At 64.0% G+C, this 55921-nt stretch carries 52 protein-coding genes (1 of these 52 running past the window's edge); 32 read left to right on the forward strand and 20 right to left on the reverse strand.

What is annotated here, in order from left to right; translation table 11 throughout:
* The first annotated feature begins 174 nt into the window (after window positions 1-174).
* From AC07Y9_RS09705 to AC07Y9_RS09715, 3 genes are read left to right on the forward strand one after another with little or no spacing between them, the layout of a single operon-like run.
* Window positions 175-1323: a pyridoxal phosphate-dependent aminotransferase gene (locus AC07Y9_RS09705; RefSeq protein WP_102678552.1), complete on the forward strand. Its 1149-nt coding sequence runs from the start codon at window positions 175-177 to the stop codon at window positions 1321-1323.
* On the forward strand, window positions 1311-2108 hold the full coding sequence (locus AC07Y9_RS09710; RefSeq protein WP_102678551.1) for an amidohydrolase: 798 nt from the start codon (window positions 1311-1313) through the stop codon (window positions 2106-2108). Before AC07Y9_RS09705 ends, AC07Y9_RS09710 begins: the two co-directional genes overlap by 13 nt.
* A gap of 54 nt (window positions 2109-2162) precedes the next feature.
* Window positions 2163-2576 carry a hypothetical protein gene (locus AC07Y9_RS09715; RefSeq protein WP_087090054.1) on the forward strand — a complete coding sequence of 138 codons (414 nt, stop codon included), beginning with the start codon at window positions 2163-2165 and terminating at the stop codon, window positions 2574-2576.
* Window positions 2577-2645: 69 nt separating this feature from the next.
* Here the strand turns inward: AC07Y9_RS09715 and leuA are convergent, their stop codons facing one another.
* The 4 genes from leuA to AC07Y9_RS09735 all read right to left on the reverse strand — a co-directional run bounded on the left by leuA (window position 2646) and on the right by AC07Y9_RS09735 (window position 7862).
* Window positions 2646-4325 (reverse strand): 2-isopropylmalate synthase, encoded by a 1680-nt coding sequence (gene leuA, locus AC07Y9_RS09720; protein ID WP_007929549.1) that lies wholly within the window; start codon window positions 4323-4325, stop codon window positions 2646-2648.
* A 336-nt stretch (window positions 4326-4661) separates the two neighbouring features.
* On the reverse strand, window positions 4662-5483 hold the full coding sequence (locus AC07Y9_RS09725; RefSeq protein ID WP_063432877.1) for a peptidoglycan DD-metalloendopeptidase family protein: 822 nt from the start codon (window positions 5481-5483) through the stop codon (window positions 4662-4664).
* A 3-nt stretch (window positions 5484-5486) separates the two neighbouring features.
* A complete protein-coding gene (gene xseA, locus AC07Y9_RS09730; protein WP_087090058.1) occupies window positions 5487-6866 on the reverse strand; it encodes an exodeoxyribonuclease VII large subunit in 1380 nt (459 codons plus the stop codon).
* 93 nt (window positions 6867-6959) lie between these two features.
* The gene (locus AC07Y9_RS09735; protein ID WP_102678549.1) at window positions 6960-7862 is read right to left on the reverse strand and encodes a LysR family transcriptional regulator; all 903 of its coding nucleotides are present in this window, start codon (window positions 7860-7862) and stop codon (window positions 6960-6962) included.
* Window positions 7863-7963: 101 nt separating this feature from the next.
* On the opposite strand from AC07Y9_RS09735, the gene AC07Y9_RS09740 reads away from it, so the two are divergent.
* The 6 genes from AC07Y9_RS09740 (at window position 7964) to AC07Y9_RS09765 (ending at window position 13862) form a co-directional block, all read left to right on the forward strand.
* On the forward strand, window positions 7964-8731 hold the full coding sequence (locus tag AC07Y9_RS09740) for a sulfite exporter TauE/SafE family protein (RefSeq protein WP_102678548.1): 768 nt from the start codon (window positions 7964-7966) through the stop codon (window positions 8729-8731).
* 144 nt (window positions 8732-8875) lie between these two features.
* Window positions 8876-9424: a hypothetical protein gene (locus AC07Y9_RS09745; RefSeq protein WP_038576146.1), complete on the forward strand. Its 549-nt coding sequence runs from the start codon at window positions 8876-8878 to the stop codon at window positions 9422-9424.
* A 195-nt stretch (window positions 9425-9619) separates the two neighbouring features.
* Window positions 9620-11089: an IMP dehydrogenase gene (gene guaB, locus AC07Y9_RS09750; RefSeq protein ID WP_007929561.1), complete on the forward strand. Its 1470-nt coding sequence runs from the start codon at window positions 9620-9622 to the stop codon at window positions 11087-11089.
* Window positions 11090-11188: 99 nt separating this feature from the next.
* A complete protein-coding gene (guaA, locus tag AC07Y9_RS09755) occupies window positions 11189-12766 on the forward strand; it encodes a glutamine-hydrolyzing GMP synthase (protein WP_102678547.1) in 1578 nt (525 codons plus the stop codon).
* A gap of 290 nt (window positions 12767-13056) precedes the next feature.
* Window positions 13057-13338, forward strand: a complete 282-nt coding sequence (locus AC07Y9_RS09760) for a hypothetical protein (RefSeq protein ID WP_102678546.1) — start codon at window positions 13057-13059, stop codon at window positions 13336-13338.
* Window positions 13339-13340: 2 nt separating this feature from the next.
* Entirely contained in the window at window positions 13341-13862 is a 522-nt protein-coding gene (locus AC07Y9_RS09765) for a helix-turn-helix transcriptional regulator (RefSeq protein WP_007929565.1), read from the forward strand.
* An 18-nt stretch (window positions 13863-13880) separates the two neighbouring features.
* On the opposite strand, the gene treR is transcribed toward AC07Y9_RS09765, so the two are convergent.
* Entirely contained in the window at window positions 13881-14585 is a 705-nt protein-coding gene (treR, locus tag AC07Y9_RS09770; RefSeq protein WP_007929570.1) for a trehalose operon repressor, read from the reverse strand.
* A gap of 337 nt (window positions 14586-14922) precedes the next feature.
* On the opposite strand from treR, the gene treP reads away from it, so the two are divergent.
* Window positions 14923-16365 carry a PTS system trehalose-specific EIIBC component gene (treP, locus tag AC07Y9_RS09775; protein ID WP_009045423.1) on the forward strand — a complete coding sequence of 481 codons (1443 nt, stop codon included), beginning with the start codon at window positions 14923-14925 and terminating at the stop codon, window positions 16363-16365.
* Between the two features lie 92 nt (window positions 16366-16457).
* On the opposite strand, the gene AC07Y9_RS09780 is transcribed toward treP, so the two are convergent.
* On the reverse strand, window positions 16458-17291 hold the full coding sequence (locus tag AC07Y9_RS09780; RefSeq protein ID WP_102679372.1) for an AraC family transcriptional regulator: 834 nt from the start codon (window positions 17289-17291) through the stop codon (window positions 16458-16460).
* A gap of 39 nt (window positions 17292-17330) precedes the next feature.
* Window positions 17331-17834, reverse strand: coding sequence for a VOC family protein (locus AC07Y9_RS09785; RefSeq protein ID WP_007923662.1), 504 nt, complete (start codon window positions 17832-17834; stop codon window positions 17331-17333).
* A 259-nt stretch (window positions 17835-18093) separates the two neighbouring features.
* On the opposite strand from AC07Y9_RS09785, the gene AC07Y9_RS09790 reads away from it, so the two are divergent.
* The 4 genes from AC07Y9_RS09790 to AC07Y9_RS09805 all read left to right on the forward strand — a co-directional run bounded on the left by AC07Y9_RS09790 (window position 18094) and on the right by AC07Y9_RS09805 (window position 22000).
* A complete protein-coding gene (locus tag AC07Y9_RS09790; protein WP_009043583.1) occupies window positions 18094-18549 on the forward strand; it encodes a (2Fe-2S)-binding protein in 456 nt (151 codons plus the stop codon).
* Between the two features lie 23 nt (window positions 18550-18572).
* A complete protein-coding gene (locus AC07Y9_RS09795; protein WP_102679371.1) occupies window positions 18573-20720 on the forward strand; it encodes a xanthine dehydrogenase family protein molybdopterin-binding subunit in 2148 nt (715 codons plus the stop codon).
* Between the two features lies 1 nt (window position 20721).
* Window positions 20722-21300, forward strand: a complete 579-nt coding sequence (locus AC07Y9_RS09800) for a hypothetical protein (protein WP_087092845.1) — start codon at window positions 20722-20724, stop codon at window positions 21298-21300.
* A gap of 91 nt (window positions 21301-21391) precedes the next feature.
* Window positions 21392-22000 carry a GGDEF domain-containing protein gene (locus AC07Y9_RS09805; RefSeq protein ID WP_102679370.1) on the forward strand — a complete coding sequence of 203 codons (609 nt, stop codon included), beginning with the start codon at window positions 21392-21394 and terminating at the stop codon, window positions 21998-22000.
* A 28-nt stretch (window positions 22001-22028) separates the two neighbouring features.
* On the opposite strand, the gene AC07Y9_RS09810 is transcribed toward AC07Y9_RS09805, so the two are convergent.
* On the reverse strand, window positions 22029-22499 hold the full coding sequence (locus AC07Y9_RS09810; RefSeq protein ID WP_102679369.1) for a MarR family winged helix-turn-helix transcriptional regulator: 471 nt from the start codon (window positions 22497-22499) through the stop codon (window positions 22029-22031).
* Between the two features lie 101 nt (window positions 22500-22600).
* Here AC07Y9_RS09810 and AC07Y9_RS09815 point away from each other — a divergent pair, with 101 nt between their 5' ends.
* Entirely contained in the window at window positions 22601-22969 is a 369-nt protein-coding gene (locus tag AC07Y9_RS09815) for an antibiotic biosynthesis monooxygenase family protein (protein WP_007920961.1), read from the forward strand.
* Window positions 22970-23066: 97 nt separating this feature from the next.
* On the opposite strand, the gene AC07Y9_RS09820 is transcribed toward AC07Y9_RS09815, so the two are convergent.
* The 7 genes from AC07Y9_RS09820 to gloB form a co-directional block, all read right to left on the reverse strand.
* On the reverse strand, window positions 23067-24677 hold the full coding sequence (locus AC07Y9_RS09820) for an ABC transporter ATP-binding protein (protein WP_087092851.1): 1611 nt from the start codon (window positions 24675-24677) through the stop codon (window positions 23067-23069).
* A 1-nt stretch (window position 24678) separates the two neighbouring features.
* Window positions 24679-25698 carry an ABC transporter permease gene (locus AC07Y9_RS09825; protein WP_007920958.1) on the reverse strand — a complete coding sequence of 340 codons (1020 nt, stop codon included), beginning with the start codon at window positions 25696-25698 and terminating at the stop codon, window positions 24679-24681.
* Between the two features lies 1 nt (window position 25699).
* A complete protein-coding gene (locus AC07Y9_RS09830; protein ID WP_007920957.1) occupies window positions 25700-26773 on the reverse strand; it encodes a microcin C ABC transporter permease YejB in 1074 nt (357 codons plus the stop codon).
* A gap of 1 nt (window position 26774) precedes the next feature.
* A complete protein-coding gene (locus AC07Y9_RS09835) occupies window positions 26775-28628 on the reverse strand; it encodes an extracellular solute-binding protein (protein WP_102679368.1) in 1854 nt (617 codons plus the stop codon).
* Window positions 28625-30454: an extracellular solute-binding protein gene (locus tag AC07Y9_RS09840; protein ID WP_102679367.1), complete on the reverse strand. Its 1830-nt coding sequence runs from the start codon at window positions 30452-30454 to the stop codon at window positions 28625-28627. The genes AC07Y9_RS09835 and AC07Y9_RS09840 overlap by 4 nt, the downstream gene beginning before the upstream one ends.
* Window positions 30455-30809: 355 nt before the next feature.
* The gene (locus tag AC07Y9_RS09845; RefSeq protein WP_053260918.1) at window positions 30810-32264 is read right to left on the reverse strand and encodes a transglycosylase SLT domain-containing protein; all 1455 of its coding nucleotides are present in this window, start codon (window positions 32262-32264) and stop codon (window positions 30810-30812) included.
* Window positions 32265-32363: 99 nt separating this feature from the next.
* Window positions 32364-33131, reverse strand: coding sequence for a hydroxyacylglutathione hydrolase (gene gloB / locus AC07Y9_RS09850; protein ID WP_102679366.1), 768 nt, complete (start codon window positions 33129-33131; stop codon window positions 32364-32366).
* Window positions 33132-33196: 65 nt separating this feature from the next.
* Between gloB and AC07Y9_RS09855 the strand changes: the two genes are divergently transcribed.
* Together AC07Y9_RS09855 and rnhA are read left to right on the forward strand one after the other, a co-directional pair.
* Window positions 33197-33961, forward strand: coding sequence for a class I SAM-dependent methyltransferase (locus tag AC07Y9_RS09855; protein WP_009043593.1), 765 nt, complete (start codon window positions 33197-33199; stop codon window positions 33959-33961).
* A gap of 83 nt (window positions 33962-34044) precedes the next feature.
* The gene (gene rnhA, locus AC07Y9_RS09860; protein WP_007920943.1) at window positions 34045-34497 is read left to right on the forward strand and encodes a ribonuclease HI; all 453 of its coding nucleotides are present in this window, start codon (window positions 34045-34047) and stop codon (window positions 34495-34497) included.
* A 16-nt stretch (window positions 34498-34513) separates the two neighbouring features.
* Here the strand turns inward: rnhA and AC07Y9_RS09865 are convergent, their stop codons facing one another.
* Window positions 34514-35464, reverse strand: a complete 951-nt coding sequence (locus tag AC07Y9_RS09865) for a glycerophosphodiester phosphodiesterase family protein (protein WP_102679365.1) — start codon at window positions 35462-35464, stop codon at window positions 34514-34516.
* 190 nt (window positions 35465-35654) lie between these two features.
* Here AC07Y9_RS09865 and AC07Y9_RS09870 point away from each other — a divergent pair, with 190 nt between their 5' ends.
* The 5 genes from AC07Y9_RS09870 (at window position 35655) to AC07Y9_RS09890 (ending at window position 41253) form a co-directional block, all read left to right on the forward strand.
* Window positions 35655-36569, forward strand: coding sequence for a helix-turn-helix transcriptional regulator (locus AC07Y9_RS09870; RefSeq protein WP_102679364.1), 915 nt, complete (start codon window positions 35655-35657; stop codon window positions 36567-36569).
* Window positions 36570-36741: 172 nt separating this feature from the next.
* Window positions 36742-37311, forward strand: a complete 570-nt coding sequence (locus AC07Y9_RS09875; RefSeq protein WP_158245989.1) for a nuclear transport factor 2 family protein — start codon at window positions 36742-36744, stop codon at window positions 37309-37311.
* A gap of 203 nt (window positions 37312-37514) precedes the next feature.
* Entirely contained in the window at window positions 37515-38273 is a 759-nt protein-coding gene (dnaQ, locus tag AC07Y9_RS09880; protein WP_102679362.1) for a DNA polymerase III subunit epsilon, read from the forward strand.
* Window positions 38274-38392: 119 nt separating this feature from the next.
* Window positions 38393-40648: an Orn/Lys/Arg family decarboxylase gene (locus tag AC07Y9_RS09885; RefSeq protein WP_009043597.1), complete on the forward strand. Its 2256-nt coding sequence runs from the start codon at window positions 38393-38395 to the stop codon at window positions 40646-40648.
* A gap of 14 nt (window positions 40649-40662) precedes the next feature.
* Window positions 40663-41253, forward strand: a complete 591-nt coding sequence (locus tag AC07Y9_RS09890; protein WP_007920929.1) for a GNAT family N-acetyltransferase — start codon at window positions 40663-40665, stop codon at window positions 41251-41253.
* Here the strand turns inward: AC07Y9_RS09890 and AC07Y9_RS09895 are convergent.
* Entirely contained in the window at window positions 41250-42143 is an 894-nt protein-coding gene (locus tag AC07Y9_RS09895) for a LysR substrate-binding domain-containing protein (RefSeq protein ID WP_102679361.1), read from the reverse strand. The two genes, AC07Y9_RS09890 and AC07Y9_RS09895, sit on opposite strands and share 4 nt — an antisense overlap.
* A gap of 86 nt (window positions 42144-42229) precedes the next feature.
* A complete protein-coding gene (locus AC07Y9_RS09900) occupies window positions 42230-42466 on the reverse strand; it encodes a hypothetical protein (protein ID WP_025809195.1) in 237 nt (78 codons plus the stop codon).
* A gap of 226 nt (window positions 42467-42692) precedes the next feature.
* Here AC07Y9_RS09900 and AC07Y9_RS09905 point away from each other — a divergent pair, with 226 nt between their 5' ends.
* From AC07Y9_RS09905 to AC07Y9_RS09915, 3 genes are all read left to right on the forward strand, one after another.
* Complete coding sequence (locus tag AC07Y9_RS09905; protein ID WP_102679360.1) at window positions 42693-43250, forward strand: NADPH-dependent FMN reductase; 558 nt, start codon at window positions 42693-42695, stop codon at window positions 43248-43250.
* 130 nt (window positions 43251-43380) lie between these two features.
* Window positions 43381-43728, forward strand: coding sequence for a metalloregulator ArsR/SmtB family transcription factor (locus AC07Y9_RS09910; RefSeq protein ID WP_009043602.1), 348 nt, complete (start codon window positions 43381-43383; stop codon window positions 43726-43728).
* 40 nt (window positions 43729-43768) lie between these two features.
* On the forward strand, window positions 43769-45055 hold the full coding sequence (locus AC07Y9_RS09915) for an arsenic transporter (RefSeq protein ID WP_102679359.1): 1287 nt from the start codon (window positions 43769-43771) through the stop codon (window positions 45053-45055).
* Window positions 45056-45167: 112 nt separating this feature from the next.
* Here AC07Y9_RS09915 and AC07Y9_RS09920 read toward each other — a convergent pair whose 3' ends face one another.
* The gene (locus AC07Y9_RS09920; RefSeq protein ID WP_085531083.1) at window positions 45168-46118 is read right to left on the reverse strand and encodes a DUF1853 family protein; all 951 of its coding nucleotides are present in this window, start codon (window positions 46116-46118) and stop codon (window positions 45168-45170) included.
* A 105-nt stretch (window positions 46119-46223) separates the two neighbouring features.
* Between AC07Y9_RS09920 and AC07Y9_RS09925 the strand changes: the two genes are divergently transcribed.
* Genes AC07Y9_RS09925 through pepN form a run of 6 tightly spaced genes read left to right on the forward strand, consistent with a single transcriptional unit; the run spans window position 46224 to window position 52731 of the window.
* The gene (locus AC07Y9_RS09925; protein ID WP_007920913.1) at window positions 46224-47114 is read left to right on the forward strand and encodes an NAD(+) kinase; all 891 of its coding nucleotides are present in this window, start codon (window positions 46224-46226) and stop codon (window positions 47112-47114) included.
* Complete coding sequence (locus AC07Y9_RS09930; RefSeq protein WP_371858195.1) at window positions 47111-48088, forward strand: metallophosphoesterase; 978 nt, start codon at window positions 47111-47113, stop codon at window positions 48086-48088. Before AC07Y9_RS09925 ends, AC07Y9_RS09930 begins: the two co-directional genes overlap by 4 nt.
* Window positions 48085-48957, forward strand: coding sequence for a rhomboid family intramembrane serine protease (locus AC07Y9_RS09935; protein WP_062825704.1), 873 nt, complete (start codon window positions 48085-48087; stop codon window positions 48955-48957). Before AC07Y9_RS09930 ends, AC07Y9_RS09935 begins: the two co-directional genes overlap by 4 nt.
* A 15-nt stretch (window positions 48958-48972) precedes the next feature.
* Window positions 48973-49233, forward strand: coding sequence for a YeaC family protein (locus tag AC07Y9_RS09940; protein WP_007920905.1), 261 nt, complete (start codon window positions 48973-48975; stop codon window positions 49231-49233).
* A complete protein-coding gene (locus AC07Y9_RS09945; RefSeq protein WP_102679357.1) occupies window positions 49230-50060 on the forward strand; it encodes a DUF2797 domain-containing protein in 831 nt (276 codons plus the stop codon). The genes AC07Y9_RS09940 and AC07Y9_RS09945 overlap by 4 nt, the downstream gene beginning before the upstream one ends.
* 13 nt (window positions 50061-50073) lie before the next feature.
* Entirely contained in the window at window positions 50074-52731 is a 2658-nt protein-coding gene (gene pepN / locus AC07Y9_RS09950) for an aminopeptidase N (RefSeq protein WP_102679356.1), read from the forward strand.
* 144 nt (window positions 52732-52875) lie between these two features.
* Here the strand turns inward: pepN and AC07Y9_RS09955 are convergent, their stop codons facing one another.
* Window positions 52876-54510: a SulP family inorganic anion transporter gene (locus tag AC07Y9_RS09955; protein ID WP_102679355.1), complete on the reverse strand. Its 1635-nt coding sequence runs from the start codon at window positions 54508-54510 to the stop codon at window positions 52876-52878.
* Between the two features lie 395 nt (window positions 54511-54905).
* Here AC07Y9_RS09955 and AC07Y9_RS09960 point away from each other — a divergent pair, with 395 nt between their 5' ends.
* On the forward strand, window positions 54906-55921 hold the 5' portion of the coding sequence (locus AC07Y9_RS09960) for a WD40/YVTN/BNR-like repeat-containing protein (RefSeq protein ID WP_102679354.1). The gene runs 34 nt beyond the window's last position; only the first 1016 of its 1050 coding nucleotides appear in the window; it begins with the start codon at window positions 54906-54908; its stop codon lies beyond the right edge, outside the window.

Here is a 55921-nt window from a genome sequence, read left to right on the forward strand (position 1 = left end):
GGCTTGCCGGCGAAGCCTCGGACCCGCTTCAATGCTTCGCCGGCAAGCCGGCTCCTGCAGGATTTGCCTTGGAAAAAGGGCGCCTTTGGCGCCCTTTTTCATGCCTGTGGTTTGGGCTATTCTCGGGACCTCCCCGAGCCGCCGTAGAGCCGGGTGTTCAGCAGGGAACCACCCATGATCACCAGTAAGCTGCCGAATGTCGGCACCACCATCTTCACGCAAATGTCGCAGCTCGCCGTGGAAACCGGCGCGCTGAACCTGTCCCAGGGTTTTCCCGATTTCGATGGCCCGCAGGCCCTGCGCGATGCGGTTGCCCGGCATATCGCCAGCGGCCATAACCAATACGCACCGATGACCGGCCTGCCAGCCTTGCGCCAGCAAGTGGCGGCCAAGATCGCCCGCAGTTATGGCGTGCAGGTGAATGCCGATACCGAGGTAACCATCACTCCAGGGGCCACCCAGGCGATCTTCTGCGCCATCCAGGCGGTGATCCAGCCCGGTGATGAAGTGATCGTCTTCGATCCTTGCTACGACAGCTATGAGCCTTCGGTGGAGCTGGCTGGCGGGCGCTGCGTGCATGTACAGCTTGGCCTGACCGATTTCGCCATCGACTGGCAGAAGCTTGGCGAGGCCCTGAGCCCGCGTACGCGGATGATCATTCTCAATGCCCCGCACAACCCCAGCGGTGCGCTGATCAGCCATGCGGAACTGGACCAGCTGGCTGCGCTGATTCGCGACCGGGATATCTACCTGGTCAGCGACGAGGTGTACGAGCATCTGGTATTCGACGGCATCCCTCACGTCAGCGTGCTGGCCCATGAGGAGCTGTACCAACGGGCATTTGTGGTCAGTTCCTTTGGCAAGACCTATCACGTGACCGGTTGGAAAACCGGCTATGTGGTCGCACCTCCGGCCCTGAGCGCGGAGCTGCGCAAGGTGCATCAATATGTCAGCTTTTGCGGCGTGACCCCTTTGCAGTACGCTCTGGCGGACTACATGGCCGAACACCCGGAACATGTCGAAGAGCTACCCGGTTTCTATCAGGCCAAGCGCGACCTGTTCTGCGACCTGCTGGCACCTTCGCGATTCAGCTTTACCCGGGTGGCCGGTACTTACTTCCAACTGGTGGACTACTCGCAGATCCGCCCGGACCTGAATGACGTCGAGATGGCGATCTGGATGACCCGCGAGCACGGCGTCGCGACCATTCCGGTGTCGGTGTTCTACCGCGAGCCACCGCAAGGACAGCGTCTGGTAAGGCTATGCTTTGCCAAGCGTGAGGAGACGCTGCGTCAGGCAGCGGAGAAGCTATGCGTGATCTGAGTGCTTTACCCAATCTGAATGTGGCGCTGATCCAGACCTCCTTGGTCTGGCACGACCGCCAGGCCAATCTCGAGCACTTCGAGCTGTTGTTCGAACAGGCCCGGGGCGCCGACCTGATTATCCTGCCGGAAATGTTCACCACCGGATTTTCCATGGAGTCCGAAGCCCTCGCCGAGGCGGAAAACGGCCCGACCAGCAAGTGGCTGCGCAACCAGGCCGCCAGGCTCGATGCGGTCATCACTGGCAGTGTGATTATCCAGACCGCCGACGGCAGCCACCGCAACCGCCTGCTGTGGGCTCGCCCTGACGGCGAGGTCTGGCATTACGATAAACGCCATTTGTTCCGCATGGCGGGCGAGCACGATCACTACACGCCGGGCGAGCGTCAGGTGCAATTCGAACTCAAGGGTTGGCGGGTCAGGCCGCTGATCTGCTACGACCTGCGCTTTCCGGTGTGGAGCCGCGATGCCCGGGATACCGACTTGCTGCTGTACACGGCCAACTGGCCGGGGGCGCGGCGTCAACACTGGAACCGTTTGTTGCCGGCCAGGGCCATCGAAAACCTGTGTTATGTGGCGGCGGTCAATCGGGTCGGCACCGACGGCAAGGGGTTTGCCTACACTGGGGATAGCCAGGTGCTGGATTTCCAGGGCGAGACCCTGCTCAGCGCCGGTGAGGCCGACGGAGTATTCCAGGTCTGTCTGAATGCCGCGGATCTGGCGGCCTATCGCGCGCGCTTTCCAGCCTACCTCGATGCCGACACCTTCGAGTTCACTCAGGCTTAAAGATCTGTCGGGGTGGGCCGTTAAGGGGTAAGAGGATTTTCAGGGAGATTTGTCATGACCACTATCGGTGCCGCGAGCATCAATCCATTCCCGCTGGGGGCCGCGCCGCAAAAGCTTAACATCGCCGAGCAGCAGGCCAGCCCGCTCGAGGTGCAGGACAAGGGCGCTGTCGATGACAGCGACTCGGTGAGTGTCGACATGCAGGAGTACGGTGCCAAGGCCGACTTCAGCTCATCCACCGCTGATATCGTCGCGCAGTTGCAGAAGCAGATCGACCAGACCGAAAAGACCCTGTCCGAGCAGCAGTCGCAATTGTCCGGGGTGCAGAAGGGGCAGGCGAGCGAGGAGCAGAAGGCGCAACAGGCCTTGGAGGTGCAGGCGCAGATCGCGATCACCGCCAACAACCTTCAGGTGTTGCAGGCGGCGTTGCTCCAGGCGCTGACGGCGCGGATCAATACCACCGCCTGAGCGGGGCAATAACTACACAGCCAAAAAAAGCCCCGGATCATCCGGGGCTTTTTTGTCGCCGTAAAACCGTCAGGCGGCTTTGGCGTCCAGCTGGCTCAGGGAGCGGTTCAGCGCGCTGAACAGGGCCTTGAAGCTGGCGGTGGTGATGTTTTCATCGATACCCACACCGTGCACCGCGCGTTCGCCGTTCACGCGCAGTTCGATATAGGCGGCAGCCTTGGCGTTGGTGCCCGCGCCGATGGCATGCTCGTTATAGTCCATGATTTCCACCGGAACCGGCAAGCCGGCCACCAGGGCTTCCAGGGCGCCATTGCCCTTGCCGCGCCAGTGCAGATTGGTCTCGCCCTGGCCCTTGCCAGACACTTCCACTTCCACGGCGCTGTGGCCGTTTTCTTCCTGCAGGCGATGGCTGACCAACGCGTACGGGGTGTTGGCCTGCAAGTATTCGCTGTGGAGCAGCGCGTGGATCTGCTGGGCGGTCATCTCCAGACCCAGGCGATCGGTTTCACGCTGTACCACCTGGCTGAACTCGATCTGCATACGGCGTGGCAAGCTGATGCCGTATTCCTGTTCCAACAGGTAGGCGATACCGCCTTTGCCCGACTGGCTGTTGACGCGAATCACCGCCTCGTAGCTGCGACCGATGTCGGCCGGGTCGATCGGCAAGTACGGCACTTCCCACAGCGCATCGGATTTCTGCTGGGCGAAGCCCTTGCGGATAGCGTCCTGGTGCGAGCCGGAGAAGGCGGTGTGAACCAGGTCGCCGACATACGGATGACGCGGGTGAACCGGGATCTGGTTGCACTCTTCGACCACTTTGCGCACGCCGTCGATATCGGAGAAATCCAGTTCCGGATCGATGCCCTGGGTGTAGAGGTTCAGGGCTACGGTGACCAGGTCGACGTTGCCGGTGCGTTCGCCGTTGCCGAACAGGCAGCCTTCGACGCGGTCGGCGCCGGCCATCAGGCCCAGCTCGGTGGCGGCTACGCCGGTACCACGGTCGTTGTGGGTGTGCAGGCTGATGATCACGCTGTCACGACGGTTGATGTGGCGACCGAACCATTCGATCTGGTCGGCATAGATGTTCGGCGTGGCGACTTCGACGGTGGCCGGCAGGTTGAGGATCACCTTGTTGGCTGGCGTCGGGTTCCAGACCTCGATCACTGCGTCGCAGACTTCCTTGGCGAACTCCAGCTCAGTGGCGCTGAAGGTCTCTGGCGAGTATTCGAACTGCCATTGGGTTTCCGGCTGCTGGGCAGCGTATTTGACGAACAGCTTGGCGGCGTTCACCGCGATCTCTTTCACGCCTTCCTTGTCCTGATTGAAGACAATGCGGCGGAACGACGGGCTGGTGGCGTTGTACAGGTGGACGATGGCTTTCTTCGCCCCGCGCAACGATTCGAAGGTCCGGGCGATCAGGTCTTCACGGGCCTGGGTCAGCACCTGGATGGTGGTGTCGTCCGGGATGTGGCCGCCTTCGATCAGCGTGCGCACGAAGTCGAAGTCGGTCTGCGAAGCGGCCGGGAAGGAGGCCTCGATTTCTTTCACGCCGACGGCGACCAGGGTTTTCCAGAAGCGCAGCTTCTTCACCGCATCCATTGGCTCGATCAACGATTGGTTGCCATCACGCAGGTCGGAGCTGCACCAGATCGGCGCGCGGGTGATGGTCTTCGACGGCCAGGTGCGGTCCGGCAAGTTGATGGTCGGGAACGCGCGGTACTTCGAGGAAGGGTCTTTGAGCATGCTCATGGGGAAATCCTTATTGTCCGGGCCGAGAAGAGGCGGCCTGCCGGTGAATCAATGGGTGTGTTGTTTGAAGCAGGGGACGAGGTACCGCGACTCAACCTGGCAGTCGTGCGCTGACGAGGCAGAGGCTTCGGTGTTGACGGCGCTGAATGAGGGTGTGAGAGGTTTTCATGCCCTCAACCCTAACCACTGGGGTGAAAGATGGCAAGCAGTCGAAAAAAATTGAGATAAATCTCTTGAAAATGGTTTTTCGCGAGATTTTATTCTGTCGAGCTTATAGCTGGCTCGATCTTATTGCGCAGAGTTTTGAACCTGCGCAATCCCTGCGGGAGCCACGGCTCAGGGCTGGAAGGCCCCGATAAAGATCGCCGGATCGACCCGGGCGTCGTTCAGGCTGACGTTCCAGTGCATGTGCGGCCCGGTGGCGCGCCCGGTGGAGCCGACTTTCCCGACCACCCCGCCGCGGGCCAGTTGCTGGCCGACCTTCACGTCGATCTTCGACATGTGGCAGAACATACTGATAAAGCCCTGGCCGTGGTCGACGAATACGGTATTGCCGTTGAAAAAGTAATTGCCGATCAGGATCACCTTGCCGGCCGCCGGCGTCTTGATCGGCGTCCCCGCAGGTACCGCGAAGTCCAGCCCGGCGTGTGGATTGCGCTCCTCACCGTTGAAGAAGCGGCGGACGCCGAACTTGCTCGACAGCGGGCCGCTCACCGGCTTGTCCAGCAGCAGGTTGCTCGGGGTGTTGGGGCTGAAACTGCGGTAAGCGCGGACCTGTTCGGCCAACTCGGCGTCGATGCGCTTGAGGTCGGCCGGATCGGGGTTGACCTGGCGTTTGTTCTTCAGCGTGATGTGCTGTTCCGGGTATTTCTTGCTGGTCACGCTGAAGTTCAGGCTGCGGCCGCCAGCACTGATTTGCTGGGTACCGGGTTTGACGGTCAGGGGGATGCCGACAATCGCCAGCCAGTTGTTCTGTTCCTTGACTACCAGCAGCGGTTTTCCCTGGTAGCTGGCCTTGGGCGCCTGGGCGGCGCTGCCCAGGTCGATCACCGCCACGCCGCCGGGCACCGGTTTGTTCAGCAGGCGCGTGATGTAGCTATCGGCGTGGGCGTTAAAGGTCAGGCACAGCAACAACAAGGAGCTAAGAAAACGCGGCATGGATCAATCCAGTAAAGAAAGGGTGACAGGCGTCAGGTGATTGTCCTCGACCCGGACCTGCAGTTCGCCTTCGCCAAGCCGGGCTTTGAGGCGCTGGCCCGGCTGGGTCTGTGCGGCGCTGCGAATGGCCTGGCCGCGTTCGTCCAGCAGGATGCTGTAGCCACGGCCCAGGGTGGCCAGCGGGCTGACCACATGCAGGGTCTGCATCTGGCTTTGCAGTTGCAGGCGACGGGATTTCAGACCTTCGCGCATGGCCCGTGGCAGGCGTTCGGCCAGGCTGTCGAGGCGTTGCCGCAGCAGCGCCAGTTGACGCCCGGGGTGTTGGCCGGCGAGCCGGGTTTCCAGGCGGATCAGGCGCTCGCGGCGGGTATTGAGGCTGCGCTCGAACGCCCGGCGCATACGCATGTCCAGGTCGTCCAGGCGCTGCGCTTGCTGGCGCAGGCGCTCGCCGGGATGGCGCAGGCGCCGGGCCATGCCTTCCAGGCGCAGGCGATCACGCAGCAACCGGTCGCGCATGCGCATTACCAGGCGCCGATGCAGGCTTTCGACGCGGTGTTGCAGGTCGCTGGAGTCCGGCGCGAGCAGTTCGGCGGCCGCCGAGGGCGTTGGTGCGCGCACGTCGGCGACGAAGTCGCTGATCGATACGTCGGTTTCATGACCCACGGCGCTGACGATCGGCGTGACACAGGCATCCACCGCCCGGGCCACGGCTTCTTCGTTGAAGCACCAGAGGTCTTCCAGGGAGCCGCCGCCACGGGCCAGGATCAGTGCGTCGAAGCCCCGGGCATCGGCCATTTTCAGGGCGCGGACGATCTGCGCGGTCGCCTCGCGGCCTTGTACGGCGGTAGGGATCAGGGTCAGGGCCACCTGTGGCGCTCGGCGCCGGAACACGCTGATGATGTCGCGAATCACCGCGCCGGTCGGCGAACTGATAATGCCGATGCGCTGCGGATGGGCGGGCAGCGGCACTTTGCGTTCGCTGCTGAACAGGCCTTCGGCGCTGAGCTTTTCCTTCAGCGCATCGAAGGCCAGGCGCAGGGCGCCGTCGCCGGCCGGTTCGACCGTATCGAGGATCAGCTGGTAGTCGCCGCGGCCTTCGAACAGCGAGACCTTGCCGCGCACCTTGACCGCCAGGCCGTCCTTCAGTGCCTGGCGCACCCGCGCGGCATTTTGCCGAAACAGCGCGCAGCGCACCTGGGCACCGCTGTCCTTGAGGGTGAAATACACATGGCCGGACGCCGGGCGGGCGAGGTTGGAAATTTCGCCTTCGACCCAGATGTTGCTGAACACGTCTTCCAGCAACACCCGCGCACGGCCGTTGAGCTGGCTGACGGTCAGGACTTCGCGGTCCAGGCCGAGTCTTGCAAAGGGATCTTTAATCATGGGGCGCAGTTTAAAGGCATTCGGCAAACAATCTCCATGGATCGAAACAAAAGGAGACGATGCCTTTGCCGGCCTCGAATACGCCTTCGGCGGTTAGGGCGTGAGAGCGTTGTGGAAGTGTTCGATGAACTGCTTGACCAAAGGTGTCGGATCTTGCCGACAGGCGAGGGCGACCGTGCTCTGGCAGGCCGGGTCCGCCAAGGGCAGGAAGTGCAGGCTGGCGGGCGCGATGTCACGCATCGACTCGGGCAGCAGGGCGATGCCGAATCCAGCCTGGATCAGTTGCAGCTGCGTGGTCTTGCGCGACAGCACCCGCGCCGCCTTGGGGAAAAAGCCCTGGCGCATGCACAGCTCGGCCGACAGGTAACTCAGGCCGCCACGCTGCGGATGGGGAATGGAGATAAAGGCTTCGTCGCGCAGTTGCGCCAGATCCACGCCCTGCTTGGGAGGATCCGCTGCCAAAGGGTGGCCCGGCGGCACGGCCAGCAGCAGGCGTTCGCTGAACAGTGGCGTGATCCGCACGCCCTCGCGCTGGCGCAGTACCGGCAGTCGCAGCAGGCCGATATCCAGCCGGCCTTCGGCGACTTCTTCCAACTGCGCTTCGGAAGACAGGGTGGCGATGTCCATCGAGGCCCCCGGGCACTGCTCCAGGTAACCGCTGATGGCCCGCAGCAGGCGGCCACTCATGGACACGGTGCTGGAGTGGCTCAGGCGCAATGTCCCCAACTGCCCCTGGCCGACCTGGGTCGCCAGTTCGCTGGCCTTGTTCAGCTCATCGAGCAGGTTGCGGGCACGCGGGTAGAACGCCTCGCCCGCCGCCGTCAGCCTGGGCAGGCGCGCGGTGCGCTCGAACAGCGGGGTCTTGAGGTGGGTTTCCAGTTCCTTGATCTGCCGGCTGAGGGCTGACTGGGCAATGAACAGGCGTTCGGCGGCGGCGCTGAAACTGCCGCTGTCGGCGATTTCCACGAAGTAGCGCAGTTGGCGGGTTGAAATCACGCGTCATGCCTTTTTGAGATGGGTGGATGGCTTTGATGATATTAGTCGCAAGGCTTGTGGCTGACTAAAGTCATTCCTTGATAAAGAAGGAAGGCGAATCGATGAGCATGGTCGAGTTGTTGGGGCAGTGGTCGTGGGGGACGAGTGGCTGGTTGGCGATCGGCCTGGGGATCGCCCTGGCGTATATCGTGTTTGGCATCGCCGGGTTCGGCACGGCGCTGGTGGCGGGGCCGGTGCTGATCCTGTTCATGCCGCTGTCGAAGATAGTCCCGCTGCTGGTGCTGCTGGATTTTGTCGCGGCCTTCGGCAATCTCCTGCCGTCGCGGCGGGATGTCGATCGCTCCGAGCTGCTGCGCCTGCTGCCGTGCATGGCGCTGGGCTGCACCCTGGGGGTGATCTTCCTGCTCAACCTCAAGTCCGATGTGTTGCTGCTGTTGATGGGGCTGTTTATCAGCGCTTATGCGGCGTACAGCCTTTGGGTCAAGGCAAGGCCCAAGGCGCTGGCGGCGGGCTGGGCGATTCCCATGGGGACCGTGGGTGGAACGTTCGGCGCGCTGTTCGGCAGCGGCGGCTTTTTATATGCGATCTATCTGAATAGCCGCCTGCCCAAGGATGCGGCGCGGGCCACCCAGAGTGCGTTGATCAGTTGCAGCACGGTGGTGCGCCTGAGCCTGTTCGCCATTGCCGGGGTTTATGCGCAACTGCCTTTATTGGTGCTGGCGCTGTGCTTGTTGCCGGCCATGGCCCTGGGCCTGTGGATTGGCCGGCGGCTGACCATGAGATTGTCTCGCGAGGCGTTCGTCCGGCTGGTGACCTGGCTGGTGCTGGCCAGCGGCATTGCCCTGGTCGGTCGTTACCTGAGCACTTGACCTGTGGGGTTCAGGGATTAAGCTGCGGGCCCTCGGATTTGCCAGGCACGCCGACTTCTACACTTATTGGCAGGTATCGGCTCGCTGACGGTACTGTTCGAGCAGGCGACGCAGACTTCCCTTCAAACGCTTCAGGCCCCATCCATGAACTCGCAAAGCATCATCGTCCCGAAAATCTCCACCTTGCCGGTTCACGAACCCCGCGCCCGGGCGATCGTGCGTTGGTTGGTGCGCAAGAACATCGTCGAGGAAGCCTTGAGCACCTGTGGTCGTACCGGCAATCGCATGGCGCATGCGATCGCCCCAGGCGCGCGGGAAGTGGTGCTGCACCCGGAGGCCTTGCCCTTCGGTGAACCGGTCAACGGCCTGGAGATCATTACCAAGCGCTGCATCTATACCCCGGCCAAAGGGTTTCTCGAGGAGGCAGGTTGCGCCGAGTGCCGCCAGGAAGTGGGGGAGGCGCTGTTCGAGAGCCTGGAGGACTGGATGCCCGGGCGCACCGATAACTTCACCTGCCCCGAGTGCGGGCATGAAGATGACATCAATGGCTTTCTGTTCTTGCAGGAGTGCGGGTTTTCCAACCTCGGTTTCATCTTCAACAATTGGGCAGAGGCCGGGTTCAAACAGAGCTTTCTCGACGAGTTCGCCGAATGGCTGGATCAGCCGGTGAGCTGGGTGAAGGTGGAGTTGTAAGGGGATTTCGGCAGCCGGGCCCGGGTGCTGAAATCATCGCCGGCAGGTGCAGTGCTGGTCCGCGAAACAGATGCCGTGTTCCGGCAAATTCCCCATCCATCACCCCGTTGATAATAGACAGAGTTTTACATTGAGCCCGGGTAGGTGTCTGAGTATAATGGCGCGCTTCCATTTTCCCGCTCGGGAGCCCCCGCGATGCTGCGTATCAGCCAAGAAGCTCTGACCTTCGACGACATTCTCCTAGTGCCTGGTTATTCCGAGGTGCTTCCTAACGAAGTCAGTCTCAAGACCCGTCTTACCCGTGGCATCGAGCTGAATATTCCACTGGTTTCCGCCGCAATGGACACCGTCACTGAAGCCCGTCTGGCAATCGCCATGGCTCAGGAAGGTGGCATCGGCATCATCCACAAGAACATGACCATCGAGCAGCAAGCTGCCGAAGTCCGCAAGGTCAAGAAGTTCGAAGCCGGCGTCGTCAAAGACCCGATCACCATCGAGGCTGACGCCACGGTGCGCGACCTGTTCGAACTGACCCGCATGCACAACATTTCCGGCGTTCCGGTACTGCACGATGGCGACCTGGTCGGCATCGTCACTTCCCGTGACGTGCGTTTCGAAAACCGTTTGGACGCCAGTGTCCGTGAAGTGATGACGCCTAAAGAGCGCCTGGTCACGGTCAAGGAAGGCGCCGACAAGAACGACGTGCGCGAGCTGCTGCACAAGCACCGCATCGAGCGCGTGCTGATCGTCGACGACAAGTTCGCCCTCAAAGGCATGATGACCGTCAACGACATCGAAAAAGCCAAGGCTTACCCGCTGGCCAGCAAGGACGATCAAGGTCGTCTGCGCGTAGGGGCTGCCGTCGGTACCGGTAAAGACACCGGTGACCGCGTTGCCGCCCTGGTCAACGCCGGCGTGGACGTGGTGGTGGTCGACACTGCCCACGGTCACTCCAAAGGTGTGATCGACCGCGTTCGCTGGGTCAAGGAAAACTACCCGCAAGTGCAGGTGATCGGCGGCAACATCGCCACCGGTGCCGCAGCCAAGGCCCTGGCCGCAGCGGGCGCCGACGCGGTCAAGGTCGGTATCGGCCCTGGCTCGATCTGCACCACCCGTATCGTCGCCGGTGTCGGCGTACCGCAAATCAGCGCCATCGCCAATGTCGCCGCGGCCCTTGAAGGCACCGGCGTTCCATTGATCGCCGACGGCGGCATCCGCTTCTCCGGTGACCTGTCCAAGGCCATCGTCGCCGGTGCTTCCTGCGTGATGATGGGCTCGATGTTCGCCGGTACCGAAGAGGCGCCAGGCGAAATCGAACTGTTCCAGGGTCGCTCCTACAAGGCTTACCGCGGCATGGGTTCGCTGGGTGCCATGTCCCAGGCCCAGGGCTCTTCCGACCGTTACTTCCAGGACTCCTCCGCGGGTGCCGAGAAGCTGGTTCCGGAAGGCATCGAAGGCCGTGTTCCCTACAAGGGCACCCTGACCGCCATCATCCATCAGCTGATGGGTGGCCTGCGTTCTTCCATGGGCTACACCGGTAGCGCCAACATCGAAGAAATGCGCACCAAGCCAGAGTTCGTACGCATCACTGGCGCCGGCATGGCTGAATCCCACGTCCATGACGTGCAGATCACCAAGGAAGCGCCAAACTACCGCGTAGGTTGATGCTTCAAGCAAAACGTTAAATGACCGGGGCTGTTTTATTCAGCCCCGAGTCGTTTCTGAATCACGACTGTTTTCGAATTACCTAGACGAGACTGAATCATGGCCCTCGACATTCACGCCCACCGCATCCTGATCCTCGATTTCGGTTCTCAGTACACCCAATTGATCGCCCGTCGCGTGCGTGAAATCGGCGTGTACTGCGAACTGCATCCGTTCGACATGGATGACGAAGCGATTCGCGAATTCGCTCCCAAAGGCGTCATTCTCGCCGGCGGCCCCGAGTCCGTGCACGAAGCCAACAGCCCGCGTTGCCCGCAAGCGGTGTTCGACCTGGGCGTGCCGGTCTTCGGTATCTGCTACGGCATGCAGACCATGGCCGAGCAAATGGGCGGCAAGGTCGAGGGTTCCGAACTGCGTGAATTCGGTTATGCCCGCGTCGATGTGGTCGGCAAGAGCCGCCTGCTGGACGGCATCGAAGACCACGTCGACGCCGACGGCCTGTTCGGCCTCGACGTATGGATGAGCCACGGTGACAAGGTCACCAAGATGCCGCAAGACTTCCACATCCTGGCCAGCACCCCGAGCTGCCCGATCGCCGGCATGTTCAACGACGACCTGCGCTACTACGGCGTGCAGTTCCACCCGGAAGTGACCCACACCAAGCAGGGCGGTCGCATCCTGTCGCGCTTCATCCTCGACATCTGCGGCTGCGAAGCCCTGTGGACCCCATCGAAAATTGCTGAAGACGCCATCGCCCAGGTGCGTGCCCAGGTCGGCACCGACAACGTGCTGCTCGGTCTGTCCGGCGGCGTTGACTCCTCGGTGGTCGCGGCCCTGCTGCACAAGGCCATCGGCGACCAGCTGACCTGCGTCTTCGTCGACAACGGCCTGCTGCGCCTGCACGAAGGCGAGCAAGTGATGGCCATGTTCGCCGAGAACATGGGCGTCAAGGTGATCCGCGCCAACGCCGAGGACCAGTTCCTCAACAACCTGGCCGGCGAAGCCGACCCGGAGAAGAAGCGCAAGATCATCGGCCGTACCTTCATCGACGTGTTCGATGCCGAATCCTGCAAGCTGGACAACATCAAGTTCCTGGCCCAGGGCACCATCTACCCGGATGTGATCGAGTCGGCTGGCGCCAAGAGCGGCAAGGCCCACGTGATCAAGTCGCACCACAACGTGGGCGGCCTGCCGGAAGAAATGAACCTCAAGCTGGTCGAGCCACTGCGCGAGCTGTTCAAGGACGAAGTCCGTCGTCTGGGCCTGGAGCTGGGCCTGCCGTACGACATGGTCTACCGTCACCCGTTCCCGGGCCCGGGCCTGGGCGTGCGCATCCTCGGCGAAGTGAAGAAGGAATACGCCGACCTGCTGCGTCGCGCCGACCACATCTTCATCGAAGAGCTGCGCAAGGCCGACTGGTACCACAAGGTCAGCCAGGCGTTCGTGGTGTTCCAGCCGGTGAAATCGGTGGGCGTGGTCGGTGACGGCCGTCGTTACGCCTGGGTCGTGGCCCTGCGTGCCGTGGAAACCATCGACTTCATGACCGCGCGTTGGGCGCACCTGCCTTACGAGCTGCTGGAAACCGTCAGCGGCCGGATCATCAACGAGATCGAAGGCATCTCCCGCGTCACCTACGACGTGTCGAGCAAGCCGCCAGCCACCATCGAGTGGGAATGATCCCGGCCGAGTGATCGGCAGCTGATCGTTCAGGCAACAGCAATGGCGATCGAGACCTTCGGGTGTCGATCGCCATTTGTGTTTCAGGGTCTTTAAAAAGCCCGTTTTCCAGTCCTCCCGTAATACCAGGAAAGACATGGGCACATCGTCGCCCGCCTGGCCTGTGTACCCTCGACAGACATTCATTGAACTCCCAGCGGCGGCCTCTGGCGACTCCGGCGCAGGTGTTCAGAATATTTGTGGTTGTCAGTTGACAACAAATTCATTGTTGACGAGACTGGAGGCCATGGATGGCTCGCACACCTCATCCCAAGAAAGACATTGAAATGGCGCTGCGTTACGCCGAATGGCAGGGCTGGCGCGTCGAAGTCGGCGGTAGTCATGCCTGGGGCAAGATCTACTGCCCTTACAACAGCGAGGTGTGTCGTTGCGGCGAGTTCTGCATCACCAGTGTGTGGGGCACGCCGAAAAATCCCCTCCAGCATGCCCGGGCACTGTGCCGGGTAATCGACAACTGCACGCTGAATCAGCTGCGCGGCGGGAAAGTCCCGCAACCTCGTCGGGAGTCATGACCATGGAATACCTGTTTACCCTCAACTACCTGCTGCCCGCCCACGACTGCGACCCGGACGTGCTGGTGGAGCGCCTCGGCGCGGGGGGCTGTACCGATGCGCTGGTCGGTACCGGGCTGGCGGGGCGCCTGGCACTGGAGTTCAGCCGCGAGGCCGAAAGCGGTGAGGCGGCGCTGCTCAGTGCCCTGGGCGATATCAAGCGGATCATTCCGGATGCGCGGCTGGTAGAGGCCAGCCCGGATTTCGTCGGTCTGAGCGAGATTGCCGACATCGTCGGGGTCTCCCGGCAGAACATGCGCAAGTTGATGCTCAACCATGCCGGCAGTTTCCCCCTGGCGATCCACGAGGGCAGTGCCTCGCTCTGGCATCTGGCGGAAGTGCTGAGCTGGCTGGAGGCCCGGGGCGGTTACCAGTTGCAGCATCCGGTGATAGAGGTGGCGCGGGTCGCGCAATCCGTGAACGTCGCCAAGGAGGCCCGGCGGGTCGGCACCCCGAGCGCCGAACTGGTGGCGCTGCTGGGTTGAGCGGGCCTGCCGCGGTGGTCAGCGTCGGGCGACGTCCGAGAAGTAGAACTTGTCCAGGGTATGGCGTGATTCGGTGTACTCGAACTGCCGGCCGTCCTGCAGGAAGGTCTGGTTGCTGACCACTATCACGTGGCTCTGGCCCTCCAGGTCCAGGTGCTGCTGGTCATCCCGGGTGCGTGGGGTGGCTTCGATGGTCCGCTGGGCGTAGCTGATCTGCAATTGCAGGGTCTGTTCGATGTAGGCGTAGATCGAGTGTTCGGCAATCTGCCGGTCCAGCCCCGGGATCAACTCGGCGACGAAGTGGTTGATATCGAGAATCACCCGTTTGCCATCGATACGCCGCACCCGCTTGATGCGGGTAATCAGGCTGCCTTCCTCGGCCTGCAGGTGTTCGCGCAACGCGCCTTCGAGGGGAAACTGGGTGAACTCCACCACCTCGGTGCTGACGTCGTTGCCCAGGCGCGGATAGGTTTCCTGGAAGCTGACAATGCCGCCCAGCTGGAACTCGATCGGGTGCGGCGACAGCACAAAAGTGCCCTTGCCATGGATCTTCTGGGCGAAGCCGCGCTCCTGCAACTGCTCGATGGCCTTGCGCACGGTGCCGCGGCTGGCCTGGTAGCTGTCCATCAACTCGGTTTCGGAAGGCAGACGAGCGCCGCGTTCCAGGCGCTCGGTGGTGATGCTGGCAAGCAGATCGCTGTAGATCTGGTTGTATTTACTCATGGGATGGCTCTGTGCCGTCTGCGCTCAAGGCGGGAACCTTAAGGGTCGTGAGCGGATTTGTCTATTTGAGGCGAGTGGGTCGAACGCCTGACTGCGGGTGTCGAAATGGCAACGAAACACCTTACAGCAGTTTAAGAATTTTCTGTCGCGCATGGCGCGCGCTGCCGGAGAGTCTGGATCTAGAGCCGTTTTTGCGCAGCAGAAACTGCCTGCGACCCGGGTTTCGGAGCGATGTCGGCAAACTCGTCTGTACGAGTTGTTGCTTTAACTCGTACAGACGAGTATTTTTCGCTTCGGCGTGCTGCCAATAACAAAAAACCAAAGCGGAAGAACAAGCATGAGCCACGATTACTCCACGATTGCCAGCGAGTTGCTGCACAGCCTCGGTGGCGCCGACAACCTCGAACAAGCCGCGCATTGCGTCACCCGCCTGCGCCTGGCGCTCAAGGACCCGAGCCGGGTGGACAGCGCGACGCTGAACCAGATCGATCTGGTCAAGGGCTCGTTTTTCACCGGTGGCCTGTTCCAGGTGGTCATTGGCCCCGGCGAAGTCGAAAAGGTCTATGCCGCGTTGCGCCAACTCACCGGGCTGGCTGCTTCCACCATCGCCGACGTCAAGCAGAAGGGCGCCGACAAGACCAACGCCATGCAGCGTCTGGTGCGGGTGTTTTCCGATGTCTTCATGCCGATCCTGCCGGCGCTGATCATTGCCGGCCTGCTGATGGGGGTGAACAACCTGATCGGCGCCAAGGGCATGTTCATCGAAGGCCGGACCCTGCTCGAGGCCTATCCGACCCTGGATGGCGTGTGGAGCCTGATCAACCTGATGGCCAACACCTCCTTCGTATTCCTGCCGGCACTGGTGGGGTGGTCGGCGGCCAAGCGCTTTGGCGGCAGCGAAATCCTCGGCATCGTGCTCGGCCTGATGCTGGTGCACCCCGACCTGCTCAATGCCTGGAACTACGGCAAGGCCGTGGCCGGGCTGGAGGGCCAGAGCCTGCCGTACTTCGACATCTTCGGGCTGTTCCAGATCGAGAAGGTCGGCTACCAGGGGCAGATCCTGCCGATCCTGCTGGCGGCCTATGTCATGAGCGTCATCGAGAAATGGCTGCGGGCGCGGGTGCCGAATGCGATCACCCTGCTGGTCGTGCCCATCACCACCATCGTGGTCACCGGTGTGCTGGCGCTGGCGGTGATCGGCCCGGTGACCCGGCACCTGGGGATCCTGATCACCGAAGGCGTGGTCACCCTGTTCGAACTGGCACCGATGGTCGGCGGGGCGATTTTCGGCCTGCTCTACGCGCCGCTGGTGATCACCGGCATGCACCACATGTTCCTCGCCGTGGACCTGCAACTGATCTCGACCCAGGGCGGCACCTTCATCTGGCCGATGATCGTCATGTCCAACCTGGCCCAGGGCAGCGCGGCGCTGGCGGTATTCAGCATGAGCCGCAACGCGCGGGACCGCAGCATGGCCTCGACCTCGGCGATCTCCGCCTATTTCGGCATCACGGAACCTGCCATGTTCGGGGTCAACCTGCGCTACAAGTTCCCGTTCTACGCCGCGCTGATCGGCTCGGCGCTGGGCTGCATTTTCCTCTCGCTGAACAAGGTCCAGGCCTCGGCCATCGGCGTTGGCGGGTTGCCGGGATTCATCTCGATCATTCCCCAGTACATCCCGATGTTCGTGGTCGGCATGGTCGTCGCCCTGGTGGTGCCGTTCGTGCTGACCTGCGGCTTGAGCATGAAGATCATCCGGCCGGGGTATCGCGTCGCTTGATAAATCGCATCGCGAGCAAGCTCGCTCCTACATGACCGCATATTCCTCTGTAGGAGCGAGCTTGCTCGCGATGAGGGCGTCAGGTCTGCCAATCACCCGCGATACTGCCCCGGCGTCGCCGCCAGATGCTGCTTGAAGGCGCGCTGGAAGTGCGCCTGGTCGGCGAAGCCGGCTTCCAGGGCCACGTCGGCGATCGGCTCGCCGTCACGCAACCGGGACTGGGCGAACTGCACCCGCTGGTTGACCACGAAGGCGTGGGGCGTCATGCCGTAATGCTGCTTGAAGGCGCGGATCAGGTAGGACGGCGACAGCTCGGCGGCCTGGCAGATTTCCTCCAGCTTCAGCGAGCGGGTGCAGTGTTGGCGAATGTAGTCGGCGGCCCGTTGCAGTTTCTGGTTGCTCTCGCGCGGCGGTCGGCTGGCCGGGTTCAGGCGCTGCTGCAGGTCGCTGAAAAACGCCACCACGGCGCTGTGCTTGTGCAGTGTCTCGGCCTGTTCGTTCACCAGCACCTCATACAAACGGTTGAGCCCGGCATAGAGCTCGGGGTCGTCGCTGTGGGGCGTGGAAAAGGCGCGAAAGCCCAGGTCCTGGCTGAACCCCAGTTGATGCTGCAGGTCGGTCAGCCAGGAAGTGTCGACATAGAGCATGAGATACGACCAGGGCTGGTCGTCGATGGGGTTGCAGGCGTGCACTTCGCCGGGGTTCATCAGCACCACGGTGCCGGCGCCGATGCGAAATTGCGCCTGCTCGTGCAGGTAGGTGCTGTGCCCGGCGGTGATGGCGCCGATGGAAAAATGTTCGTGGGCATGCCGGGCGTAACAGACTTTGCGCCCGTCGGCGATCGAGCGGGCCTCGATAAAGGGCAGCGCCGCATCGCGCCAGAACTGCGGGGCGGTATCGGGGCTGTGGCTCAAGCTCGGCTTCATCAAAGGCATCCCATCGGCAAGCGTCGGCCACCGAGTGTATTAGCTCTCGCCGGCGAAGGCTCGTTCCAGCGCGGCGATATCGAGTTTTTTCATCTGCAGCAGGGCCTGCATCACCCGCTGCGACTTGGCCGTGTCGGGGTCGGTCATCCAGTGGTTGAGCGCGCAAGGCACGATCTGCCAGGACAGCCCGAACTTGTCCTTGAGCCAGCCGCACTGCTGGGCCTCGGGCGCGCCGCCGTAGGACAGGGCGCTCCAGAAATGATCGATTTCGCCCTGGTTCTGGCAGTTGACCTGCAGCGAGACCGCTTCGTTGAACTGGAACACCGGACCGCCGTTGAGGCCGGTGAAGGTCTGCCCGTCGAGCTCAAAGGACACGGTCATCACCGAGCCTTCGGGGCGGCCGTGGAACTCGAAGCCGGCCTTGCCGTAGTGGGTGAGGGCGGTGATGCGCGAGTGCTCGAAGATCGAGCAGTAGAACTGGGCGGCGGCTTCGGCCTGGTGGTCGAACCACAGGCAGGGCGTGATGCGATGAATGTGCGACATGACGGTTCTCCTCGGCAGGTGGTCCACGCTTGAGCAAGCGTAGTCAGCCGATAGTCGTCCGGGGTTGCCGTAGATCGACAACTCACCGCCCTTCATCCGGGGGCGGTGGGTGCATGACCGGTGGTCGCAGAATCCGGCCTGTTCGGCAAACTGCGCTTAGCTGTATGGAAAACCTCGCGGCGCGCGTAGGCCTTCGGCCACAGCGACGCCGCTCCAGGATCCCGTGAATCCTGTCCCCCCTCGGCCTGAGGAGTTGCGCATGTTGACACTCAATATCAATGGCAAGGACCAGCAGCTCGAGGTGCCCGCGGACATGCCGCTGCTCTGGGTGCTGCGCGATGTGGCGCACCTGACCGGTACCAAGTTCGGCTGCGGCATGGCGCAATGCGGCGCCTGCACCGTGCATGTCGACGGCGCGCCGCTGCGTTCCTGCGTGACCCCGGCCGCGACAGTGGCCAACGGGCAGAAGATCCTCACCATCGAAGGCCTGTCGGCGGACGGCTCGCACCCGGTGCAGCGCGCCTGGGCCGAGCTGGACGTGGTGCAGTGCGGTTACTGCCAGTCGGGGCAGATCATGTCGGCCGCGGCCTTGCTGGCGAAGATCCCGTCGCCCACCGACAGCGATATCGACCAGGCGTTGTCCGGCAATATCTGCCGCTGCGGCACCTACCCAAGGATCCGCGCGGCGGTCAAGCGCGCCGCTGAAATCGGCTGAGTCGGCATTAAGAGGGGCAAGGCATGATCACTGCATCGCGTCGTGGGTTTCTCAAAGGGGGTGCGCTGCTCGGCGGCGGGCTGGTGGTGGCGTTCGTCATCCCGGGAGCCAATCGTTTTGCCCGGGCGGCGAGCGAAGCGTTCGTGCCCAATGCGTTCTTGCGTATCGCCCCGGATGGAGTGGTCACCGTGGTGCTCGGCCATTCGGAAATGGGCCAGGGCATCTGGACCGGGCTGTCGATGCTGATCGCCGAGGAGCTGGATGCCGACTGGTCGAAGATTCGCGTCGAGCACGCGCCGGCCGCCGCGGTGTATGGCTTGCCGGCGTTCGGCGGGATGCAGATCACCGGCGGCTCGACCTCGACCTGGATGGAGTTCGACCGCTATCGCCAGGCCGGCGCCGCGGCCCGGCAGATGCTGATCGAGGCGGCGGCCAAGCGCCTGCAGGTGGCGCCCTCGACCCTGCACACCGAGCAGGGCTGGGTGGTGGCCGGCGACCAGCGCCTGAGCTACGGCGACCTGGCCAACGACGCCGGGCAGCTGCCGGTGCCGGACCCGGCCTCGTTGCGCTTGAAGGAGGCCAAGGACTGGCGGCTGATCGGCAAGCCGACCCAGCGCCTGGACACCCCTGAGAAAATCACCGGCCGCGCGCAATTCGGCATGGACATGTATTTTGACGGCCTGCTGACCGCCGTGGTCCTGCGTTCGCCGGTGTTCGGCGGCACGCTCAAGTCGTTCGATCCCCAGGCGGCGCTGGCGGTGCCCGGGGTGATCAAGGTGCTCCAGGTGCCCACGGGCGTGGCGGTGGTCGCCGAGCATTACTGGGCGGCCAAGCAGGGGCGCGATGCGCTCAAGGCCGAATGGGACCTGGGGCCGAACGCCAACATGAGCAGCGAAAGCCTGATGCAGAGCTTTCGCAAACTGGCGCTGACCCCCGGGACCAAGGCCGCCGAGGCCGGCGATGCGGCCGGGAGCATGGCCAAGGCGACGCAGGTGATCAAGGCCGAATACAGCGTGCCGTACCTGGCCCATGCGCCGATGGAACCGCTCAACTGCACGGTGCGCATCGGCGCCGACAAGTGCGAGATCTGGACCGGCACCCAGTTCCAGACCCTGGACCAGATGGTCGCGGCGAAGATCATCGGGCTCAAGCCGGAGCAGGTACAGATCCATACGCAATTTTTGGGTGGCGGTTTCGGCCGCCGGGCCAATCCCACCTCGGACTTCGTCAGCGAAGCAGTGGAGGTGGCCAAGGCCGCCGCAGCCCCGGTGAAAACCGTCTGGTCGCGGGAAGACGACGTGCGCGGCGGCTACTTCCGTTCGGCGTTCCTGCATCAGGCGCAGGTCGGCCTGGATGCCAAGGGCCTGCCGCTGGCCTGGCAGCATGTGCTGGTGGGGCAGTCGATCATGGCCGGCACCTCGTTCGAGGCCAGCTTCGTCAAGAATGGCATCGACAACACCTCGGTCGAGGGCCTGGCGGACGGGCCTTACCTGAAGGGCACGCCGAACCACCGGGTCGACCTGCATTCGCCGATGACTGGCATCACCGTGCTGTGGATGCGTTCCGTGGGCCATACCCACACCGCGTTCGTCGTCGAATCGTTGATCGACGAGATGGCCGCCGCGGTGGGCAAGGACCCGGTGGAATACCGCCGCACCCTGCTCAAGGATCACCCACGGCACCTGGGCGTGCTCAACCTGGCGGTGGAGAAGGCCGGCTGGGGCAAGCCCGTGCCCAATGGCCATGCCCTGGGCGTGGCGGTGCACGAGTCCTTCGGCAGCTATGTGGCGCAGGTGGCCGAGGTGTCCCAGGAGGCCGAGCGGATTCGCGTGCACCGCGTGGTCTGTGCGGTGGATTGCGGCATCGCGGTGAACCCGCAAAGCATCGCCGCGCAGATGGAGTCGGGGATCACCTTCGGCCTGGGCATGGCCCTGCACAGCCGCATCTCCTTCAAGGACGGCCGGGTGGTGCAGTCCAACTATCACGACTTCCAGGTGTTGCGCCTGAACGAGATGCCCGAGGTCGAGGTGCACATAGTCGCCAGCAGCGAGAAACCCGGCGGTATCGGCGAGGCGGGCGTGCCGCCCACGACGCCGGCGGTGGCCAACGCGGTGTTCGCCCTGACCGGCCAGCGCCTGCGTGAGCTGCCGCTGCAACTGGCGGGGGTGTGAGATGAAACGCCACCTGTTCCTCGGCTCGCTGATCCTGGTCGGCCTGGGCGGTTATGCCTCGGACCTGTTCGCCGCCGATGACCCGGCGCTGGCGGCGTTCGCGACGGTGCAGAAGGTGTTCCAGAGCCCGCGCTGCCAGAATTGCCATATTCCCGGGGATGCGCCCTTGCAGTTCGACGCCGGCACGCCCCATGCCATGGCCGTGGTCCGTGGCCTGGATGGCAAGGGCGCGGCGGGGCTGCCGTGCGCCACCTGCCATGGCGCAAGCAACCCGCCGGCCAGCTACGGCCCGCACGCACCGCCGGGGGCACCACACTGGAGCCTGCCGCCGGCGGCGCACAAGATGGCCTGGATCGGCCTGCCGGCCGACCGCCTGTGCCAGATGATCAAGGACAAGGCCAGCAACGGCGACCGCGACTTTGCCGCGCTGATCAAGCATGTCAGCGAAGACAAGCTGGTGCTCTGGGGCTGGAACCCCGGTGGCAACCGCGCGCCGGTACCGGTGCCCCACGACGTGTTCGTCAGCCAGTTCAAGCTCTGGGCCGAGGCGGGCGGACCCTGCCCGGCGGTCGGAAGTTGACGCCAGGGGCCCCCAGCGAGGGCTGGTTGCGGGGCAGTCGCAGGCCTCGGCAACTAAGCTCTATAGGTGATACCCGCCAATGGAGTGTGCGATGTTTTCCCCAGACAAGCCTGTCCAGGCACCGAACCAGGTGCCATCCCCGGAGGCGGACGACCCGTCCCGGCAACTGTTGCGCGATCAGAACCGCCGGGCCGAGCAGGAGCTGGCCGCGGTGCAGGTAGCCAACCTCGATAAACTGACCCTGCTGCCCAACTCGCACGGCTTTGCGGTGCTGGCCGGCGATGCGCTGCAGGCCTGCAAGGACCTGAACTGCCCGGCGACCTTGCTGCTGTTCGATCTTGACGACATCTACCGTATCGCCCGCGCTTATGGGTCGGAAGAAGGCGAGGCGGCGCTCAAGACCTTCGCCGACGGCCTGCGCATCGCCTTTCGCGAAAGCGACGTGGTCGGGCATCTGGAGTACCAGCGTTTCGCGGTGCTGCTGACCGGCTCGGAACGGATGGAAAAGCTGGCGATCATCACCCGTCTGCAGGCCATCCTCGACGAGCGCACCGCCACCCAGCAGTGCATTTACGACATCTGCTTCAGCATCGGCCAGATCGAGTTCGATCCGGTCCGGCCGGCCGATGTGGAAACCTTGCTGGCGGACGCCGACCAGACCATGAGCAGACCGGGCCGCGGGCCGCTGTTCAAGGCGTGAATGTTGGGCCGAGACGCAATACGGCGGGTTATTGCTCGGTGCCAGCCTGCCCTTGGAGCCTGTTTCGCAACTCGGTGATCACGCGCAGGGCCGTTTGAATGTCTTCAACTTCAAGTCCGGCCGACAAATCGTTGACCAGCGGGGTGTACAGGCGGATGGCCTCATTGAAGGCTGCCGTACCCTTGTCTGTCAGCGTCACGAGCTGCGCGCGCCGGTGATGCGGGTTGGGCTGGAAGGTCACCAGTCCTTCCTTCTCCAGATCGTTGATGATGCGCTGGACATTCTGTCGGTTGGCCTCCAGATCCCGAGCGAGCCAGGCGACCGGCTGCGGGCGCTCTGCCGCCACGATCGCGCCCAGAATCTGCCAGCGGGCGCTGGTCAGCCCGAGGGGGGCGACTATCCGGTCGCCCCAGGCCAGCGTCAGGTTGCTTGCCCGGAACATACTCAGAATGAAGTCGGTCAGGGCAGCCCCGGCGGGGGTGGGTTCAGGTTCGTGCATAACGTTGTTATCCAGACAAAATGATTCTTCAGGGATATTGACATCATGATGTCAATATAGCAATTTGATTACGAATTCAGCCCTCACACCTGGAGCCTGCCATGTCTCTCATTCGCCCTATGGACCCCGCCTTTCCGATCGACCGCCAGATTACGCTCGAAGCCGCGCCGGTCATCCTGATCAACGTCTTCACCCTGGACCAGGCCGACGAGCCAACCTTCCTGCAGGCCTGGCAAGACGATGCCAGTTTTATGAAGCAACAGCCGGGGTTCATTTCCACCCAGCTGCATCGCGCCATCGGCGAAAGCCCGACCTATCTCAATTACGCGGTCTGGGAGTCCAACGCGCATTTCCGGGCGGCCTTCGTGCATCCGGAGTTCAGGGCCAAGCTTTCGCACTATCCGTCCTCGGCGGTCGCTTCCCCGCATCTGTTCCAGAAGGTCGCGGTACCGGGCATCTGCGTCGCCTAGGCAGCCGATACCTGGCCCAGATGATTGCGGCCGTGAGGTGCCTGCCGGTCACTGCTGCATCCGCGCTCGCCGGCCGGTACAGCAGGCCAGCGAGCGCTCATGCCTCGCTGGCCGGCACCAGGAACGCGGCCTCCAGCAACTGCCGGGTGTAGGGATGCTGCGGCGCGGCGAAGATGTGCTGCGCGTCGCCCTGTTCCACCACCTGGCCATGCTTGACCACCATCAACTGGTGGCTCAGGGCCTTGACCACCGCCAGGTCGTGACTGATGAACAGGTAGGTCAGGTTGTACTTGGCCTGCAGCTTGCGCAGCAGCTCCACCACTTGGCGCTGCACGGTGCGGTCGAGGGCCGAGGTCGGCTCGTCCAGCAGGATCAGCGCTGGCTTGAGCACCAGGGCGCGGGCGATGGCGATGCGCTGGCGCTGGCCGCCGGAGAACTCGTGGGGGTAGCGGTGTCGGGTTTCCGGATCGAGGCCCACTTCCTTGAGCGCTTCGATGATTGCCTGTTCCTGCTCGGCGGCGCTGCCGATCTTGTGGATGCGCAGGCCTTCGCCGACGATCTGGCTCACGCACATGCGCGGGCTGAGGCTGCCGAAGGGGTCCTGGAACACCACCTGCATCTCCCGGCGCAACGGCCGCACCTGCTGCTGCGACAGGCCGTCCAGCTGCTGGCCTTCGAAGCGGATGGCGCCCTTGCTGGCGATCAGGCGCAGGATCGCCAGGCCCAGGGTGGATTTGCCCGAGCCGCTTTCGCCGACGATGCCCAGGGTCTGGCCCTGGGGCAGGCTGAAGTTGATGCCGTCCACCGCCTTCACATGGTCGACGGTGTGGCGCAGCAGGCCTTTCTTGATCGGGAACCAGACCTTCAGGTCCTCGACCTGCAACAGCGGCGGGCCGACCACGTTGCTCGCCGGCTTGCCGCTGGGCTCGGCCGCCAGCAGTTCGCGGGTGTAGGGATGCTGCGGCGCGCGGAACAGCTCTTCGCAGGACGCCTGTTCGACGATGCAGCCGCGCTGCATCACGCAGACGCGGTGAGCGATGCGCCGGACCAGGTTGAGGTCGTGGCTGATCAGCAGCAAGGCCATGCCCAGGCGCGCTTGCAGCTCCTTGAGCAGTTCGAGGATTTTCAGTTGCACGGTGACGTCGAGGGCGGTGGTCGGCTCGTCAGCGATCAGCAGTTCCGGCTCGTTGGCCAGGGCCATGGCGATCATCACCCGTTGCCGCTGGCCGCCGGACAGCTCGTGGGGCAGGGCCTTGAGACGCTTGTGCGGCTCGGGGATGCCCACCAGTTCCAGCAGCTCCAGGGTGCGCCGGGTGGCGACCTTGCCGATCAGGCCCTTGTGCAGGCCCAGCACCTCGTTGATCTGCTTCTCGATGCTGTGCAGCGGGTTGAGCGAGGTCATCGGCTCCTGGAAGATCATGGCGATGCGGTTGCCGCGAATATGCCGGATGGTTTTTTCTTTCTGAGTCAGCAAATCCTGGCCGGCGTACTGGATGGTCCCGGACGGATGGCGGGCCAGCGGGTAGGGCAAGAGGCGCAGGATCGAGTGCGCGGTCACCGATTTTCCAGAGCCGCTTTCGCCCACCAGGGCCAGGGTTTCGCCGCGCTTGATGTCGAAGCTGATGCCCTCGACCACCCGTTGCGTGTGGGCGCCGACACCAAATTCGACGGCGAGGTCGCGGACTTCGATCAGATTGTCCTGATTCATCTCATTTCCTCGGGTCGAAGGCATCGCGAGCGGACTCGCCGATAAATACCAGCAGGCTCAACATGATCGCCAGCACGGCAAAGGCGCTGATGCCCAGCCACGGCGCCTGCAGGTTGGATTTGCCCTGGGCCACCAGTTCGCCCAGGGACGGCGCGCCGGGGGGCAGGCCGAAACCGAGGAAGTCGAGGGCGGTCAGGGTGCCGATGGCGCCGGTGAGGATGAACGGCATGAAGGTCATGGTCGAGACCATGGCGTTGGGCAGGATATGGCGGAACATGATCGCGCCGTTCTGCATGCCCAGGGCGCGGGCGGCGCGCACGTATTCCAGGTTGCGCCCGCGCAGGAACTCGGCGCGCACCACGTCCACCAGGCTCATCCAGGAGAACAGCAGCATGATCCCCAGCAGCCACCAGAAGTTCGGCTGCACGAAGCTGGCGAGGATGATCAACAGGTAGAGCACCGGCAGCCCGGACCAGATCTCCAGGAAACGCTGCCCGGCCAGGTCGACCCAGCCGCCATAGAAGCCCTGCAGCGCCCCGGCGATGACGCCGATGATCGAACTGAGCACGGTCAGGGTCAGGGCGAACAGCACCGACACCCGGAAGCCGTAGATCACCCGTGCCAGCACGTCGCGGCCCTGGTCGTCGGTGCCCAGCAGGTTGTCCGCCGAGGGCGGCGCGGGGGCCGGGACTTTCAGGTCGTAGTTGATGCTCTGGTAGCTGAACGGGATCGGCGCCCACAGCACCCAGGCGTCCTTGGCCGCCAGCAGTTCGCGGATGTACGGGCTCTTGTAGTTGGCCTCCAGGGGGAACTCGCCGCCGAAGGTGGTTTCCGGGTAGCGCTTGAGCGCCGGGAAGTACCAGCCGTCGTCGTAGTGCACCACCAGCGGCTTGTCGTTGGCGATCAGCTCGGCGCCAAGGCTGGCGCCAAACAGGATCAGGAACAGCCACAGCGACCACCAGCCGCGCTTGTTGGCCTTGAACAGCTCGAAACGCCGGCGATTGAGGGGGGACAGGTTCATCTCAATGCTCCCGGCTTTCGAAGTCGATGCGTGGGTCGACCAGGGTGTAGGTCAGGTCGCCGATCAGTTTCACCACCAGCCCCAGCAGGGTGAAGATGAACAGGGTGCCGAACACCACCGGGTAATCGCGGTTGATCGCCGCCTCGAAGCTCATCAGGCCCAGGCCGTCGAGGGAGAAGATCACCTCCACCAGCAAGGATCCGGTAAAGAAGATGCCGATGAAGGCCGAGGGGAAGCCGGCGATCACCAGCAGCATGGCGTTGCGGAACACATGGCCGTAGAGCACGCGGCGCCTGGTCAGGCCCTTGGCCCGGGCGGTGACCACGTACTGCTTGTTGATCTCGTCGAGGAAGCTGTTCTTGGTCAGCAGGGTCATGGTGGCGAAGTTGCCGATCACCAGGGCGGTCACCGGCAGCGCCAGGTGCCAGAAGTAGTCGAGGATCTTGCCGCCCCAGCTCAGCTGGTCGAAGTTGTTCGAGGTCAGGCCGCGCAGCGGGAACCAGTCGAAATAACTGCCGCCGGCGAACATCACGATCAGCAGGATGGCGAACAGGAACGCCGGGATCGCGTAGCCGACGATGATCGCCGAGCTGGTCCAGACGTCGAAGTGGCTGCCGTGGCGGGTGGCCTTGGCGATCCCCAGGGGGATCGACACCAGATACATGATCAGGGTGCTCCACAGCCCCAGGGAGATCGACACCGGGAGCTTTTCGCGGATCAGGTCGACCACCTTGGCGTCGCGAAAGAAGCTGTCGCCGAAATCCAGGGTGGCGTAGTTCTTGATCATGATCCACAGGCGTTCCGGCGCCGACTTGTCGAAGCCGTACATCTTCTCGATTTCCTTGACCAGGGCCGGGTCCAGGCCCTGGGCCCCGCGGTAGCTGGACCCGGCCACCGAGACTTCGGCGCCGCCGCCGGCGATCCGGCTGGTGGCGCCTTCGAAACCCTCGAGCTTGGCGATCATCTGTTCCACCGGGCCGCCGGGCGCGGCCTGGATGATCACGAAGTTGATCAGCAGGATGCCGAACAGAGTGGGGATGATCAGCAGCAGGCGTCGCAGAATGTAGGCCAGCATCTTATTGCTCCACGCCGTCGGGGGCGGCCTGCGAGTGGGTGTCCGGGGTCACGGCCGGCTTGGCGTCGGGCTTGATCCACCAGGTCTGGATGCCGACGTCGTACTTGGGCGAGACGCTCGGGTGGCCTATGTGATCCCAATAGGCCACGCGCCAGGTCTTGATGTGCCAGTTGGGAATCACGTAGTAGCCCCATTGCAGCACCCGGTCGAGGGCGCGGGCATGGGCCACCAGGCTCTTGCGCGAGTCGGCGTTGATCAGGTCTTCCACCAGGGCGTCGATGGTCGGGTCCTTGAGGCCGATGAAGTTGCGGCTGCCGGGGTTGTCGGCGCTGGAGGACTTCCAGTATTCGCGCTGCTCGTTGCCCGGCGAACTCGATTGCGGGAAGCCGCCGACCACCATGTCGAAGTCCCGCGAGCGCAGGCGGTTGATGTACTGGGAAACGTCGACCCGGCGGATCACCAGGTCGATCCCCAGGTCCGCGAGGTTGCGCTTGAACGGCAGCAGCACGCGCTCGAACTCGGTCTGGGCCAGGAGGAACTCGATCACCACCGGCTTGCCCTGGGCGTCGACCATCTTGTCGTCGACGATGCGCCAGCCGGCTTCCTGCAGCAGTTGGTAGGCATGGCGCTGCTGGGCGCGGATCATGCCGCTGCCGTCGCACACCGAGGGCTGGAAGGCTTCAGTGAAGACCTGGTCGGGGATCTTGCCGCGCAGCGGTTCGAGGATCTGCAGTTCGTCGGCGTCGGGCAGGCCGGTGGCGGCCATTTCCGAGTTCTCGAAGTAGCTGCGGGTGCGGGTGTAGGCGCCGTTGAACAGTTGCTTGTTGGTCCACTCGAAGTCCAGCAGCAGGCTCAGGGCCTTGCGCACCCGCACATCCTGGAACAGCGGACGGCGGATGTTGTAGACAAAGCCCTGCATGCCGGTGGGGTTGCCATTGGGGATCTGTTCCTTGATCAGCCGGCCTTCGGCTACGGCCGGGATGTTGTAGGCGTTGGCCCAGTTTTTCGCGCTGGTCTCCAGCCAGTAGTCGAACTGGCCGGCCTTGAGGGCTTCCAGGGCCACGGTGTTGTCGCGGAAATAGTCGGTGGCCATGACATCGAAGTTGAACTGGCCGCGGTTGATCGGCAGGTCCTTGCCCCAGTAATCCTTGACCCGCTCATAACGCACCGAGCGTCCGGCCTTGACCTCGACCACCTTGTACGGGCCGCTGCCGAGGGGGATTTCCAGGTTGCCCTTGGAAAAGTCGCGGTGTTCCCACCAGTGCTTGGGCAGAATTGACAGCTGCCCGAGAATCAGCGGCAGTTCGCGATTGTTGGTGTGCTTGAACTTGAACAGCACCTTGAGCGGGTCTTCGGCGATCACGTCCTCGACGTCGGCGTAGTAGCCGCGGTACATCGGCGCGCCGGCCTGCATCAGGGTCTGGAAGCTGAACACCACGTCCTCGGCGCGGATCGGATGGCCGTCGTGGAAGCGCGCCTCGGGGCGCAGGTAGAAACGCACCCAGCTGTTGTCCGGGGCTTTCTCGATCTGCCCGGCGATCAGGCCGTATTCGGTGAAGGGTTCGTCCAGGCTCTGGCGCATCAGGGTGTCGTAGATCAGGCCGATATTGTCCGCCGGCACGCCTTTGTTGATGAACGGGTTGAGGCTGTCAAAGCCGCCGAAGCCGGACTCGCGGAAGGTGCCGCCCTTGGGCGCGTCCGGGTTGACGTAGGCGAAGTGCTTGAAGTTCGCCGGGTACTTCGGCGGTTCGTTGTACAGGGTCAGGGCGTGTTGCGGAGCGGCCTGGACGAGGCAGGCGATCCCCGTCAGCAGCACGCCGCCGGCCCACGGGAGCAGGGCACGCAGGGGCATCATTGGGCTTTCTCCAGAGACTTCAGCCACCAGGCACTCAGGCCCAGTTGGTAGGGCGGCGTGGTGACGAAGGCGAACCGGTTGCGGTACGCCAGGCGATGATAGTTGAGGTACCAGTTGGGGATGATGTAGTGCTGCCACAGCAGCACCCGATCCAGGGCCCGACCGGCGGCCAGTTGCTCGTCGCGGCTCTGCGCGGCGAGCAGGTGTTCCAGCAGGTGATCGACGATGGGATTGTCGATGCCCGCATAGTTCTTGCTGCCCTTGACCCCGACCTGGCTGGAGTGGAAGTACTGCCATTGCTCCAGGCCCGGGCTGAGGGTCTGGTTCAGGGTCATGAGGATCATGTCGAAATCGAACTGGTCCAGGCGCTGCTTGTACTGCGCCCGGTCCACGGTGCGCAGGCGCGCGTCGATGCCGATGCTGGCCAGGTTCTCGACGTAGGGCTGGAGGATCCGTTCCAGGTTCGGGTTGACCAACAGCAGCTCGAAGCGCAGCGGCTGCCCGTTGCTGTCGAGCAGGCGCTGGCCGTTGAGCTTCCAGCCGGCTTCGGCGAGCAGGCCCAGGGCCCGGCGCAGGGTCGCCCGCGGGATGCCGCGGCCGTCGGTCTGCGGCAGGCTGAAGGGCTGGGTGAACAGGCTGGCGGGCAACTGCTCGCGGTAGGGCGAGAGCAGCAGCCATTCATGGCCGACCGGCAGGCCCGTGGCGGAGAACTCGCTGTTGGGGTAGTAGCTGGTCGCGCGCTTGTAGGCGCCGCTGAACAGGGTGCGGTTGGTCCACTCGAAATCGAACATCAGGCCCAGGGCCTCGCGCACCTTGCGTTCGGCGAAGATCGCCCGGCGGCTGTTCATGAACAGGCCCTGGGTCTGGGTCGGGATCTGGTGCGCCACCTGGGCCTTGATGATGTCGCCGCGGTTGACCGCGGGGAAGTTGTAGCCGTTGGCCCAGTTCTTCGCCTGGTGTTCGATGTAGATGTCGAATTCGCCGGCCTTGAAGGCTTCGAAGGCGACGTCGCTGTCGCGGTAGAACTCCACCGCGACCTTGTTGAAATTGTTGAAGCCGCGATTGACCGGCAGGTCCTTGCCCCAGTAGTCCTTGACCCGCTCGAACAGCAGCGAGCGCCCCGGTTGCACCCGGGTGATGCGGTAGGGGCCGCTGCCCAGCGGCGGCTCGAAGGTGGTGGCCTTGAAATCGCGGTCTTTCCAGTAGTGCTGCGGCAGCACCGGCAGTTCGCCCAGGCGCAGGATCAGCAGCGGGTTGCCGGAGCGCTTGAAGACAAAACGAATGCGCTGCGGGCCGAGGATGTCCACCCGCTGCACTTCCTGCAGGTTGGTGCGGTATTGCGGGTGGCCTTCCTTGAGCAGCAGCCGATAGGAAAGCGCCACATCGTAGGCGGTGATCGGCTGGCCATCGTGGAAGCGCGCCTCGGGGCGCAGGTTGAACACTACCCAGCTGCGGTCTTCGCTGTATTCGACGGAGCGGGCGATCAGGCCGTAGCTGGAAGTCGGCTCGTCGCCGGACGGCGCGTACTGGCCGGTGCCGACCATCAGCGGCTCGTTCAGCTCGTTGACCCCGTATTGCAGGAAGTTGGGCGTGGAAACCGGGCTGCTGCCCTTGAAGGTGTAGGGGTTGAGGGTGTCGAAGGTGCCAAACGCCATGACCCGCAAGGTCCCGCCTTTGGGCGCGGCGGGGTTGACCCAGTCGAAATGGGTGAATTTGGTGGGGTACTTGAGCGTGCCGAACTGCGCGTAACCATGACTTTCAGTGATCGTTGCGCTTGCGGGAAAGCTCAAGGCCAGACTGATTAGGGACAGGAGGAGGGGACGCATCAAGTCAGAGATCCGATCCAGGCGGCTTGGGCTTTGTGCTCCGTACAGTAACAGCTTGTATCGACAGGAAAAAGGCCGCCCCGGGCTGGTCACGACATTTGCTTGTCGCCGCTGGATACAGCGCAATCCGTAGCCGGTGCCGAAGGCTGCGATCGACCGGTACGGTCGCGGCGATCGTCCTGGCGCAGGAGGGCCTGCGGCCCTATCGCAGCCTGCGGCAGCGGCTACACCGGAAGAGTCGTCGGATACATCGCGATTTCAAGGCAGCCTTGTAGCCGCTGCCGAAGGCTGCGAACGACCGGCACGGTCGCGGCGATCTTGCTGGCGCAGGAGGGCCTGCGCCAGGAGCTGCAGATCAGTGAGGCAGGTAGACGGTCAGCATCTGGCCTGGCTTGAGGGCCTGGCCGGCGCGGGGATTCCAGCGCTTGAGGTGCTGCATCTCGACGTTGAAGCGCTTGGCCACCATGTACAGCGAATCGCCTTGCTTGACCTTGTACTGGGTCGACTTCTTGTCGGCGCGGGCGACCAGGGTCTTCTTGCCGGACGTCTTGGCGCTGGTCTTGCTGCTGGCTTTGGCCCGGGTGTCCTGCATGACCAGGGTCTGGCCGACCTTGAGCTGCTTGCCGCTGAGTTTGTTCCAGCGTTGCAGGTCCTTGACGTCGACCTTGTTGGCCTTGGCGATCTGCGACAGGTTATCGCCACGCTTGACCCGGTAGTTGCGCTTGGCCTGGGCCATTTCGCGACTGTCGGCACCCTCGAACACCGGCTTGAACGAACGCTGGCTGATCAGCTCTTCGGGTTTCATGGTCGACAGGCTGGCGCTCAGCAGTTGCGCCTTGGACGTCGGCACCAGCAGGTGCTGGGGACCGTCGATGGTGGTGCGCTGCTTGAAGGCCGGGTTGAGCTGGAACAGCTCGTCCTCGTCGATATTGGCCACCGCGGCGACCTTGGACAGGTCCATGCGCTGGTTGATCTCGACGACCTGGAAGTAGGGTTCGTTGGCGATCGGGTTCAGGTTCACGCCATAGGCTTCCGGCGCCAGCACCACCTGGGACAGGGCCAGCAGCTTGGGCACGTAGGCCTGGGTTTCCGACGGCAGCGGCAGGTTCCAGTAGTCGGTGGGCAGGCCGAGTTTCTCGTTGCGCTCGATGGCGCGGCTGACCGTGCCTTCGCCGGCGTTGTAGGCCGCCAGGGCCAGCAGCCAGTCGCCGTTGAACATGTCGTGCAGGCGGGTCAGGTAATCCATGGCCGCGGTGGTCGAGGCGGTGATATCGCGACGGCCATCGTAGAAACGGGTCTGGCGCAGATTGAAGGAACGCCCGGTGGACGGGATGAACTGCCAGAGGCCCACCGCGTCGGCCCGGGAATAGGCCATCGGGTTGTAGGCGCTCTCGATCACCGGCAGCAGGGCCAGCTCCAGCGGCATGTTGCGTTCTTCAAGGCGTTCGACGATGTAGTGGATATAGAGGCTGCCGCGTTCGCTGGCATTCTCGAGAAACGAGGGATTGCTGGCGAACCACAGGCGCTGCTGTTCGATGCGCGGGTTGACGCCGATGCCTTCCTGCAACTGGAAACCTTCGCGCATGCGCTCCCAGACGTCCTGGGGCAATTGCGGGCTGGGTTTTTCATTCAGCCAGATGGGTTTCTGCTTGATGCGGGCGTTGAAATTCTGGGTGTGCGAAGCGTCGGTTTGCGGGACGTGGCTCGTGCTTTGGCAGCCCGCCAGGGTGGCGGACACAGCCACCGCGATGGCTTGAGCCAACCGCGTCAATGCGTCTGAATTGATGGATTTACGAATAGATGACGACATTGGCTGGAAGTAAGTTCCGGGCAAAAATGTCGGGCGATTCTAGAAAGCGCACCCGGTGCGGTCAACCATTCAGAATTTTCGTACCAACCCGCAACCTGCTTAGAACTTATCTTTCCAAGCCCGCAAGGCAGCAAAAACCGCACTCTGAGCCAGGTTATCGAGGCCATTCCGTTCGTCCGCTTTTTGTTTAACGGATGTTTCACCGGTACGCAGGAAAGGATTGGTGAGCTTTTCCAGGGCCAGGGTGGAGGGCAGGGTCATGCGGCCGTTTTCCCGCAGTTCGCTGACTTTGCGCAGGCGCTCGGCGATGTCCGGGTTATCCGGTTCCACCGCCTGGGCAAAACGCAGGTTGCTCAAGGTGTATTCGTGAGTGCAGTACACCAGGGTGTCCGCGGGCAACGCGGCCAGGCGGCTCAGCGAATGGTGCATCTGCTCTGGCGTGCCCTCGAACAGGCGCCCACAACCGGCGGCGAACAGGGTGTCGCCGCAAAACAGCAGGCCGTGATGGTAGTAGGCAATATGCCCCAGGGTGTGCCCGGGCACCGCGTAGACGTCGAAGTCCCAGCCAAGGATGCTGGCCCGGTCGTTGTCGTTCAGGGCCACGTCGCGCCCCGGGATGTTTTCGTTGGCCGGGCCCCAGACCTGGGCGCCGCTGGCTTTTTTCAGCTGTTCGACACCGCCGACATGGTCGTGGTGGTGATGGGTCACCAGGATATCGCTCAGCACCCAGCCCGGATGTTCGGCGAGCCAGGCCTGCACCGGTGCGGCGTCACCCGGGTCGACCACTGCGCAACGCTGATGGCTGTGGTCCTGTAACAACCAGATGTAGTTATCGGTGAACGCGGGCAGGGCACTGATCTGTATCATCGTTGGAGTCGCCAAGCGGAAAACATTGGCGCATCTTAGAACTTCTTGGCGGGTTGGAGAATGCAATGACCGATAAAGCGTTCGCTCAGGCCGATCCTGACTGGCTGGCCCTGATCAGTGCCGCCCGTGAGTGGCTGTCCGGGCCACTGGGGCAATTTCTGCTGGATGAAGAACGGCGCATGCTCGACGACGAGCTGGGGCGCTTCTTCGGCGGCTACCTGGTGCATTACGGCCCGTCGGCGCAAACCCCGCCGGCGGCGCCCCAGGTGCAGCGCAATGTCCGCCTGGGCGCGCCGCTGCCCGGTGTCGAGATCGTCTGCGAGGAGCAGGCCTGGCCGCTCAGCGAGCATGCTGCCGATGTGGTGGTGCTGCAGCACGGCCTGGATTTCTGCCTGTCGCCCCACGGCCTGCTGCGCGAAGCCGCCAGCGCCGTGCGACCGGGCGGGCATCTGTTGATCGTCGGTATCAATCCCTGGAGCAGCTGGGGCCTGCGGCATGTGTTCGCCCATGACGCCTTGCGCAAGGCGCGCTGCATTTCCCCATCGCGGGTCGCCGACTGGTTGAACCTGCTGGGCTTCGCGCTGGAGAAACGCCGCTTCGGGTGCTATCGTCCGCCGCTTGCCTCGGCGGCCTGGCAGGCTCGGTTGGCCGGCTGGGAGCGCAAGGCCGGCGACTGGCAACTGTCCGGCGGCGGCTTCTACCTGCTGGTGGCGCGCAAGATAGTGGTCGGCCTGCGCCCGGTGCGCCAGGTACGCCGCGAGCCGATGGGCAAGCTGGTGCCGCTGCCGATGGCCAAGGTCAACCGCCGGCACAGCGAACCCCCTCTTTAATTCAGCCGGGCCGAACCTGCCCGGCTTGGGCGTTGTCGATCGACGATCGGCAAGCCACAGGTATTTTCGATTGGAAGTCTGGCATGAGCGATAGCGTAGAAATCTTCACCGACGGCGCCTGCAAGGGCAATCCTGGCCCGGGAGGCTGGGGCGCACTGCTGGTGTTCAAGGGCGTGGAGAAGGAACTCTGGGGCGGCGAAGCCAACACCACCAACAACCGCATGGAGCTGATGGCGGCGATCCGCGGCCTGGAAGAGCTCAAGCGCGAGTGCCAGGTGGTGCTGGTCACCGACTCGCAGTACGTGATGAAGGGCATCAACGAGTGGATGGCCAACTGGAAAAAGCGCGGCTGGAAAACCGCGGCCAAGGAACCGGTGAAAAACGCCGACCTGTGGCAGCAGCTCGATGAGCAGGTCAACCGCCACCAGGTCACCTGGAAATGGGTGCGCGGCCATACCGGCCACCACGGCAACGAACGGGCCGACCAACTGGCCAACCGCGGCGTCGACGAGGTGCGCGGTTACAAGCAGGCCTGATGCGTTGAGCTTGTAGTCAGTTGCAGCGCAGCGGCCGTTCGAGCCGCTGCTTCACTTCCCGCATCGCGCGGGGCGAATCCACCAGCACCGCGTCCATCTTCAGGCAGGCGGCCGCCTGGTAATCCTCGACCGTGTTGATTCCAATCGCCAGCATCCGCACCTTGCCCCGGGACTGGAGGCAGTCCACCGCGGCGGGCGTCCACAGCCGGGCATCGACCTTGGAACGGGCCTCGCCCAGGGTGAAGGCCTCGACCAGTTGCACCGGGCGTCGGTACTCGAAGGCCACCCAACTGTCTGGCGCCGGCGGTGCCGTGCAGCTGTGGGCCAGGGCGACGCTGGCCAGTCGATCCCGGGTGTCGTCCCGGGACTCGAACAGCCGCGCCTGCGGATAGTGCGCGAACGCCTGCTGGTAGCTGGCATCGGTGGAGTAGATCAGCACCCGGTTCCAGGCATGCAGCTGCTCCAGCACCTGGGCGACCGCCTTGGCCTGGGGCGCAGCGGGCAGGGCCTTCATATCGAGAATGACCGGCACCGAGCCGGGGATCGCCGCCAGCGCCTGCTGCAATGAGGGGATGGTCGCCGCCTGGGAGCGATAGGGAAAGGTCACCTGGCCATCGGCCGCGGTCTGCTTGAAGTTCCAGCCGGCATTCAGTGTTTGCAACTGCGCCAGGGTTTTCTCGCTGACCGTGCCGGAGGCCGGGGTATTGGCGCTCAGGTCCGCCGGTCGGTACAACACTGGCACGCCGTCGCGGCTCAATTGCACCGTCAGCCAGAGCATGTCGACGCCGTTGCGCAGGGCGTTGTCGATGGCCAGCAGGGTGTTCTCGGGAAAGTCCGCGGCGCCGCCGCGATGGGCGACGATCAAGGGGGCTTGTCCGGCGTCGGGACCGGCAACGGGAGGCGATGAGCAACCGCTGATGAAGGCCGAGGCCAGCAGCAGCGGGATAATCTGTCGGGCTTGGATCATGGGGGTGATTCCCGGCGTGGGCCGGCCATCGAAGCGGCCTGCCAAAGTGGAGAGGCGGCCACGGCAAGATCCATGGCTAGCGTGTCAGCGGCGTACGGTAGCGCAATACGCGCGGTCGAGCGCGCTCATTTGAAGAGACGCGCCCCGCGCTGGTTAAATTAGCGGCTTGCCCATAGTGCTGGAGCCTGCCATGCCTGCTTCATCCCATGCCGATACGCTGGCGTTCCTGCGCGAGTCGCTGGACACCGAGCCCGAAGGCCTGAGCTACAGCCCGCAGGGTATTACCCGGATGGTTCACCGGGCCCTGCCACCCTGGGGCGCGATCGAGTGCGTGCGGGTGGCCGAAGGGCCGCACCGCTTCGAGATGCGTCGCGACCTGCATCAATTCGTGCTCTACCACCCGGGGGCCGTCAGCGATGGCGAGGTCAGCATCGACGGCCAGCGCCTGGCGGGGGCGCGGATGCTGGACCAGATCATCGATTTCGTGCCGGGACGAGCGCTGTTCGAAGGCTGGACGGGCGAGCGGGCGCGGATCGGTTACGTCCTGGTGTCCGTCGACGACGCGCAATTGAGCCGGATCTGCCCGTCCTACCAGCCCCAACAGGACCTCAAGCCGCTGATCAGCTGTCATGACGTGTTCCTGCGCGGCCTGCTGGAGCGCCTGTGTCTGGTGGCGGGCGAAAGCGACACCGAGACCCTCTACCTGGAGTCCCTGGTCATGTTGTTGATGCACGAGGTGCGCAAGTTGCAGCGCTTGCCCGAAGGCCTGCCTGCCGGCGCCGGAGAGTTGGGGGCGTTGCAGCGCCAGCGCCTGGACGACTACATCGGCGCATCCCTGGCCAGCGAGATACGCCTGGCGGACCTGTCGAACCTCGTCAACCTGAGCCCCTATCATTTTTCCCGGGTGTTTCGCCGTTCTTACGGCATGTCGCCGTACCAGTACCTGCTGCATTGCCGGGTCGAGCGGGCCAAGGAGCTGATCGGCACCAGCGACCGCAGCCTGTTGCAGATCGCCCTGGATACCGGTTTCGCCGGCGCCAGCCAATTCTCCCGCACCTTTCGGCGCATCGTCGGGCTCGCCCCGAGCGAGTTGCGCCGGCCCTGAGCGCCAAGTCAGCAAGAAACGTCAACACAACAGCAGCCACTGCGAAGCAGGCGCCTGGCCCGCTGGTTAGTCTGCTCCTCACTGGCGGCCGGCGCTTGTCTCGATAGGGCCGCCGCCAGGATCGGGCAAGCAGCAGGCCGGACCCGCGATCCAACCCAGTGGAGAAGCAATGATGAAAAACGTTCGTGGATGGTTGATCGGTGTGTTGGCGAGTACGGCGCTGTTCGTTGGCATCGCCAATGCGCAAGTGCAGGGCAAGATCGAGGAAATGGGCGGGTTTTATTACCTGGCCCGGGGCTACACCGCGGCGCAGGTGGCGGACTTCTACTGGCGCAGCCTCAACGGCTGGTCCGAACATCCGGAGCAGATGGCCAGGTACTACACCGCGGACAGCGCCTTTGAACTGGCCTACGCTCCCGTCGCCGACTTCCCGGACAGCGGTTTCAAGCGCGTCAACCGCGGGCGCCAGGAAATGACCGACTATTTCACCAACTTCAGCAAGCAGCTCGGCAACCTGAAATACAGCGATCCTGCTGGCTGGACGATCCTGCAGACGACCGACAAGGACACCTACGTGTTCGAGTACAGCAGCGACGGTGTCATCCGGGCCAGCGGCAAGCCTTATCACCAGAACTTCATTGCCATCCTGCGCATGGCTAACGGCCAGATCCAGCAGGTGCGCGAGTACTGGGACCCCTATGTGGCCCTGCGCGACTTCAATCTGATCCAGAAGACGCCATGAGCGAACGCTGGCCGGGGCCTGCCTGACAGGCTCCCGGCCATGGCTTGTGTCATATCGCCAGGATTGCCGCGGCCATTCGCAGGTCCGGATACGCGGTCGGGTTCGGGCAAATCGCGGCCGGCGTTCAAGGGGCGCCCGGTGGCGCGAGAGCGTGCTAAAATTCCGCGCCTTGAAAGACTTCCACCGTTGAGAACTGACCCCTGATGGCCAACAGATCTGTTGTACTCGATACCGAAACCACCGGCATGCCGGTGACCGACGGCCACCGGATCATTGAAATCGGTTGCGTCGAGTTGATGGGACGGCGCCTGACCGGTCGGCATTTCCACGTCTACCTGCAGCCGGATCGCGAGAGCGACGAGGGCGCGATCGGCGTCCACGGTATCACCAACGAGTTCCTGGTGGGCAAGCCGCGCTTCGCCGAAGTCGCCGACGAGTTCTTCGAGTTCATCCAGGGCGCGCAGCTGATCATCCACAACGCGGCGTTCGACGTTGGCTTCATCAACAACGAATTCGCCCTGATGGGCCGCCACGACCGCGCCGACATCACCCAGCACTGCACCATCCTCGACACCCTGTTGATGGCCCGGGAACGCCACCCCGGCCAGCGCAACAGCCTCGATGCCTTGTGCAAGCGCTATGACGTCGACAACTCCGGCCGTGAACTGCACGGCGCCTTGCTCGACTCGGAGATTCTCGCCGACGTCTACCTGACCATGACCGGCGGCCAGACCAGCCTGTCCCTGGCCGGCAATGCCTCGGACGGCAACGGCAGCGAAGGTTCGGGCAACAGTGCCAGCGAAATCCGTCGCCTGTCGGCGGATCGCCAGCGCGGGCGGGTCATTCGCGCCAGCGAAGCCGAACTGGTCGAGCACCAGGTGCGTCTCGAGATCATCGCCAAATCCGCCGGTGCCCCGGCGCTCTGGACCCAGCTGGCCGAGGCCAAGGCCCAGCAGCAGTAGTTGTTCGTGGGCGACCTTTTGTTACAGGAGGTCGTTGACGGGGTTCCGCGCCGGCCCCCGAGCTTCTACCCTGAGGTGATTGGCGGACCCTTGTCCGCCGCCTCAGGATGCCTGGTGCCATGTACAAAGACCTGAAATTCCCCGTTCTTATCGTGCATCGCGACATCAAGGCCGACACCGTCGCCGGCGACCGGGTGCGGGGGATCGCCAGGGAATTGGAGCAGGAAGGCTTCAGCATCTTTTCCGCGGTGGACTACGCCGAAGGGCGCCTGGTGGCCTCGACCCACCACGGTCTGGCCTGCATGCTGATCGCCGCCGAAGGCGCCGGGGAAAACACCCACTTGCTGCAGAACATGGTGGAGCTGATCCGCCTGGCCCGGGTGCGCGCGCCGAACCTGCCGATCTTCGCCCTGGGCGAGCAGGTGACCCTGGAAAACGCCCCGGCCGACGCCATGAGCGAGCTCAATCAGTTGCGCGGCATTCTTTACCTGTTCGAAGACACCGTGCCATTCCTGGCGCGCCAGGTGGCGCGGGCGGCGCGCAATTACCTCGATGGCCTGTTGCCGCCATTTTTCAAGGCGCTGGTGCAGCACACGGCCGACTCCAACTATTCCTGGCACACCCCGGGGCACGGCGGTGGCGTGGCCTATCGCAAAAGCCCGGTGGGGCAGGCGTTCCATCAGTTCTTCGGCGAGAACACCCTGCGTTCGGACCTGTCGGTGTCGGTCCCGGAGCTGGGTTCGCTGCTCGATCACACCGGGCCCCTGGCGGAAGCCGAGGCGCGGGCGGCGCGCAATTTCGGCGCCGACCACACCTTCTTCGTGATCAACGGCACCTCGACCGCCAACAAGATCGTCTGGCATTCCATGGTCGGCCGCGACGACCTGGTGCTGGTGGATCGCAACTGCCACAAGTCGGTGCTGCACTCGATCATCATGACCGGCGCCATCCCGCTGTTCCTCTGTCCGGAGCGCAACGAGCTGGGGATCATCGGCCCGATCCCCCTGAGCGAGTTCAGCCGCGAGTCGATCCAGGCCAAGATCGACGCCAACCCGCTGACCCAGGGGCGGCCGCCCAAGGTCAAGCTGGCGGTGGTCACCAACTCGACCTACGACGGCCTTTGCTACAACGCCGAGCTGATCAAGCAGAGCCTGGGCAACAGCGTCGAGGTGCTGCATTTCGACGAGGCCTGGTACGCCTACGCGGCCTTCCATGAGTTCTTCGAGGGGCGTTACGGCATGGGCACCTCGCGCAGCGCCGACAGCCCGCTGGTGTTCACCACCCATTCCACCCACAAGCTGCTGGCGGCCTTCAGCCAGGCCTCGATGATCCATGTGCAGGACGGCGGCGCCCGGCAGCTGGACCGCGACCGCTTCAACGAAGCCTTCATGATGCACATCTCCACCTCGCCGCAGTACAGCATCATCGCCTCGCTGGACGTGGCCTCGGCGATGATGGAGGGGCCGGCGGGGCGCTCGCTGCTGCAGGAAATGTTCGACGAGGCCCTGAGCTTCCGCCGGGCCCTGGCCAACCTGCGCCAGCACATCGCCGCCGACGACTGGTGGTTTTCCATCTGGCAACCGGAGCGGGTGGAAGGTATCGACCGGGTCAGCACCGCGGACTGGCTGCTGGAGCCGGAAGGCGAGTGGCACGGGTTCGCCGGGGTCACCGACGACTATGTGCTGCTGGACCCGATCAAGGTCACCCTGGTGATGCCCGGGCTCACCGCCGGCGGTGCCCTGAGCGAGCGCGGGATCCCGGCAGCGGTGGTCAGCAAGTTTCTCTGGGAACGCGGCCTGGTGGTGGAAAAGACCGGCCTGTATTCGTTCCTGGTGCTGTTTTCCATGGGCATCACCAAAGGCAAGTGGAGCACCCTGCTGACCGAGTTGCTGGAGTTCAAGCGCAACTACGACGCCAACGTCAGTCTCGCCGCCTGCCTGCCGAGTATCGCCCAGCAGGACATGGCCCGTTACCAGGGCATGGGTCTGCGCGACCTGTGCGATCAGTTGCATGCCTGCTACCGCAGCAATGCCACGGCCAAGCACCTCAAGCGCATGTACACCGTGCTGCCGGAGGTGGCGATGAAGCCTGCCGACGCCTACGATCAGTTGGTGCGGGGGGAGGTCGAGGCCGTGTCCATCGATGCCCTCGCCGGGCGGGTGGCGGCGGTGATGCTGGTGCCGTACCCGCCGGGTATTCCCCTGATCATGCCGGGCGAGCGCTTCACCGAGTCGACCCGCTCGATCATCGATTACCTGGCTTTCGCCCGTACGTTCGATAGCAGCTTTCCCGGCTTTGTCGCGGATGTGCATGGATTGCAGCATGAAGACGAAGGCAATGGGCGGCAGTACACCGTCGATTGCATCAAGGTTTGAGGACGTTTCCCGCTATGCAGCCAATGATCAATCCCAAGTACCCCGGCCTGTCGGTGCGCGTTGCCGACGACGGTTTCGCCGCGTATGTCTGGGGCAGCGATTTCAGCTTCGAAGTCAGCGCCTATGCCCAGGCACAGAGCGAGCAGGTGGTGGCCAAGTGGCCGTTGCACCCCATCACCCCGTACCGCAAGTGCTACGGCATCGACCCCGAAGAGTTCAGTAGCTATCGCGATGCCGCCGACAGTGCGGTGTTCATGGCCTACCTGGACGACGAACCGGTCGGCCATGTGGTGGTCAGCACCAACTGGAACGGCTACGCCCATATCGACGAGTTGGCGGTACATGCGCCGGCGCGGCGCCACGGGGTGGCCAAGGCCTTGCTGGATGTGGCGCAGTTCTGGAGCCGCAAGAAAAAACTGCCGGGCATCATGCTCGAGACCCAGAACAACAACCTGGGGGCCTGCCGCTTGTACGAGCGCTGCGGTTATGTGGTCGGCGGCATCGATCACCTGCGTTACCGCGGGATCGATCCGACCACGGCCGAGGTGGCGATTTTCTGGTATCGGCTGTTCAACGACGAACTGGCGCGGCAAGCCGGGGCCTAGCCGGCCAGCATGCCTTCAGCCTTTTCCGTGAGGGTTTCCAGCAGCGCTTCCAGGGTTGGCGAGGATGGACTGCCGCCGCGGGTCAGGGCATAGAGGGTGACCGGGATCGGCGGCGACAGCGGGCAGACGTCCAGCCCGCCTTCGCGCGCCCCGAGGGCGGTGAAGGGGTCGACAATCGCCAGGCCTTCGCCGGCCTCGACCATGCTGCGCATCATCTGGTGGGTTTGCACCCGGGTGTGGATGGTCGGGCTCGGGCGCAGGTTCTGCAGCTTGCTGTCGAGGGCCACGCTCAGCGGGTCCTGGCCTTCCAGGCCGACCATGGCCTGGCCCGCCAGGTCCTGCAGGGAAATGTACTTCTGCTTCGGTTGCAGCCAGCCGTGGGGCGCCAGCAATTGCAGCTTGCCCTGGGCCAGGGCCACGCACTGGATATCGGGGTGATCGGGGTTGTGCAGGCTCAGGCCCAGGTCGCCTTCGCGCAGCAACAGGCTCTTGACCATGTCGCGGGTGGCCTGGCTGGCGAGGTGGCACGGGGTGTCGGGAAAGCGCCGGCGCAGGGCGGCGATGCTCTGCGGCAACAGTTGCTGGGCCAGGGGCGGGGTGCTGATGATGCGCAAGGGCGGCGCCTGGTATTGCTTCAGGCTGTCGGCCAGGCGTTGCACGGGTTCGAAGGCGTCATACAGGGTGGCGATCGCCGGTTGTAGCTCGCGGGCCTCGCGGGTGGCTTGCAGGCGTCCGCGAACACTGGCGAAGAGCATGAAGCCCGATTGGCTTTCGGCGTCGCGCAGGATCGTTTCCACCTCGGCCACCGGCAATTGCAGCAGCTCGGCGGCCGTGCCCAGGTGTCCGGTTTGCAGGAGCGCCTGAATCACTTCGATATGACGTAAACGCATGCTTGAAGTCCATGTCCAGCCGGTGGGGGATTCACACTGAATCCTAACCCATGTCCGCGCCTATGACTTCTGCTCATAACGGTACGTTATGAAGGAAGGATGGTCTCGGGTTCGCGAATGAGGGTGATGCCCGACTGCACGAGGAGAAACTGGTTGTCGTCCATTTTGTTGACGCGATCGCCAATGGCCAGGCGATAGGTGGTGACAGGCTCCGAGCCGGCGATGCCCTCTGGCGAGGGGGTGGATTCCTGGAACTCATGCACCGAATAGACACGGCCTTCCGCGTCCCTTGCATGAAATTGTCCGACGAGTACTGCTGCCATCTTTAGAGCCTCTGGAGATAAAACACTCAATTTGCGGTCCTGTAGACCGTGCCTGGGCGAACTAAGTTTAGCGGCGGAAAAAAAATAGTCCGCGGCCCTGATTGCAGCTGGCGTACAGCGGCGTGAAGCCTGGAAAAACTCACGGAACTTCTTTCGGCGGGTGGCTGTGGGCGGGGTGGATCATCTATAACTACCAGCCTCCTCAACCAGAAGTCGGGAATTCGCTATGAGCAACGTCTACACGATTGCAGTGCTGGTGGGCAGCCTGAGAAAGGCCTCGATCAACCGGAAAGTGGCGCTGGCCCTGGCGGAACTGGCGCCGGCCAACCTGCGGCTGAAGATTGTCGAGATCGGCGATCTGCCGCTTTACAACGAAGACATCGATGTGGATCCACCGGCAGCCTACAGGACTTTCCGTGAACAGGTGAGTGCAGCCGACGCCGTGCTGTTCGTCACTCCGGAATACAACCGCTCGGTTCCCGCACCGATGAAAAACGCCATCGACGTGGGGTCGCGCCCCTACGGCAAGAGCGCCTGGAGCGGCAAGCCGGGGGCAGTGATCAGCGCCTCCCCGGGCGCCATCGGCGGTTTTGGCGCCAACCATCATCTGCGCCAGTCCCTGGTGTTCCTCAATGTGCCATGCATGCAGCAGCCGGAAGCCTACCTGGGCGGCGCCGGTTCGGCCTTCGACGAGGCGGGCAAGCTGTCCGAGTCGGTCAAGCCGTTCCTGCAGAACTTCATCAATGCCTACGCCCAGTGGGTCGAGCAGCACAAAAAGCTCTGATCCTGCTACCGCGGGAGTCGGCCGACCGGCTCCCGTGGGTGATGGATATTCCGCTTGCCACGGTAAAAGCGCTTTACCGCATATCTGAATATTCATATATTCGCCGCTCCCAATGCCTGGAGTGGCCCTGGTGTCCGACTCTCTCAACCCCGCCGAGCTGTTCAAGGCGCTTGCCGACGAAACCCGCAGCCGCATCGCCTTGCTCGTGACCCGCGAAGGCGAATTGTGTGTCTGCGAGCTGACCGCCGCCCTGGGCCAGAGCCAGCCGAAGATCTCCCGGCACCTGGCGCTGTTGCGCAGTTGCGGCCTGCTGGCCGACCGCCGCCAGGGGCAATGGATCTACTACCGGCTGCACCCGCAATTGTCACCCTGGGTGAGCACCCTGCTGCAGGACACGCTGGAGGCCAACAGCCCCTGGCTGCAGGAGGACCTGCAACGCCTGCAGACCATGATCGATCGCCCCGTGCGCTGCTGCTGAATTCCCTCTTTACCTCACTTTCTGTTCAAGGCTGCCTGGCATGCTGACTGCTTCATTGATTTTCCTGCTGACCATTACCCTGGTGATCTGGCAACCCAAGGGCCTCGGCGTGGGCTGGAGCGCGGTGCTCGGTGCGGTGCTGGCGCTGCTGTTCGGGGTGGTGCAACTGACGGATATCCCGGTGGTCTGGCAGATCATCTGGAACGCCACCGGCACCTTCGTCGCCTTGATCATCATCAGCCTGCTGCTCGACGAGGCCGGGTTTTTCGCCTGGGCCGCCTTGCATGTGGCGCGCTGGGGGCAGGGCAGCGGACGCAAGCTGTTTGCCTTTATGGTGCTGCTGGGGGCGCTGGTGTCGGCGCTGTTCGCCAACGACGGGGCGGCGCTGATTCTCACGCCGATCGTGATTTCCATGCTGCTGGCGTTGCGTTTCTCCCGGGCGGCGACCCTGGCGTTCGTCATGGGCGCCGGGTTTATCGCCGATACCGCGAGCCTGCCGCTGGTGGTGTCGAACCTGGTGAACATCGTTTCCGCGGACTTCTTCAACATTGGCTTCAACCAGTACGCGGCGGTGATGCTGCCGGTGAACCTGGTCAGTGTGGCCGCGACCCTGGCGGTGTTGCTGTGGTTCTTCCGCCGCGACATTCCGCAGGCCTACGACCCCGAAGAACTGGCACAGCCGGCCAGCGCGATCCACGACAAGGCCACCTTCGTCGCCGGCTGGTGGGTGCTGATCATCCTGCTGCTGGGGTGTTTTGCCCTGGAGCCGCTGGGCATTCCCATCAGCGCGATTTCGGCGGTGTGCGCGGCCCTGCTGCTGGGCATTGCGGCCAGGGGCCACAAGATTTCCACCCGCAAGGTGCTCAAGGAAGCGCCGTGGCAGATCGTGATTTTCTCCCTCGGCATGTACCTGGTGGTGTACGGCCTGCGCAATGCCGGGCTGACCACGCACCTGGCCGGCTGGCTCGACCGTTTCGCCGACTACGGCATCTGGGGCGCGGCCATGGGCACCGGGCTGCTGACCGCGGTCTTGTCATCGATCATGAACAACCTGCCGACGGTGTTGATCGGCGCGCTGTCCATCGACGCCAGCCAGGCCAGCGGCCTGGTCAAGGACGCGATGATCTACGCCAACGTGATCGGCAGCGACCTGGGGCCGAAGATCACCCCGATCGGCAGCCTGGCCACCTTGCTCTGGCTGCACGTGCTGGAGCGCAAGAACATTCATATCGGCTGGGGCCGCTACTTCAAGGTCGGCATCGTGCTGACCCTGCCGGTGCTGCTGGTGACCCTGGCGGCGCTGGCCGTGCGCTTGTCGGTGATGTGAGGGTCCACCGCGCACCCTGTAGGAGCCAGCTTGCTGGCGATGCAGGCACCGTGGTGTGTCAGGTATGACGCTATCGCGAGCAAGCTGGCTCCTACAGGGGGCAGGCGGAGGCTCAACTGGTTCCGGGGACGTTCGGCCAGAGGTCCGCCACCAGGAACAGGCGTTCGGCTTCTTCCCAATCTCCGGCGCGGTTTTCCGTCAGGCGCACCAGCAATTGCGCCGGAGCGTGCGGGTCGAGTTCCTCCAGCCAGGCTTGCAGCCGGGGGGCGCTCCAGGTTTGTTCCGCCGGGTAGGACGCTGGCGCCAGCCAGGCCTGGCGCGGCAAGGGTTGCCAGCGCCCGGGCGGGCTTTGATCGATAAAGGCCGGCCAGTCGCGCTGATGCAGCCAACGCCCGCGCAGGTGCTGCGGGTGGGCGCCGCGGGGCGGTTGCGTGGTGCCGGGCCAGGGGTAGAGCAGGTAGCCGCCGAGCCACAGGTGGGCGCTGAAGTCCTGGATATCCATGGCCGCCAGCACCTCCAGGCTGTCGGCCCGGGCGGAGATCGGCAGCTGGTGTTCGTTCAGGTGCGCCAGCTTGCGGTCCAGGCGGTCGTGGCAGCCGGGGCCCAGCCATAACGCGGTGTCTGCACCGTTGCCCGATTGCGGGCCGAGGTAGAGCTTGATCGCCAGTTCCAGGTGGTGAATGCCGTCGCGGTCGCGCAGCAGCATGTCCAGTTCGCCCAGGGTGTGGCCGGCGCGGCGGATCGGCAGGTTGGCCGCCAGCAGCTCGACACCGGGCGCGTGCTGTACGGCAAATTGCCACAGGCGTTCGTAGTAGAGCCCCAGGCGCTTGGTCGGCCCGAGGGCCAGCCAGCGGCGCAGGGCACGGCCGTCCTGGTCCAGCTGGCGCAGCCAGTGCGCCAGTAGCTGCGGCGCCTGCACCCAGTCGCTGCCGGCCAGTGGGTGGCGCTGCGGCCAGGGGGTCTCGTCGAGCATCGGCGGCGCGAGGATGACCCAGGCCAGGTCGCGCACTTCGGGGTGGCGCAACTGGCGGGGGAGGTCGAGCAAGCCGGGAAACAGGATCATTCTGCGAGCATAGCGCCTAACGTCGAGGCTGAAAGGATTTTGTCTATGGCCGGCTTTCGCCCATAATCTCTGCTTTGCCCGTCCCAGAACCCCTGCAGGAGCCCCATGGAGCAATTTCGCAATATCGGCATTATCGGTCGCCTGGGCAGTTCGCAGGTGCTGGACACAGTTCGCCGACTGAAAAAGTTTCTGCTCGCCCGCCACCTGCATGTGATCCTCGAAGACACCATCGCCGAAGTCCTGCCCGGCCACGGCCTGCAGACCTCCTCGCGCAAGCTGCTGGGCGAAGTCTGCGACATGGTGATCGTGGTCGGCGGCGACGGCAGCCTGCTGGGCGCGGCCCGTGCCCTGGCGCGCCACAACATTCCGGTGCTGGGGATCAACCGCGGCAGCCTGGGCTTCCTCACCGACATTCGTCCGGACGAGCTGGAGGTCAAGGTCGCCGAGGTCCTCGACGGCCACTACCTGGTGGAAAACCGCTTCCTGCTGCAGGCCGAAGTACGGCGCCACGCCGAAGCCATCGGCCAGGGCGATGCGCTCAACGATGTGGTACTGCACCCGGGCAAGTCGACGCGGATGATCGAGTTCGAGATCTACATCGACGGCCAGTTCGTCTGCAGCCAGAAGGCCGACGGCCTGATCGTCGCCACGCCGACTGGCTCCACCGCCTACGCCTTGTCCGCCGGCGGGCCGATCATGCATCCCAAGCTCGACGCCATTGTGATTGTGCCGATGTACCCCCATACCTTGTCGGGAAGGCCGATCGTGGTCGATGGCAACAGCGAGCTGAAAATCGTCGTGTCCAAGGATATGCAGATCTACCCGCAGGTTTCCTGCGACGGGCAGAACCATTTCACCTGTGCCCCCGGTGACACCATCACCGTCAGCAAGAAGGCGCAGAAACTGCGCCTGATCCACCCGCTGGACCACAACTATTACGAGGTCTGCCGGACCAAGCTCGGCTGGGGCAGTCGACTGGGTGGTGGAGGCGACTGATGCTCGATCCCGCGCGTAGCTACGACCTGATCGGTGACGTGCACGGTTGCGCCCTGACCCTTGAGCACCTGCTGGACAAGCTCGGTTATCGCAAGCAGGGCGGCGTCTGGCGGCATTCGTCGCGCATGGCGGTGTTCCTCGGCGACATCATCGACCGCGGCCCACGGATCCGCGAAGCCTTGCACATCGTCCACGACATGGTCGAGGCCGGCCAGGCGCTGTGCGTCATGGGTAACCATGAGTTCAACGCCCTGGGCTGGGTCACCCCGGCAGCGCCCGGCGGCGGCAGGCACTTCGTGCGCGAACACACGCCGCGCCATGCCCGCCTGATCAACGAGACCCTGGCGCAATTCGAGCATTACCCCAACGACTGGCACGATTTCCTTGCCTGGTTCTACAAGATGCCGCTGTTCGTCGACGCCGGGCGTTTTCGCGTGGTGCATGCCTGTTGGGACGCCGGCCTGATCGAGCCGCTGCGGGCGCAATACCCCGATGGCTGTATCGACGAGCACTTCCTCCAGGCCTCGGCGATCCCCGGCAGCTTCGCCAATAACGTGTTCGACCGCCTGCTGCGCGGCACCGACATGCGCCTGCCCCATGGCTTGACCATGACCAGCGGCGATGGCCTGACCCGTTCGTTCTTTCGCACCAAGTTCTGGGAAGACGACCCGCAGACCTACGGCGACATCGTGTTCCAGCCCGACGCGCTGCCCGAGCCGGTGGCCCGCACGCCGCTGTCCTCGGCGGAGAAAAACAACCTGCTGCGCTACGGCGTCGATGAGCCGTTGCTGTTCGTCGGTCATTACTGGCGCAGCGGCAAACCGGCGCCGATTCGCTCGAACCTGGCCTGCCTGGATTACAGCGCGGTGCTCTACGGCAAGCTGGTGGCTTACCGCCTGGACCAGGAAACCCGCCTGGACCCGGATAAATTCGTCTGGGTCTATGTCGAGCGGCCGGAGGAGTCCTTGCCATGAGTGCTGTTGCAGTATTGCGTCTGCCGTTGAATGTGGACCTGAGTGGCTTCGTCAAACTGCTGCAGCGCATGCAGGTGCCGCACCGGGTCAGCGAGGAAGCGGGGGAGCAGGTGCTCTGGGTGCCGGACGCCATCAGCGAGGATGTGCGTTCGTTGTACGAGCGTTTTCCGGCGGGCGACCCCGAGCAGCAACTGGACATCCCCGAGGCCGGCGCCGCCATGCGCCGCCCGGGGTTCGTCGAGCAATTGCGCCGTAGCCCGGCCACCGCGCTGATCCTGCTGCTGAGCCTGATCGTCGGAGCCCTGACCCTGCTCGGCGAAAACCTCGGCACCCTGCGCTGGCTGACCTTCCTGGAGTTTCGCGTGGTCGGCGACTACATCCAGTTCACGCCCCTGGCCGACAGCCTGGCGGCGGGGCAGTGGTGGCGCCTGGTCACGCCGATGCTGATCCACTTCGGCTTCCTGCACATCGCCATGAACGGCATGTGGTACTGGGAGCTGGGGCGGCGCATCGAACAGCGCCAGGGCAGCATCAACCTGCTGGGCCTGACGCTGCTGTTCAGCCTGGTGTCGAACTACGCGCAATACCTGTTCAGCGGGCCGAGCCTGTTCGGCGGCTTGTCCGGCGTGCTGTACGGCCTGCTCGGGCATTGCTGGATCTATCAGTTGCTGTCGCCCAACCCGGCCTATCGCCTGCCTCGCGGAGTCCTGGCGATGATGCTGGTGTGGTTGCTGATCTGTATGTCGGGGCTGATCTCGGTGATCGGCTTCGGTGAAATCGCCAACGCCGCCCACGTCGGCGGGTTGCTCGTCGGATGCCTCACAGGTTTGTTGGGCGGCTTGTACAGTCGCCGTAAACTGGCCCTCTAATGCTGGAGACCGCTTATGTCGTCGTTTGTTGAAATGATTGAAAACATCACCCCGGACATCTACCAGAGCCTGAAACTGGCGGTAGAGATCGGCAAATGGTCCGATGGCCGCAAGCTCACCGCCGAGCAGCGCGAGCTGTCCCTGCAGGCGATGATCGCCTGGGAAATGCAGAACCTGCCCGAAGAGCAGCGCACCGGCTACATGGGCCCGCAGGAGTGTGCGTCGAAGTCGATCGAAGTGCCGAACATCCTGTTCAAGTCGGATGCCATCCATTGATCGAGATCGGCCGTGGCTCCATCAGTAAAATGTCGGCGCGCCTGGACGGGGCGGATGTGCAGTATGCCTTTCGCCTTGGCGACACCGAGGTGCCGGTCAATCCATTGATCGGCAGCACCCTGCGCCTGGAATACCTGGGGGCGATCCACTGCACCCATTGCGGGCGCAAGACCAAGACCAGCTTCAGCCAGGGTTACTGCTACCCGTGCATGACCAAGCTGGCCCAGTGCGATATCTGCATCATGAGCCCGGAACGCTGCCACTACGACGCCGGCACCTGCCGCGAGCCGTCCTGGGGCGAGCGGTTCTGCATGACCGACCACGTGGTGTACCTGGCCAACTCGTCGGGGATCAAGGTCGGCATCACCCGCGCCACCCAGCTGCCGACCCGCTGGCTCGATCAGGGCGCCAGCCAGGCGCTGCCGATCATGCGCGTGGCGACCCGCCAGCAGTCCGGTTTCGTCGAGGACCTGTTCCGCACCCAGGTGGCCGACAAGACCAACTGGCGCGCGTTGCTCAAGGGCGACGCCGATGCGGTGGACCTGGCGCAAGTGCGCGACCAGCTGTTCGCTTCCTGCGCCGAGGGCCTGCGCGCCTTGCAGGAACGCTTCGGCCTGCAGGCGATCCAACCGGTCAGCGATGTCGAGCCGATCGAGATCCGCTACCCGGTCGAGCAGTACCCGGCCAAGATCGTCAGCTTCAACCTGGACAAGAACCCGATTGCCGAAGGCACGCTGCTGGGGATCAAGGGCCAATACCTGATCTTCGATACCGGCGTGATCAATATTCGTAAATACACGGCCTACCAGCTCGCCGTGCATCAGTAGAAGGATTCGCCGCATGCGCACCGAACAACCGAAGATGATTTACCTGAAGGACTATCAGGCGCCCGAGTACCTGATCGACGAAACGCACCTGACCTTCGAGTTGTTCGAGGACCACAGCCTGGTCCATGCGCAACTGGTGATGCGCCGTAACCCGGCGCATGGCGCCGGCCTGCCGCCGCTGGTGCTCGACGGCCAGCAGCTGGAGCTGCTGTCGGTGTCCCTGGGCGACCGCGAGCTGACAGCCGCGGATTACCAGCTGAGCGCCAACCACCTGACCCTGCAGCCGACCAGTGAATCCTTCACCGTCGACACCAGCGTCAAGATCCACCCGGAAAGCAACACCGCCCTGGAAGGCCTGTACAAGTCCGGCGGCATGTTCTGCACCCAGTGCGAGGCCGAGGGCTTTCGCAAGATCACCTACTACCTCGACCGCCCGGATGTGATGAGCAAGTTCACCACCACCGTGGTGGCCGAGCAGCACAGCTACCCGGTGCTGTTGTCCAACGGCAACCCGATCGCCAGCGGGCCGGGCGAAGACGGCCGGCACTGGGCGACCTGGGAAGACCCGTTCATGAAACCGGCCTACCTGTTCGCCCTGGTGGCGGGCGATTTGTGGTGCGTCGAGGACAGCTTCACCACCATGAACCAGCGCGAAGTCGCGCTGCGCATCTACGTCGAGCCGGAAAACATCGACAAGTGCCAGCACGCCATGACCAGCCTGAAGAAGTCCATGCGCTGGGACGAACAGACCTACGGCCGTGAGTACGACCTGGACATCTTCATGATCGTCGCGGTCAACGACTTCAACATGGGCGCCATGGAGAACAAGGGCCTCAACATCTTCAACTCCAGCGCCGTGCTAGCCCGCGCCGAAACCGCCACCGACGCCGCGCACCAGCGGGTCGAGGCGATCGTCGCCCACGAATACTTCCACAACTGGTCGGGCAACCGCGTGACCTGCCGCGACTGGTTCCAGCTGTCGCTCAAGGAAGGCTTCACGGTATTCCGCGATGCCGGCTTCTCCTCGGACATGAACTCGCGCACGGTCAAGCGCATCCAGGACGTGGCCTACCTGCGCACCCACCAGTTCGCCGAAGACGCCGGCCCCATGGCCCACGCCGTGCGCCCGGAAAGCTTTATCGAGATCTCCAACTTCTACACCCTGACCGTGTACGAGAAGGGTTCGGAAGTGGTCGGCATGATCCGCACCCTGGTGGGCGCCGAAGGCTTCCGCAAGGGCAGCGACCTGTACTTCGAACGCCACGACGGCCAGGCCGTGACCTGCGACGATTTCGTCAAGGCCATGGAGGACGCCAACGGCATCGACCTGGGCCAGTTCAAGCGCTGGTACAGCCAGGCCGGCACCCCACGCCTGGCGGTCAGCGAGGCCTATGACGCGAAGGCGAAGACCTACAGCCTGACCTTCCGCCAGAGCTGCCCGCAAACCCCGGACAAGGTGGAAAAACTGCCGTTCGTGATTCCGGTCGAGCTGGGCCTGCTGGACGCCAAGGGCGCGGCGATTGCCCTGCGCCTGGCTGGCGAAGCCGCCGCGCAAGGCACTTCGCGGGTGATCTCGGTGACCGAAGCCGAGCAGACCTTCACCTTCGTCGACATCGCCGAACAGCCACTGCCGTCCTTGCTGCGCGGTTTCTCGGCGCCGGTGAAGCTGAGCTTCCCGTACAACCGCGACCAGCTGATGTTCCTCATGCAGCACGACAGCGATGGTTTCAACCGTTGGGACGCCGGCCAGCAACTGGCGGTGCAGGTGCTGCAAGACCTGATTGCCCAGCATCAGCAGGGCCAGGCGCTGGTGCTGGACCAGCGTCTGGTCACCGCGCTGGCTACGCTGCTGGCCGATGACAGCCTGGACCAGGCCATGGTCGCGGAAATGCTTTCGCTGCCGGGCGAGGCCTACCTGACCGAGATCAGCGAAGTGGCGGATGTCGAGGCCATTCACGTGGCGCGCGAGTTCGCCCGCCAGCAATTGGCCGACCGCCTGTTCGATGCATTGTGGAAGCGTTACCAGGCCAATCGCGAGGTCTCCAAGGCCACCGCCTATGTGGCCGAGTCCGCGCACTTCGCTCGCCGCGCCCTGCAAAACATCGCGCTGTCGTACCTGATGCTCACCGAGAAACCGCAAGTGCTGGCGGCGGCCATCGAACAGTTCGACGCCGCCGACAACATGACCGAGCGCCTGACCGCGCTGGCGGTGCTGGTCAACTCGCCGTTCGAGGCCGAGAAGGCCAAGGCCCTGGCGGTGTTCGCCGAGCACTTCAAGGACAACGCCCTGGTCATGGACCAGTGGTTCAGCGTCCAGGCCGGCAGCACGCTGCCGGGCGGGCTGGAGCGGGTCAAGGCCTTGATGCAGCACCCGGCGTTCAACATCAAGAACCCGAACAAGGTACGCGCGCTGATCGGCGCCTTCGCCGGCCAGAACCTGATCAACTTCCACGCCGCGGACGGCTCCGGCTATCGCTTCCTGGCCGACCTGGTGATCCAGCTCAACGGCTTCAACCCGCAGATCGCTTCGCGGCAACTGGCGCCGCTGACCCGCTGGCGCAAATACGACGGCGCCCGCCAGGCGCTGATGAAAGGCGAGCTGGAACGCATCCGCGCTTCCGGCGAGTTGTCCAGCGATGTCTTTGAGGTCGTGAGCAAAAGCCTCGCCTGACGCCGGGCTTGGGCCTATGTAGGCTCGACAGCTGTAGCCGCTGCCGAGCCTGCGAGGCTGCGAAAAGCCCCGCAGGGGCTTGCCTGACGATCTCCCGTCCAGCCTCTTGCGTCCCTGCGGGCCGTTCGCAGCCTGCGGCAGCGGCTACAGGGTGGTGGTCAGGGCGCTGCTCAGGTCAGGGTGATAGTTCTGCGCGCCGATGGCGTGCAGGATGCCGACCCGCTCAAGCTTGGTGTGGACCTTGAGGTTGGCTTCGCACAGCTTCACCACGATCCCGCGTTTATGCAGCTGGCCAATCACTTCCTCCAGCATCTGCAAGCCCGTGATGTCCATGAAAGGCACGTGTCTCAGGCGAATGATCAGAACCCGCGGGTCGCTGTGGGTCTGGGCCAGCGCTCGTTCGAAAGTCTCCGCGGCACCAAAGAACAGCGGCCCCTCGATGGTGTAGATCAGCACGCCCGGTGGCAGATGCAACTGGCCGTTACCGTGCAGCTCGTGCTGCAGGTCCTGTTCCACCACCTGTTGCACCTCCACCGAGGAGGCCATGCGCCGCAGGAAATGCAGCATCGCCAGAATCACCCCGATATTCACCGCGATCACCAGGTCGCTGAACACCGTGAGGGTAAAGGTGGCCAGCAGAATCGCCACGTCCGCCCGGGGCGCCCGTTGCACCATGCGCTTGAAGTGGTGCAGCTCGCTCATGTTGTAGGCCACCACGAACAGGATCGCGGCCAGGGCGCACAGCGGGATATTGGCCGCCAGCGGCGCGAGAAACAGGATGATCAACACCAGGACCAGCGCGTGGACGATGCCCGCCAGCGGGCTGCTGCCGCCGTTGCGGATATTGGTCGCGGTGCGGGCAATGGCGCCGGTGGCGGCGAATCCGCCGAACAGCGGCGTGGCCAGGTTGGCGATGCCCTGGCCGATCAGTTCCTGGTTGGAGTCGTGGCGGGTGCCGGCCATGCCGTCGGCCACCACCGCCGAGAGCAGCGATTCGATGGCGCCGAGCATGGCGATGGCGAAGGCCGGGCCGATCAGGTCCAGCACCCGGGGCAGGCTGATTTCGGGCAGCTGCAGCGCCGGCAAGCCCTGGGGAATGCCGCCGAAGGCACTGCCGATGGTGGCCACGCCGTCGAACTGGAACAGTGACTGCAGGGCCGTGGCCAGGGTCATGGCGACCAGGGGCGCGGGCAGGCGTTTGAGTTGCACGACCCTGGGCACGCCCCACAACAGCGCCAGGCTGAGCAAGGCCAGCAGGGTGGTGGCCAGGTGCAGGTCGGGCAGGGCTTGCAGCAGGTGCCAGAGCTTCTGGTGAAAGTGCTCGCCGCCGACGGCGGGCAGGCCGAAGAAGTCCTTCCACTGGCTGACCCAGATGATCACCCCGATCCCGGCGGTAAAGCCGAGTATCACCGGGTCCGGGATGAACTTGATCAGGGCCCCCAGGCGGCTGATGCCCAGCAGGAACAGGATGATCCCGGCCATCATGGTCGCCAGTTGCAGGCCGTTGACCCCGTACTTGGCGGTGACCCCGGCCAGAATCACGATAAAGGCCCCGGTGGGCCCGGCGATCTGCAAGCGGCTGCCGCCGAACAGCGACACCAGCAGGCCGCCGACGATGGCGGTGTAAATCCCCTGTTCAGGCTTGACCCCGGAGGCGATGGCGAAGGCCATGGCCAACGGCAGCGCCACCACGCCGACAATCACCCCGGACACCAGGTTGCGGGCCCAGTGCGCGCGTCCCAGCAATCCGGCTTTCCACGCCTCGCGTATGGCAATCATGGCTCACTCCTGAAGTCCGGCTTGCAGACCACGCAGCTCAATCATAGCCAAAGCCAGGAGGCGCGGCCGCTGGCCTGAATCAGTCTTTGCGCGGCTATCGGCTGCAGATGCTTGGGGATCGAGGGGCGCAGTCCGCGGCGTTGGTGTTCCAGCCTCAGCTACGCTTCGTACGTTGCCTCAGTATCGACTGAGCAGTCAGGTTCCAGGCGGGGTACGGTGGTTAACAAAAGATAACGTGGCGTCGATTGTCAGACGTTTCTAAAGCCCGATAGGATAGGTCAGCTTCCGAAGGGGCTCTAGATTGCAGGTTTCAGGACGGTGTCCTGGATCCCATGCCCCGAACGGCGCCCTGTAAAGGTTGAACGACCTAACAATAATAAATGGGGGAAAGGTCTATGAGTGAGCCTGTCATGGGTGTGAGTTCCTGCCGCCCGCCGGCCTTGCGCAGATTTGCGTTGCTGGCTACAGCGCTCTCGCTGTTGGGGGTCGCCCTGTTGCCGGCCCCGGTCCAGGCCGCTGCTTCCGCGGCGGACACTGTCTATTCCACCGAATCGGCCAAGGCCAGCAAGGGCCTGATGCTCGATGTCGTGCATGCAGGTTCGCGCCTGGTCGCCGTTGGCGATCGCGGGCACATTCTCTATTCCGACGACCAGGGCCAGACCTGGACCCAGGCCAAGGTACCGACCCGGCAACTGCTGACCGCAGTGTATTTCGTCGACGCCAAGCACGGCTGGGCCGTCGGCCACGATGCCCAGGTGCTCGCCAGCGAAGACGGCGGCCTGACCTGGACCAAGCAATTCGAAGACCTCAAGCGCGAAGCGCCGCTGCTGGACCTGTGGTTCCAGGACACCAGCAACGGTTTTGCCGTGGGTGCCTACGGCGCGCTGCTGGCCACCACCGACGGCGGCAAGCACTGGGAAGACGCCAGCGACCGCCTGGACAACGAAGACCAATACCACCTCAACGCCATCGCCGCGGTGAAGGATTCCGGCCTGTTCATCGTCGGCGAGCAGGGCAGCATGTTCCGCTCCGCCGATTGGGGGCAGACCTGGGAACGCCTCGAAGGCCCTTATGAAGGTTCGTTCTTCGGCGTGATCGGCACCGCCCAGCCCGCCACGCTGCTGGCTTACGGCCTGCGCGGCAACCTCTATCGTTCCACCGATTTCGGCAGCACCTGGGAACAGGTCGAGCTCAAGGCGGCTCGCGGCAGCCTGGAGTTCGGCCTGTCCGGCGCCACGCTGCTGGACGACGGCTCGCTGGTGATCGTCGGCAACGGCGGCAGCGTGGTGCGCAGCACCGACAACGGCGTGACCTTCAGCGTCTACAACCGTCCGGACCGGATCTCCCTGGCAGCGGTGACGGCGGCCGGCAATGGCAACCTGATTCTGGCGGGGCAGGGCGGTGTGCGCTC

It is taken from the genome of Pseudomonas sp. GW456-L12 (assembly GCF_059424045.1).

Excerpts from the sequence above, each read along its gene's own strand:
- AC07Y9_RS09885 (WP_009043597.1), top strand. The coding sequence starts at position 38,393 with ATGTACAAAGACCTGAAATTCCCCGTTCTTATCGTGCATCGCGACATC.
- AC07Y9_RS09925 (WP_007920913.1), top strand. The coding sequence starts at position 46,224 with ATGGAGCAATTTCGCAATATCGGCATTATCGGTCGCCTGGGCAGTTCG.
- AC07Y9_RS09745 (WP_038576146.1), top strand. The coding sequence starts at position 8,876 with ATGAACTCGCAAAGCATCATCGTCCCGAAAATCTCCACCTTGCCGGTT.
- AC07Y9_RS09765 (WP_007929565.1), top strand. The coding sequence starts at position 13,341 with ATGGAATACCTGTTTACCCTCAACTACCTGCTGCCCGCCCACGACTGC.
- AC07Y9_RS09895 (WP_102679361.1), bottom strand. The coding sequence starts at position 42,143 with ATGCGTTTACGTCATATCGAAGTGATTCAGGCGCTCCTGCAAACCGGA.
- AC07Y9_RS09760 (WP_102678546.1), top strand. The coding sequence starts at position 13,057 with ATGGCTCGCACACCTCATCCCAAGAAAGACATTGAAATGGCGCTGCGT.
- AC07Y9_RS09805 (WP_102679370.1), top strand. The coding sequence starts at position 21,392 with ATGTTTTCCCCAGACAAGCCTGTCCAGGCACCGAACCAGGTGCCATCC.
- gloB (WP_102679366.1), bottom strand. The coding sequence starts at position 33,131 with ATGATACAGATCAGTGCCCTGCCCGCGTTCACCGATAACTACATCTGG.
- AC07Y9_RS09855 (WP_009043593.1), top strand. The coding sequence starts at position 33,197 with ATGACCGATAAAGCGTTCGCTCAGGCCGATCCTGACTGGCTGGCCCTG.
- AC07Y9_RS09795 (WP_102679371.1), top strand. The coding sequence starts at position 18,573 with ATGATCACTGCATCGCGTCGTGGGTTTCTCAAAGGGGGTGCGCTGCTC.
- AC07Y9_RS09780 (WP_102679372.1), bottom strand. The coding sequence starts at position 17,291 with ATGAAGCCGAGCTTGAGCCACAGCCCCGATACCGCCCCGCAGTTCTGG.
- AC07Y9_RS09710 (WP_102678551.1), top strand. The coding sequence starts at position 1,311 with ATGCGTGATCTGAGTGCTTTACCCAATCTGAATGTGGCGCTGATCCAG.
- AC07Y9_RS09725 (WP_063432877.1), bottom strand. The coding sequence starts at position 5,483 with ATGCCGCGTTTTCTTAGCTCCTTGTTGTTGCTGTGCCTGACCTTTAAC.
- AC07Y9_RS09870 (WP_102679364.1), top strand. The coding sequence starts at position 35,655 with ATGCCTGCTTCATCCCATGCCGATACGCTGGCGTTCCTGCGCGAGTCG.
- AC07Y9_RS09865 (WP_102679365.1), bottom strand. The coding sequence starts at position 35,464 with ATGATCCAAGCCCGACAGATTATCCCGCTGCTGCTGGCCTCGGCCTTC.
- AC07Y9_RS09715 (WP_087090054.1), top strand. The coding sequence starts at position 2,163 with ATGACCACTATCGGTGCCGCGAGCATCAATCCATTCCCGCTGGGGGCC.
- AC07Y9_RS09915 (WP_102679359.1), top strand. The coding sequence starts at position 43,769 with ATGCTGACTGCTTCATTGATTTTCCTGCTGACCATTACCCTGGTGATC.
- treP (WP_009045423.1), top strand. The coding sequence starts at position 14,923 with ATGAGCCACGATTACTCCACGATTGCCAGCGAGTTGCTGCACAGCCTC.
- AC07Y9_RS09835 (WP_102679368.1), bottom strand. The coding sequence starts at position 28,628 with ATGATGCCCCTGCGTGCCCTGCTCCCGTGGGCCGGCGGCGTGCTGCTG.
- AC07Y9_RS09845 (WP_053260918.1), bottom strand. The coding sequence starts at position 32,264 with ATGTCGTCATCTATTCGTAAATCCATCAATTCAGACGCATTGACGCGG.
- AC07Y9_RS09820 (WP_087092851.1), bottom strand. The coding sequence starts at position 24,677 with ATGAATCAGGACAATCTGATCGAAGTCCGCGACCTCGCCGTCGAATTT.
- AC07Y9_RS09900 (WP_025809195.1), bottom strand. The coding sequence starts at position 42,466 with ATGGCAGCAGTACTCGTCGGACAATTTCATGCAAGGGACGCGGAAGGC.
- guaB (WP_007929561.1), top strand. The coding sequence starts at position 9,620 with ATGCTGCGTATCAGCCAAGAAGCTCTGACCTTCGACGACATTCTCCTA.
- AC07Y9_RS09875 (WP_158245989.1), top strand. The coding sequence starts at position 36,742 with ATGAAAAACGTTCGTGGATGGTTGATCGGTGTGTTGGCGAGTACGGCG.
- pepN (WP_102679356.1), top strand. The coding sequence starts at position 50,074 with ATGCGCACCGAACAACCGAAGATGATTTACCTGAAGGACTATCAGGCG.
- AC07Y9_RS09935 (WP_062825704.1), top strand. The coding sequence starts at position 48,085 with ATGAGTGCTGTTGCAGTATTGCGTCTGCCGTTGAATGTGGACCTGAGT.
- xseA (WP_087090058.1), bottom strand. The coding sequence starts at position 6,866 with ATGATTAAAGATCCCTTTGCAAGACTCGGCCTGGACCGCGAAGTCCTG.
- AC07Y9_RS09815 (WP_007920961.1), top strand. The coding sequence starts at position 22,601 with ATGTCTCTCATTCGCCCTATGGACCCCGCCTTTCCGATCGACCGCCAG.
- AC07Y9_RS09830 (WP_007920957.1), bottom strand. The coding sequence starts at position 26,773 with ATGCTGGCCTACATTCTGCGACGCCTGCTGCTGATCATCCCCACTCTG.
- rnhA (WP_007920943.1), top strand. The coding sequence starts at position 34,045 with ATGAGCGATAGCGTAGAAATCTTCACCGACGGCGCCTGCAAGGGCAAT.
- AC07Y9_RS09810 (WP_102679369.1), bottom strand. The coding sequence starts at position 22,499 with ATGCACGAACCTGAACCCACCCCCGCCGGGGCTGCCCTGACCGACTTC.
- dnaQ (WP_102679362.1), top strand. The coding sequence starts at position 37,515 with ATGGCCAACAGATCTGTTGTACTCGATACCGAAACCACCGGCATGCCG.
- treR (WP_007929570.1), bottom strand. The coding sequence starts at position 14,585 with ATGAGTAAATACAACCAGATCTACAGCGATCTGCTTGCCAGCATCACC.
- AC07Y9_RS09740 (WP_102678548.1), top strand. The coding sequence starts at position 7,964 with ATGAGCATGGTCGAGTTGTTGGGGCAGTGGTCGTGGGGGACGAGTGGC.
- AC07Y9_RS09825 (WP_007920958.1), bottom strand. The coding sequence starts at position 25,698 with ATGAACCTGTCCCCCCTCAATCGCCGGCGTTTCGAGCTGTTCAAGGCC.
- AC07Y9_RS09705 (WP_102678552.1), top strand. The coding sequence starts at position 175 with ATGATCACCAGTAAGCTGCCGAATGTCGGCACCACCATCTTCACGCAA.
- AC07Y9_RS09840 (WP_102679367.1), bottom strand. The coding sequence starts at position 30,454 with ATGCGTCCCCTCCTCCTGTCCCTAATCAGTCTGGCCTTGAGCTTTCCC.
- AC07Y9_RS09920 (WP_085531083.1), bottom strand. The coding sequence starts at position 46,118 with ATGATCCTGTTTCCCGGCTTGCTCGACCTCCCCCGCCAGTTGCGCCAC.
- AC07Y9_RS09790 (WP_009043583.1), top strand. The coding sequence starts at position 18,094 with ATGTTGACACTCAATATCAATGGCAAGGACCAGCAGCTCGAGGTGCCC.
- AC07Y9_RS09785 (WP_007923662.1), bottom strand. The coding sequence starts at position 17,834 with ATGTCGCACATTCATCGCATCACGCCCTGCCTGTGGTTCGACCACCAG.
- guaA (WP_102678547.1), top strand. The coding sequence starts at position 11,189 with ATGGCCCTCGACATTCACGCCCACCGCATCCTGATCCTCGATTTCGGT.
- AC07Y9_RS09905 (WP_102679360.1), top strand. The coding sequence starts at position 42,693 with ATGAGCAACGTCTACACGATTGCAGTGCTGGTGGGCAGCCTGAGAAAG.
- AC07Y9_RS09940 (WP_007920905.1), top strand. The coding sequence starts at position 48,973 with ATGTCGTCGTTTGTTGAAATGATTGAAAACATCACCCCGGACATCTAC.
- AC07Y9_RS09800 (WP_087092845.1), top strand. The coding sequence starts at position 20,722 with ATGAAACGCCACCTGTTCCTCGGCTCGCTGATCCTGGTCGGCCTGGGC.
- AC07Y9_RS09955 (WP_102679355.1), bottom strand. The coding sequence starts at position 54,510 with ATGATTGCCATACGCGAGGCGTGGAAAGCCGGATTGCTGGGACGCGCG.
- AC07Y9_RS09890 (WP_007920929.1), top strand. The coding sequence starts at position 40,663 with ATGCAGCCAATGATCAATCCCAAGTACCCCGGCCTGTCGGTGCGCGTT.
- leuA (WP_007929549.1), bottom strand. The coding sequence starts at position 4,325 with ATGAGCATGCTCAAAGACCCTTCCTCGAAGTACCGCGCGTTCCCGACC.